The sequence below is a fragment of the Streptomyces sp. NPDC057438 genome (assembly GCF_042802995.1).
Taxonomy (GTDB): Bacteria; Actinomycetota; Actinomycetes; order Streptomycetales; family Streptomycetaceae; genus Streptomyces.
Window position 1 is genome coordinate 1 of record NZ_JBHVDD010000060.1, and the last position, 57,671, is coordinate 57,671.

The 57,671-nt window shown below is 71.4% G+C and carries 43 protein-coding genes, 1 pseudogene and 1 riboswitch; of the genes and pseudogenes, 31 read left to right on the plus strand and 13 right to left on the minus strand.

Features of this window, described 5'->3' with window-relative positions:
- Positions 1-109: 109 nt before the first annotated feature.
- The 8 genes from tsf to ACFU5F_RS27635 all read left to right on the plus strand — a co-directional run bounded on the left by tsf (position 110) and on the right by ACFU5F_RS27635 (position 9,272).
- Complete coding sequence (gene tsf, locus ACFU5F_RS27600; RefSeq protein ID WP_013000393.1) at positions 110-946, plus strand: translation elongation factor Ts; 837 nt, start codon at positions 110-112, stop codon at positions 944-946.
- Between the two features lie 195 nt (positions 947-1,141).
- The gene (pyrH, locus tag ACFU5F_RS27605) at positions 1,142-1,903 is read left to right on the plus strand and encodes a UMP kinase (RefSeq protein ID WP_013000392.1); all 762 of its coding nucleotides are present in this window, start codon (positions 1,142-1,144) and stop codon (positions 1,901-1,903) included.
- A 155-nt stretch (positions 1,904-2,058) separates the two neighbouring features.
- Positions 2,059-2,616 (plus strand): ribosome recycling factor, encoded by a 558-nt coding sequence (frr, locus tag ACFU5F_RS27610; RefSeq protein ID WP_045561444.1) that lies wholly within the window; start codon positions 2,059-2,061, stop codon positions 2,614-2,616.
- Positions 2,616-3,743: a phosphatidate cytidylyltransferase gene (locus ACFU5F_RS27615; protein WP_383892612.1), complete on the plus strand. Its 1,128-nt coding sequence runs from the start codon at positions 2,616-2,618 to the stop codon at positions 3,741-3,743. Before frr ends, ACFU5F_RS27615 begins: the two co-directional genes overlap by 1 nt.
- A gap of 304 nt (positions 3,744-4,047) precedes the next feature.
- Positions 4,048-5,154, plus strand: a complete 1,107-nt coding sequence (gene rlmN / locus ACFU5F_RS27620) for a 23S rRNA (adenine(2503)-C(2))-methyltransferase RlmN (RefSeq protein WP_383892615.1) — start codon at positions 4,048-4,050, stop codon at positions 5,152-5,154.
- A gap of 103 nt (positions 5,155-5,257) precedes the next feature.
- Positions 5,258-5,365, plus strand: a riboswitch (TPP riboswitch).
- Between the two features lie 87 nt (positions 5,366-5,452).
- Positions 5,453-6,544 carry a thiamine ABC transporter substrate binding subunit gene (locus ACFU5F_RS27625; protein ID WP_383892618.1) on the plus strand — a complete coding sequence of 364 codons (1,092 nt, stop codon included), beginning with the start codon at positions 5,453-5,455 and terminating at the stop codon, positions 6,542-6,544.
- Positions 6,520-8,238 carry an ABC transporter permease gene (locus ACFU5F_RS27630; RefSeq protein ID WP_383892730.1) on the plus strand — a complete coding sequence of 573 codons (1,719 nt, stop codon included), beginning with the start codon at positions 6,520-6,522 and terminating at the stop codon, positions 8,236-8,238. The genes ACFU5F_RS27625 and ACFU5F_RS27630 overlap by 25 nt, the downstream gene beginning before the upstream one ends.
- Positions 8,238-9,272, plus strand: a complete 1,035-nt coding sequence (locus ACFU5F_RS27635; protein ID WP_383892621.1) for an ABC transporter ATP-binding protein — start codon at positions 8,238-8,240, stop codon at positions 9,270-9,272. Before ACFU5F_RS27630 ends, ACFU5F_RS27635 begins: the two co-directional genes overlap by 1 nt.
- A gap of 168 nt (positions 9,273-9,440) precedes the next feature.
- Here ACFU5F_RS27635 and ACFU5F_RS27640 read toward each other — a convergent pair whose 3' ends face one another.
- From ACFU5F_RS27640 to ACFU5F_RS27670, 7 genes and pseudogenes are all read right to left on the minus strand, one after another.
- Positions 9,441-10,202 (minus strand): LAETG motif-containing sortase-dependent surface protein, encoded by a 762-nt coding sequence (locus ACFU5F_RS27640; protein WP_383892624.1) that lies wholly within the window; start codon positions 10,200-10,202, stop codon positions 9,441-9,443.
- A 152-nt stretch (positions 10,203-10,354) separates the two neighbouring features.
- Positions 10,355-11,479 carry an LOG family protein gene (locus ACFU5F_RS27645; protein ID WP_383892627.1) on the minus strand — a complete coding sequence of 375 codons (1,125 nt, stop codon included), beginning with the start codon at positions 11,477-11,479 and terminating at the stop codon, positions 10,355-10,357.
- A gap of 156 nt (positions 11,480-11,635) precedes the next feature.
- A complete protein-coding gene (locus ACFU5F_RS27650; RefSeq protein ID WP_383892630.1) occupies positions 11,636-12,043 on the minus strand; it encodes a VOC family protein in 408 nt (135 codons plus the stop codon).
- 98 nt (positions 12,044-12,141) lie between these two features.
- Positions 12,142-13,428, minus strand: a complete 1,287-nt coding sequence (locus ACFU5F_RS27655; RefSeq protein ID WP_383892633.1) for a hypothetical protein — start codon at positions 13,426-13,428, stop codon at positions 12,142-12,144.
- 590 nt (positions 13,429-14,018) lie between these two features.
- Positions 14,019-14,729, minus strand: a pseudogene (locus ACFU5F_RS27660) (ABC transporter ATP-binding protein); the annotation flags it as partial.
- 226 nt (positions 14,730-14,955) lie between these two features.
- Positions 14,956-16,320 (minus strand): aspartate aminotransferase family protein, encoded by a 1,365-nt coding sequence (locus ACFU5F_RS27665; RefSeq protein WP_383892636.1) that lies wholly within the window; start codon positions 16,318-16,320, stop codon positions 14,956-14,958.
- Positions 16,321-16,339: 19 nt separating this feature from the next.
- Positions 16,340-16,855 (minus strand): Lrp/AsnC family transcriptional regulator, encoded by a 516-nt coding sequence (locus ACFU5F_RS27670; protein WP_383892639.1) that lies wholly within the window; start codon positions 16,853-16,855, stop codon positions 16,340-16,342.
- Positions 16,856-17,019: 164 nt separating this feature from the next.
- Here ACFU5F_RS27670 and ACFU5F_RS27675 point away from each other — a divergent pair, with 164 nt between their 5' ends.
- The 5 genes from ACFU5F_RS27675 to ACFU5F_RS27695 all read left to right on the plus strand — a co-directional run bounded on the left by ACFU5F_RS27675 (position 17,020) and on the right by ACFU5F_RS27695 (position 23,148).
- A complete protein-coding gene (locus ACFU5F_RS27675; RefSeq protein WP_383892642.1) occupies positions 17,020-18,456 on the plus strand; it encodes a gamma-aminobutyraldehyde dehydrogenase in 1,437 nt (478 codons plus the stop codon).
- Between the two features lie 99 nt (positions 18,457-18,555).
- Positions 18,556-19,752, plus strand: a complete 1,197-nt coding sequence (locus ACFU5F_RS27680; RefSeq protein ID WP_383892645.1) for a PotD/PotF family extracellular solute-binding protein — start codon at positions 18,556-18,558, stop codon at positions 19,750-19,752.
- A gap of 239 nt (positions 19,753-19,991) precedes the next feature.
- On the plus strand, positions 19,992-20,651 hold the full coding sequence (locus tag ACFU5F_RS27685; protein WP_383892648.1) for a YceI family protein: 660 nt from the start codon (positions 19,992-19,994) through the stop codon (positions 20,649-20,651).
- Positions 20,652-20,737: 86 nt separating this feature from the next.
- On the plus strand, positions 20,738-21,313 hold the full coding sequence (locus ACFU5F_RS27690) for a hypothetical protein (RefSeq protein ID WP_383892651.1): 576 nt from the start codon (positions 20,738-20,740) through the stop codon (positions 21,311-21,313).
- Positions 21,314-21,459: 146 nt separating this feature from the next.
- Complete coding sequence (locus ACFU5F_RS27695; protein ID WP_383892654.1) at positions 21,460-23,148, plus strand: RNA polymerase sigma factor; 1,689 nt, start codon at positions 21,460-21,462, stop codon at positions 23,146-23,148.
- Between the two features lie 24 nt (positions 23,149-23,172).
- Here ACFU5F_RS27695 and ACFU5F_RS27700 read toward each other — a convergent pair whose 3' ends face one another.
- Together ACFU5F_RS27700 and ACFU5F_RS27705 are read right to left on the minus strand one after the other, a co-directional pair.
- Positions 23,173-23,862: a glycerophosphodiester phosphodiesterase gene (locus ACFU5F_RS27700; protein WP_383892657.1), complete on the minus strand. Its 690-nt coding sequence runs from the start codon at positions 23,860-23,862 to the stop codon at positions 23,173-23,175.
- A gap of 25 nt (positions 23,863-23,887) precedes the next feature.
- A complete protein-coding gene (locus tag ACFU5F_RS27705) occupies positions 23,888-24,982 on the minus strand; it encodes an adenosine deaminase (protein WP_383892660.1) in 1,095 nt (364 codons plus the stop codon).
- Positions 24,983-25,188: 206 nt separating this feature from the next.
- Between ACFU5F_RS27705 and ACFU5F_RS27710 the strand changes: the two genes are divergently transcribed.
- Positions 25,189-26,169 carry a DUF4190 domain-containing protein gene (locus tag ACFU5F_RS27710; RefSeq protein WP_383892663.1) on the plus strand — a complete coding sequence of 327 codons (981 nt, stop codon included), beginning with the start codon at positions 25,189-25,191 and terminating at the stop codon, positions 26,167-26,169.
- A gap of 83 nt (positions 26,170-26,252) precedes the next feature.
- Here the strand turns inward: ACFU5F_RS27710 and ACFU5F_RS27715 are convergent, their stop codons facing one another.
- On the minus strand, positions 26,253-26,858 hold the full coding sequence (locus tag ACFU5F_RS27715) for an NADAR family protein (RefSeq protein ID WP_383892666.1): 606 nt from the start codon (positions 26,856-26,858) through the stop codon (positions 26,253-26,255).
- Positions 26,859-27,040: 182 nt separating this feature from the next.
- Here ACFU5F_RS27715 and ACFU5F_RS27720 point away from each other — a divergent pair, with 182 nt between their 5' ends.
- From ACFU5F_RS27720 to ACFU5F_RS27750, 7 genes are all read left to right on the plus strand, one after another.
- Positions 27,041-28,576 carry a gamma-aminobutyraldehyde dehydrogenase gene (locus tag ACFU5F_RS27720; RefSeq protein ID WP_383892669.1) on the plus strand — a complete coding sequence of 512 codons (1,536 nt, stop codon included), beginning with the start codon at positions 27,041-27,043 and terminating at the stop codon, positions 28,574-28,576.
- 55 nt (positions 28,577-28,631) lie between these two features.
- Positions 28,632-29,879 (plus strand): PotD/PotF family extracellular solute-binding protein, encoded by a 1,248-nt coding sequence (locus ACFU5F_RS27725; protein ID WP_383892672.1) that lies wholly within the window; start codon positions 28,632-28,634, stop codon positions 29,877-29,879.
- Positions 29,876-31,042: an ABC transporter ATP-binding protein gene (locus ACFU5F_RS27730; RefSeq protein ID WP_383892676.1), complete on the plus strand. Its 1,167-nt coding sequence runs from the start codon at positions 29,876-29,878 to the stop codon at positions 31,040-31,042. The genes ACFU5F_RS27725 and ACFU5F_RS27730 overlap by 4 nt, the downstream gene beginning before the upstream one ends.
- A complete protein-coding gene (locus ACFU5F_RS27735; RefSeq protein ID WP_383892679.1) occupies positions 31,042-31,971 on the plus strand; it encodes an ABC transporter permease in 930 nt (309 codons plus the stop codon). Before ACFU5F_RS27730 ends, ACFU5F_RS27735 begins: the two co-directional genes overlap by 1 nt.
- Positions 31,972-32,772, plus strand: a complete 801-nt coding sequence (locus ACFU5F_RS27740) for an ABC transporter permease (RefSeq protein ID WP_383892682.1) — start codon at positions 31,972-31,974, stop codon at positions 32,770-32,772. It begins immediately after the preceding gene.
- A gap of 35 nt (positions 32,773-32,807) precedes the next feature.
- Entirely contained in the window at positions 32,808-34,226 is a 1,419-nt protein-coding gene (locus ACFU5F_RS27745) for an NAD(P)/FAD-dependent oxidoreductase (protein WP_383892685.1), read from the plus strand.
- Positions 34,227-34,428: 202 nt separating this feature from the next.
- Entirely contained in the window at positions 34,429-34,893 is a 465-nt protein-coding gene (locus tag ACFU5F_RS27750) for a hypothetical protein (protein WP_059082561.1), read from the plus strand.
- A gap of 105 nt (positions 34,894-34,998) precedes the next feature.
- Here the strand turns inward: ACFU5F_RS27750 and ACFU5F_RS27755 are convergent, their stop codons facing one another.
- Together ACFU5F_RS27755 and gabT are read right to left on the minus strand one after the other, a co-directional pair.
- Positions 34,999-35,685, minus strand: a complete 687-nt coding sequence (locus ACFU5F_RS27755) for a phosphatase PAP2 family protein (protein ID WP_383892689.1) — start codon at positions 35,683-35,685, stop codon at positions 34,999-35,001.
- 413 nt (positions 35,686-36,098) lie between these two features.
- Entirely contained in the window at positions 36,099-37,433 is a 1,335-nt protein-coding gene (gene gabT, locus ACFU5F_RS27760) for a 4-aminobutyrate--2-oxoglutarate transaminase (RefSeq protein ID WP_383892692.1), read from the minus strand.
- A 273-nt stretch (positions 37,434-37,706) separates the two neighbouring features.
- On the opposite strand from gabT, the gene ACFU5F_RS27765 reads away from it, so the two are divergent.
- From ACFU5F_RS27765 to ACFU5F_RS27775, 3 genes are all read left to right on the plus strand, one after another.
- Positions 37,707-39,836, plus strand: coding sequence for an ATP-binding protein (locus tag ACFU5F_RS27765; protein ID WP_383892695.1), 2,130 nt, complete (start codon positions 37,707-37,709; stop codon positions 39,834-39,836).
- 161 nt (positions 39,837-39,997) lie between these two features.
- On the plus strand, positions 39,998-41,668 hold the full coding sequence (locus tag ACFU5F_RS27770; RefSeq protein ID WP_383892698.1) for a PucR family transcriptional regulator: 1,671 nt from the start codon (positions 39,998-40,000) through the stop codon (positions 41,666-41,668).
- Positions 41,669-42,008: 340 nt separating this feature from the next.
- On the plus strand, positions 42,009-43,460 hold the full coding sequence (locus ACFU5F_RS27775; RefSeq protein WP_383892701.1) for an aldehyde dehydrogenase family protein: 1,452 nt from the start codon (positions 42,009-42,011) through the stop codon (positions 43,458-43,460).
- Between the two features lie 158 nt (positions 43,461-43,618).
- On the opposite strand, the gene ACFU5F_RS27780 is transcribed toward ACFU5F_RS27775, so the two are convergent.
- Positions 43,619-46,471, minus strand: coding sequence for a glycoside hydrolase family 3 C-terminal domain-containing protein (locus tag ACFU5F_RS27780; RefSeq protein ID WP_383892704.1), 2,853 nt, complete (start codon positions 46,469-46,471; stop codon positions 43,619-43,621).
- 379 nt (positions 46,472-46,850) lie between these two features.
- Here ACFU5F_RS27780 and ACFU5F_RS27785 point away from each other — a divergent pair, with 379 nt between their 5' ends.
- From ACFU5F_RS27785 to ACFU5F_RS27815, 7 genes are all read left to right on the plus strand, one after another.
- A complete protein-coding gene (locus tag ACFU5F_RS27785; RefSeq protein ID WP_383892707.1) occupies positions 46,851-48,539 on the plus strand; it encodes an extracellular solute-binding protein in 1,689 nt (562 codons plus the stop codon).
- A 27-nt stretch (positions 48,540-48,566) separates the two neighbouring features.
- Positions 48,567-49,601 (plus strand): ABC transporter permease, encoded by a 1,035-nt coding sequence (locus ACFU5F_RS27790; RefSeq protein ID WP_383892709.1) that lies wholly within the window; start codon positions 48,567-48,569, stop codon positions 49,599-49,601.
- Complete coding sequence (locus ACFU5F_RS27795; protein WP_383892712.1) at positions 49,598-50,560, plus strand: carbohydrate ABC transporter permease; 963 nt, start codon at positions 49,598-49,600, stop codon at positions 50,558-50,560. The genes ACFU5F_RS27790 and ACFU5F_RS27795 overlap by 4 nt, the downstream gene beginning before the upstream one ends.
- A 230-nt stretch (positions 50,561-50,790) precedes the next feature.
- A complete protein-coding gene (locus ACFU5F_RS27800) occupies positions 50,791-53,013 on the plus strand; it encodes a 1,4-beta-glucanase (protein WP_383892715.1) in 2,223 nt (740 codons plus the stop codon).
- Positions 53,013-55,004 carry a beta-galactosidase gene (locus ACFU5F_RS27805; protein WP_383892718.1) on the plus strand — a complete coding sequence of 664 codons (1,992 nt, stop codon included), beginning with the start codon at positions 53,013-53,015 and terminating at the stop codon, positions 55,002-55,004. The genes ACFU5F_RS27800 and ACFU5F_RS27805 overlap by 1 nt, the downstream gene beginning before the upstream one ends.
- A gap of 127 nt (positions 55,005-55,131) precedes the next feature.
- Complete coding sequence (locus ACFU5F_RS27810; RefSeq protein ID WP_383892721.1) at positions 55,132-55,884, plus strand: hypothetical protein; 753 nt, start codon at positions 55,132-55,134, stop codon at positions 55,882-55,884.
- 316 nt (positions 55,885-56,200) lie between these two features.
- The gene (locus tag ACFU5F_RS27815; RefSeq protein ID WP_383892724.1) at positions 56,201-57,241 is read left to right on the plus strand and encodes a LacI family DNA-binding transcriptional regulator; all 1,041 of its coding nucleotides are present in this window, start codon (positions 56,201-56,203) and stop codon (positions 57,239-57,241) included.
- Positions 57,242-57,671 lie beyond the last annotated feature (430 nt).

Below are 57,671 nucleotides of genomic sequence, written 5' to 3' on the forward strand. Positions count from 1 at the left end.
CCACCCGCCGTTCACCCACAGCCCGTAGATCTTCGGCGGGCGCCCGTCCTACGAGCGGCGGCGGACGCCGACTTCGAGACTTCGAACTCCGAGAAGAGATTCACAGATCATGGCGAACTACACCGCCGCCGACGTCAAGAAGCTCCGTGAGCTCACCGGCGCCGGCATGATGGACTGCAAGAAGGCCCTGGACGAGGCCGAGGGCAGCGTCGACAAGGCCGTCGAGGCCCTGCGCATCAAGGGCCAGAAGGGCGTCGCCAAGCGCGAGGGCCGCTCCGCCGAGAACGGCGCCGTGGTCTCCCTCATCGCTGACGACAACACCTCCGGTGTCCTGGTCGAGCTGAAGTGCGAGACGGACTTCGTCGCCAAGGGCGAGAAGTTCCAGGCCGCCGCCTCCGCGATCGCCGAGCACGTCGCCAAGACCTCCCCGGCCGACCTGGAGACCCTGCTCGCCTCCGAGATCGAGGCCGGCAAGACCGTCCAGGCGTACGTCGACGAGGCCAACGCCAACCTCGGCGAGAAGATCGTCCTCGACCGCTTCGCGCAGTACGCCGACGGCTTCGTCTTCGCCTACATGCACCGCACCATGCCCGACCTGCCCCCGCAGATCGGTGTCCTGGTCGAGCTGGACAAGGCCGACGCCGCCGTCGCCAAGGGCGTCGCCCAGCACATCGCCGCCTTCGCGCCGAAGTACCTCTCCAAGGAGGACGTGCCGGCCGAGGTCGTCGAGTCCGAGCGCCGCGTCGCCGAGGAGACCACCCGCGCCGAGGGCAAGCCCGAGGCCGCCCTGCCGAAGATCGTCGAGGGTCGCCTCAACGGCTTCTTCAAGGACGCCACGCTGCTCGGCCAGCCGTACGCGCTGGACAACAAGAAGTCGGTCCAGAAGGTCCTGGACGAGGCCGGTGTCACCCTGAAGCGCTTCACGCGCATCAAGGTCGGCATCTGAGTCCGTTGCGCGACGGGCGCCCGGCCCCGATAGGGTCGAGTGCAGTCGTTCGCGTACGCCGCCCCGTGCGCGCGTGACGCGATACGGACGACAGCAGATCTGACGAGGAGGCCATTGCCGAGCATGGGATGCGAACACCACCCCACCGGCAGTGGCCTTCTTCGTATGTGCGACACGTGAAGAGGCGAGATCTCCATGACCACCAAGCCCGAGAAGAGCGACGTACGCAAGGCGGACCGCGGACGGTTCATGCTGAAGCTGTCCGGAGAGGCGTTCTCCGGGGGCGGTGGCCTCGGCGTCGACCCCGACGTGGTGCACGCGATCGCCCGTGAGATCGCGGCCGTCGTCCGTGACGGCGCGGAGATCGCGGTCGTCATCGGCGGCGGAAACTTCTTCCGCGGCGCCGAACTGCAGCAGCGCGGCATGGACCGGGCCCGCTCCGACTACATGGGCATGCTCGGCACGGTCATGAACTGCCTCGCCCTCCAGGACTTCCTGGAGAAGGAGGGCATCGACAGCCGCGTCCAGACCGCCATCACCATGGGGCAGGTCGCCGAGCCGTACATCCCGCTGCGCGCCGTGCGCCACCTGGAGAAGGGCCGTGTGGTCATCTTCGGCGCCGGTATGGGCATGCCCTACTTCTCCACCGACACCACCGCCGCCCAGCGTGCCCTGGAGATCGACGCCGAGGCGCTGCTGATGGGCAAGAACGGCGTGGACGGGGTCTACGACTCCGACCCCAAGACCAACCCGGACGCGGTCAAGTTCGACTCCCTCGGCTACGGCGAGGTCATCACCCGCGAACTGAAGGTCGCCGACGCCACCGCGATCACGCTCTGCCGCGACAACAAGCTCCCGATCCTCGTGTTCGAGCTTCTCAAGGAGGGCAATATCGCGCGGGCCGTCAAGGGTGAGAAGATCGGCACTCTCGTGGGTGATCAGGGAAGCCGGGCCTGACCGGGTCCTTCCCCTGCCCGGGGGACGGAGCCTGACCGGGGGATGGACAATGTCCTGCCGGTCCGGAACCGTGCAGGAACAAGACGCGACGCAGCCGGCCGCCGACCCGACCAAGTGCGGCTGCCGGGCCTACTCAAGACACGCAGGAGCAAGTGGTGATCGAAGAGACCCTCCTCGAGGCCGAGGAGAAGATGGAGAAGGCCGTCGTCGTCGCCAAGGACGACTTCGCCGCGATCCGCACCGGTCGTGCGCACCCGGCGATGTTCAACAAGATCGTGGCCGACTACTACGGTGCGCTGACGCCGATCAACCAGCTGGCCTCGTTCTCGGTGCCGGAGCCGCGCATGGCGGTGGTGACCCCGTTCGACAAGACCGCTCTGCGCAACATCGAACAGGCGATCCGCGACTCCGACCTCGGCGTCAACCCGAGCAACGACGGCAACATCATCCGGGTGGTGTTCCCCGAGCTGACCGAGGAGCGCCGCCGCGACTACATCAAGGTCGCCAAGAGCAAGGCGGAGGACTCCAAGGTGTCCATCCGCTCGGTCCGCCGCAAGGCCAAGGACGCGATCGACAAGCTCGTCAAGGACGGCGAGGTCGGCGAGGACGAGGGCCGTCGTGCGGAGAAGGAGCTCGACGACACCACGGCGAAGTACGTCGCCCAGGTGGACGAGCTGCTCAAGCACAAGGAAGCGGAGCTCCTCGAGGTCTGATGAACGACTCTTCCTGGGGAGCGCCACAAGCCGGGTACTGGGCGCCGACCGACCGGGGACCTGTCCAGGGGCATGCCCCGGCGGGTCCCCCGTACGATGCGGCCGAGAGCCGGCATCCGATGCAGACTCAGCCCATGCCCATCGTGCCCGACGTACCCGCGCAGGGCGGGAACCAGGACGACGACCGGGGGGCCGCCGCTCGGCAGGCCGGCCCCCTGTTCCGTGACGAGACGCCGTCGGCGCACCCCTTCGGGGAGGCGCCGCAGAAGCCGGAGCCCATGCCCGACGCCCCGCAGCCCGCCGCGCCGAAGAAGAGCGCGGGCCGAGACCTGGGCGCCGCCATAGGAGTCGGTCTCGCTCTCGGCGCGGTCATCGTCGCGTCGCTGTTCATCGTCAAGGCGGCCTTCGTCGGCGTGATAGCGGTCGCCGTGGTGGTGGGCCTGTGGGAGCTCACCTCACGCCTGCAGGAACGCAAGGGCATCAAGGCGCCCCTCGTGCCGCTCGCGGTGGGCGGGGCGGCCATGGTCGTCGCCGGGTACGTACGCGGGCCCGAGGGTGCCTGGGTGGCCATGGCCCTCACGGCGCTCGCCGTCCTCGTCTGGCGGATGACGGAACCGCCGGAGAACTACCTCAAGGACGTCACGGCGGGGGTCTTCGCGGCCTTCTACGTGCCGTTCCTGGCCACGTTCGTCGCGCTCATGCTCACCGCCGACGACGGGCCGCAACGGGTGCTGCTGTTCCTGGTGCTGACCATCGTCAGCGACACGGGCGCGTACGCCGTCGGCTGGCGCTTCGGCACGCACAAGCTCGCGCCGCGCATCAGCCCCGGCAAGACCCGTGAGGGACTGCTCGGCGCGATCGCCTTCGCCATGGTGGCGGGCGCGCTGCTCATGGAGTTCGTCATCGAGGGCGGTGCCTGGTGGCAGGGCCTGCTCCTCGGCCTCGCCGTCGCGGCCAGCGCCACGCTGGGCGACCTCGGCGAGTCCATGATCAAGCGGGACCTCGGCATCAAGGACATGGGCACGCTGCTGCCGGGCCACGGCGGCATCATGGACCGCCTGGACTCCCTCCTGCCGACGGCTCCGGTGGTGTGGCTGCTCCTGGTGCTGTTCGTGGGCTCCGGCTGACCGCGATCTCGTGCGTCGCAGACGTGCGGTCTTCCGACGAGGCCCGCTGTCCGAGAGGCGGCGGGCCTCATCCGTGTCCCGGCTCGGGCGGTCGAGGCGGTCCCGCCCGCACAGCCGCGGACCGACTCGCATGCGCCAGGCACTCGCGCGCGGGTGACCAGGGCTTCCCCGCGCTTTCTGGTTGCCGGGCCGTCCCCGGGCCGTGCGTCGTCCTCCGACCGTGACGGTCGGCGCCCACGGGTGACCACCCCCACCCCCGCTCCGGCCTGGGACGGCCGAATCGATCTGCGACACTGGGAGGGTTATGCCGAAGCCCGGAGAACTCACATTCGTCGCCCCCCGCGGAGCCAAGAAGCCGCCGCGGCATCTTGCTGATCTTTCGCCTGTGGAGCGTAAGGAAGCCGTTGCCGCGATCGGGGAGAAGCCGTTTCGCGCCAAGCAGCTCTCGCAGCACTACTTCGCGCGCTACGCGCACGACCCGGAGCAGTGGACCGACATCCCCGCGGGCGCGCGCGCGAAGCTGCGGGAGGCGTTGCTCCCGGAGCTGATGACGGTCGTGCGGCACCTGTCGACCGACCAGGACACCACCCGCAAGACGCTGTGGCGGCTGTTCGACGGGACGCTCGTCGAGTCGGTCCTGATGCGGTACCCGGACCGGGTGACGATGTGCATCAGTTCGCAGGCCGGGTGCGGGATGAACTGCCCGTTCTGCGCGACCGGACAGGCCGGGCTCGACCGGAATCTGTCCACCGCCGAGATCGTCCACCAGATCGTGGACGGGATGAGGGCGCTCAGGGACGGTGAGATTCCCGGCGGGCCCGCGAGGCTGTCCAACATCGTCTTCATGGGGATGGGCGAGCCGCTCGCCAACTACAACCGGGTCGTCGGTGCCATCCGTCGGCTCACCGATCCGGAGCCGGACGGGCTGGGGCTGTCGCAGCGCGGGATCACCGTGTCGACGGTGGGGCTGGTGCCCGCCATCCATCGGTTCGCCGACGAGGGGTTCAAGTGCCGGCTCGCCATCTCCCTGCACGCGCCGGACGACGAACTGCGCGACACCCTCGTCCCCGTGAACACGCGGTGGAAGGTGCGTGAGGTCCTCGACGCCGGGTGGGAGTACACGGCCCGGTCCGGACGCCGGCTGTCGATCGAGTACGCGCTGATCCGGGACATCAACGACCAGGCGTGGCGCGGTGACCGGCTGGGCCGGCTGCTCAAGGGCAAGCCGGTGCACGTGAACCTGATTCCGCTGAACCCCACTCCGGGGTCCAAGTGGACGGCCTCCCGGCCCGAGGACGAGAAGGCGTTCGTCGAGGCCATCGCCGCCCACGGGGTGCCGGTGACCGTCCGGGACACCCGCGGCCAGGAGATCGACGGTGCGTGCGGGCAGCTGGCGGCCACCGAGCGGTAGACCGCGGACGGGTTGTTCGGGGCCGGCGGCCAGGGAGCGGCACACGGCCACCGGCAGGAGTCGTAAACCGGCCACGGGGTACGCTGACCCCGTACACATCTTCATATTCCGACAGGGGAGCGCCACAGCGCTGAGAGTGCGGCAAGCGGGCCGCAGACCCTCTGAACCTCGCCCAGGTCATTCTGGGTAGGAAGTTCGGTCATCACTCAAGCTGTTGCGCCCTGCCCGGGTGGCTCCGGATCTCCGGAGCCACCCGGGCAGGGCCGCGTCTCTTCCTGGTCACCCCAGGAGGAATCCAGTGCAGTCAGCGCACATCAGAACATTCGTCGCCGCGGCCGTCGGCCTCGGGCTCGTCACGCTGTCCGCGTGTGGGTCCTCGTCCTCCGGGGACAGCGGGTCGGGGGCCGGCTCCAAGACCGTCACGCTCGTCAGCCACGGCTCCTTCGCCTACTCCAAGGACGTGCTGAAGGCGTTCGAGAAGGAGTCCGGGTACAAGGTCAAGGTCCTCAAGAGCGGGGACGCGGGCCAGGCCGTCAACCAGGCCATCCTGACCAAGGACAACCCGCAGGGCGACGTCTTCTTCGGCGTCGACAACACCCTGCTGTCCCGCGCCCTCGACAACGGCCTCTTCCAGCCGTACGAGGCGAAGGGGCTCGACAAGGTCGGCGCCGCGTACCAGCTGGACGAGGCCGAACACCGGGTCACGCCCATCGACTCCGGTGACATCTGCGTCAACTACGACAAGGCGTACTTCGAGAAGAACAAGATCGAGCCGCCGAAGACCTTCGACGATCTGATCAAGCCCGAGTACAAGGACCTCCTCGTCACCGAGAACGCCTCCACCTCCTCGCCGGGCCTCGGTTTCGTCCTCGGCACGGCCGCGAAGTACGGCGACGGTGGCTGGGAGGGCTACTGGAAGAAGCTCAAGGCCAACGGCGTGAAGGTCGTGGACGGCTGGGAGCAGGCGTACTACCAGGAGTTCTCCGGGTCGACGGACGGCAGGAAGGCGGGGGGCGACCGGCCGCTCGTCGTGTCGTACGCCTCCTCGCCGCCCGCCGAGGTCGTCTACGCGGACCCGCGTCCGAAGACCGCGCCGACCGGGGTCGCGGACGGCACCTGCTTCCGGCAGATCGAGTTCGCCGGGCTGCTGAACAACGCGAGGAACACCGAGGGCGGCAAGGCGCTGATCGACTTCCTGATCTCGAAGAGGTTCCAGGAGGACATGCCGCTCAACATGTTCGTGTACCCGGTGGTCGACGGGGCGGCCGTGCCCGCCGAGTTCACCGAGTACGGGCCCGCGGCGAAGGATCCCGAGACCATGGCGCCGGAGAAGATCGCCGAGAAGCGTGACCAGTGGGTCAAGTCGTGGACCTCGCTCGTACTGAAGTAGCGAAGCCGCCAACGGGGCCGGGGAGGCCGAAGGCGCCTGCCGGGACCGGGGCGCGCGGTTCCCGTCGGACGGGGAGCGCGGCGAGGCTCGGGCTGATGGCCCTGCCCGTCGCGTTCTTCGGGGTGTTCTTCGCCTATCCCGTCGCCGCGATCGTCGCACGGGGGCTGAAAGCCAGCGGGAGCTGGGACCTCGGGCGGATCGGGGAGGTGCTGGGCGACTCCGGCATCCGGCACGTGCTGTGGTTCACCACCTGGCAGGCGCTCGTCTCGACCGCCCTCACCCTGCTGATCGCGCTCCCTGGCGCGTATGTGTTCGCGCGCTTCGATTTCAGGGGCAAGGACGTGCTGCGCGCTGTCGTGACCGTCCCGTTCGTGCTGCCGACCGTGGTCGTCGGCACGGCCTTCCTGGCCCTGGTCGGACGGGGCGGGCTGTTCGACGAGTTGTGGGGCGTACGGCTGGACACCACGGTCTGGGCGATCCTGCTCGCGCATGTCTTCTTCAACTACGCGGTCGTCGTCCGGACCGTGGGCGGGCTGTGGTCGCAGCTGGACCTGCGGCAGGAGGAGGCCGCGCGGATGCTCGGGGCGTCCCCTCTGGCGGCCTGGCGGAGGGTGACGCTCCCGGCGCTCGCACCCGCCGTGGCCGCCGCGGCGCTGATGGTCTTCCTGTTCACCTTCACTTCCTTCGGGGTGGTGCAGATCCTCGGCGGGCCGACCTTCTCGACCCTCGAAGTGGAGATCTACCGGCAGACCTCGGAGATCTTCGACCTGCCGGCGGCCGCCGTGCTGACGCTCGTGCAGTTCTTCGCCGTCGGACTGATCCTCGCCGTGCACGCGTGGACCGTACGGCGGCGGGAGAGCGCGCTGCGGCTGGTCGATCCCTCGCTCACGGCCCGGCGGCCCCGCGGGGCAGGGCAGTGGGCGCTGCTCGGCGGGGTGCTCGTCACCGTCGTCGTGCTGATCCTGCTGCCGCTGGGCGTGCTGGTGGAGAGGTCCCTCCACGCGCCCGGGTTCGGCTACTACAGGGCGCTGACCCAGGACGACAGCGGGATCTTCCTGGTGGCGCCGATCGAGGCGGTCGGCAACTCGCTCCGGTACGCGCTCGCCGCGACCGGCATCGCCCTGCTGGTCGGCGGCCTCGCCGCGGCCGCGCTCACCAGGCGGGCCGGCCGCCTGGTCCGGGGCTTCGACGCGCTGCTCATGCTGCCGCTCGGGGTGTCCGCGGTGACCGTCGGCTTCGGGTTCCTGATCGCGCTGGACGAGCCGCCGCTGGACCTGAGGTCGTCCTGGATCCTGGTGCCGCTGGCCCAGGCCCTGGTGGGCGTCCCGTTCGTCGTACGGATCATGCTGCCCGTGCTGCGGGCGGTGGACGAACGGCTGCGGGAGGCGGCGGCCGTGCTCGGGGCCTCGCCGTGGCGGGTGTGGCGCGAGGTCGACCTGCCGATGGTGCGGCGGGCCCTGCTGGTCGCGGCCGGGTTCGCCTTCGCCGTCTCGCTCGGGGAGTTCGGGGCGACCGTGTTCATCGCACGGGCCGACAACCCCACGCTCCCGGTCGCCGTGGCACGGCTGCTCGGCCGCCCTGGTGACCTCAACTACGGCCAGGCGATGGCCCTTTCGACCATTCTGATGGTGGTGTGCGCGGTGGCCCTGCTGGTGCTGGAACGTCTGCGCACCGATCGCACGGGGGAGTTCTGATGCTGCTCGGGCTGGAGAAGGCGACCGTACGGTTCGACGGGCGGCCCGTGCTCGACGCGGTCGATCTGGGGGTCGCCGAGCACGAGATCGTGTGTGTGCTGGGGCCCAGCGGCAGCGGCAAGTCGACACTGTTGCGGGTCGTCGCCGGTCTCCAGCCGCTCGACGGCGGGCGGGTGCTGCTCGCCGGGAACGACCAGGCGGGCGTGCCCGCGCACAGGCGCGGGGTCGGGCTGATGTTCCAGGACCATCAGCTCTTTCCGCAGCGGGACGTGGCCGGCAACGTCGCCTTCGGTCCCCGGATGCACGGCGCGGCGAAGGCCGAACGGGCGGTGCGGGTAGGGGAGTTGCTGGAGCTGGTCGGACTGCCCGGAGCGGCCCGGCGGCGGGTCGGGGAGCTGTCCGGCGGTGAGCAGCAGCGGGTCGCGCTGGCCCGGGCCCTCGCCCCGCGCCCGCGGCTGCTGATGCTCGACGAGCCCCTCGGCCAGCTGGACCGGTCGTTGCGGGAGCGGCTGGTCGTCGAACTGCGGGAACTCTTCGCGGAGTTGGGTACGACCGTGCTGGCGGTCACACACGACCAGGGTGAGGCGTTCGCGCTGGCCGACCGGGTCGTGGTGATGCGGGACGGGCGGATCGCCCAGTCCGGTACGCCCCTCGACGTCTGGCAGCGGCCGGTGGACGAGTTCGTGGCCCGCTTCCTCGGCTTCGACAACGTGGTCGAGGCCACCGTGACCGGCGCGGCGGCGGACACGGCGTGGGGCAAGGTCCCGGTGCCGGAGGGCTCGCCGCAGGGGGCGTGCGCGCTGCTCGTACGGCCCGCGGGGGTGCGCCTGGTGGATGTGGCCGACGGGTTGTGCTGCACGGTCGCCGCGCGCACCTTCCGGGGCACCCATGTCACCGTGCACCTCCAGCCCGAGGGCGCGCCGCGCCTGGAGGCGGCGTGCGCGCTGCGGGACGCGCCGGAGCCCGGGGACCGGGTGGGCGTGGGCTTCGACGCGGCCGAGATCGTCGTACTGGGAGCCGGTCGGGCCGCCTAGGGGGCGCGGGCGCCGGGCCGTCGCGTCCACGTGACCCCGGGCCCGGCGAGACCTCTACGGCGCAGGACCGACTGGCCGTACGGCCGTGAGCGCGGGGGCCACCCCGGACGAGCGTGTGGCCCGCGCCCCTCACCGAGGAGCACGGGCCACAGCCCTGACGAACGGTGATCAGCGTGTGGAGGCCCCACGCCGCCGCATGCTGTAGTACACGGCACCGGCGCCGAGGGCGACCAGGGCCGCCGCCGCACCGGCGATCGGACCGGTGTTCGCGTCGGCGCCGGTCTCGGCGAGGTTGGAGCCGCCGCCGGTCTCGGTGAGGCTGGAGTCGCCCTCGGGGGAGGGGGCGTTGTTGTCGTTCGAGCCGGCGGGGGCGACGCCCTCGGGGGTGGACGGTGTGGGGGACGTCCGGGTCTCGGAGGGCTCGTCGTTCTTGTTCTCGCCGTCGCCCTTGCCGTCGCCCTTGTTCTCGCCCTTGTCCTTTGAGGGCTTCCCCGGGGCCTTCGAGGCGGCCGGCGGGGTGTCCGCCCCCGCCCCGCAGGCCTTGGCGGGGGTGATCAGGTTCGGCTTGATGTCCGCGTCGACGTAGTTCTCCGCCGTGACGTGGATGCGGTACTCGGCCTTCGGCTCCCAGTTCTCCTCGAAGGTGATGGTGACGCCGTCGGCGGTGGAGTCCTCGATCGTCTTGCTGCCCACCTGGCGCAGGTCGGCCCCGTTGTTCTCCAGATAGACGGTGACCTCGGCATCGACGCCCAGGGGGTCCACGTCGGTCACGCGGATGACGCCCTTGTCACCGTCGCACTCGGCGACGGCGGAGAAGTCCTTGATGCTGCAGGCCATGGCGTTGCCCGCGGCGCCGAACACGAGCGCGGCGGACGCGAAAGCAACACCGACATAGCGCGAAGTTCGCGCGGTACGGAGAGATATGGACACTTTTGCCCTTCACGGGAAGCACAGGGGAGTGGGGGTGACGGAGGGCCGCCGGACGGGCGGCCTCCCCATGTGCCTCACAGGTTTATAAGCGCGCCGTAAGCACTGTCAATCCGAAGAACTGTTTGAGCGGCTCGGTTCGGCCGGTCCGTGCCTCACGCCCCCAGACGCGCCAGCGCCTCCGGGGCCTCCTCGATCCGGTCCACGAGCGCGATCCGGTTCTCCATCGAACGCCCCTGTGCCAGCGACCGGAGCAGCGGCCAGGCCGGCAGTCGCTCCGTCCAGTGGGCACGGTCGACGAGAACCATGGGGGTCGGTTCGCCGCGCGACTCGTAGTAGTTGGGGGTCGCGTTGTCGAAGACCTCCTGGACGGTTCCGGCGGCGCCGGGCAGGAAGACTGTGCCGGCGGTGGAGCGGGCGAGGAGGCCGTCCTCGCGGGTGGCGTTGGCGAAGTACTTGGCGATGTGCGAGGCGAAGGGGTTCGGCGGCTCGTGGCCGTAGAACCAGGTGGGGATGCCGACGGAGGTGCCGCCCCTCGGCCAGTGCGCGCGTACCTCGAACGCCGCGCTCGCCCAGGCGGTGACCGAGGGCGTGAACTGCGGTGCCTTCGCCAGGAGTCGCAGCGACTCGGCGAGCATCTCGTCGTCGTACGGGGCCGCGTAGGCGCCCAGGTTCGCCGCCTCCATCGCGCCCGGACCGCCGCCGGTGGCGACGGTGAGACCCGAGCGGGCCAGGGTGCGGCCGAGCCGGGCGGCGCCCTCGTAGGCCTGAGTGCCGCGGGCCATCGCGTGGCCGCCCATCACGCCCACCACCCGTGCGCCGGAGAGGAGTTCGTCGAGGGCGTCCGAGACGGAGTCGTCGTGGACGGCGCGCAGCAGGGAGGCGTAGATGTCCCGGTCGGCCTTGGTGCGCTGGAACCAGGCATACGCGAGGGCGTCGGGCGTGGCCTCGTAGCCGTCGTCCGTCAGGGACGCGAAGAGTTCGTCGGGGGAGTAGAGCCGGCCCCGGTACGGGTCGAAGGGCAGGCCGGTGACGGGCGGGAAGACCAGGGCGCCGTCCGTGCGGACCTTCGCCGCGGCCTCCTCGCGCATCGGGCAGCCGAGGAAGACGGCTCCGGCCGTGCCGGTGGTGAGCAGTTCGCGCGTACGGTCCGTCAGGTCGACCGCCTGGACCCGGAATCCGGAGAGGGTGCCACGTGCCGAGACGATCGCGTCGAACTCCTCGATCGTCTCGATCTCGTGGTCGTCGTGGTGGGCCGCGTGGGCGGGCATCGTCTGCACCCGCCCATGCTAGGGCGCTCCACCGGGTCGGGCCGGGGGCGGCCCATGGAGCTGAGGGGCGTCCGCGCGGGGGCGGCCGCGGGCGGGCGGGTGGTCGCTCGCGCGGTTCCCCGCGCCCCTTGCGAGGCGCGGCCGTCCGTCACGGTGGAAAGACCCTCAGCCCTCGATCGCGGCCGGGTCCATCCAGACGACCTCCCAGGTGTGGCCGTCGAGGTCGTCGAAGGCGCGGCCGTACATGAAGTCCATCTCCTGGACCTTCTCCGACGCGGTGCCGCCGGCGGCGACCGCCTTCTCGACCAGCTCGTCCACCTTCTCGCGGCTCTCGGCGCTCAGACAGAGCATCACCTCGCTGGTGCGGGTGGCGTCCGCGATCTCCTTCTTGGTGAAGGACGAGTAGAACGGCTTGGTGAGCAGCATCGCCACGATGGTGTCGCTGATCACGACCGAGGCCGCGTTCTCGTCGCTGAACTGGGGGTTGAGCGCGTACCCCAGCTCCGTGAAGAACTTCTTCGAGGCGTCGAGGTCGTTCACGGGCAGGTTGATGAAGATCATCTGCTGGTACATGGCGAGTTCTCTTCCGTCGGTGTCGGTCCGTTCGCAGGGGTAGACCGGGGACCCCCGCGGAACTCATCGGCGCGTGCGAACTTTTTTCGTACGAGTTTTCAGGCGGCCAGTGGGAGCGCGGCCAGCTGCGCGACCGTCCAGGTCAGGGGGCCGAACACGGCGAACAGGGCTCCCGCGCGGAGCAGGGCCGCCTGCCGGGGCAGGGCGCTCGGCGCTCCCAGCCGTACCAGCGCGGCCGTGGTGTCCGCGTGCGCCCTCCGGGCCTCCACGGCGGCCGTGGCGAGGGTGAGCACGGCGCAGCCGGCCACCACGAGGGCGCCCAGCGTGGTGAGCGGGCCGACCGCGGGGCGCACGCCGGAGGACAGCGTCACCATGGCGTAGGCCCCGGATGCCACCGCGCTGACCACTCCGAGCGGGCGCCCGATGCGCCGGGCCTCTTCCTGGAGCACGCGCCCGGACAGCAGGCGCAGTGCGCCGGGGCGGGCGGACTGGAGCAGGCGCCCGGTGAGGTGGGTGAGCCCCGGCCCGGCGAGCACCAGCCCCAGGGCGGTGAGCAGCCAGCCGCCGAGCACGCCGGCGGGACTGTCCGCGAAGCCGCCGGGGAGGCTGAGGCCGGAGCCGTCGCCGGACTGTCCCGCGTACGTCTCCACGGCGAGGCCGACGGCGAGCACGGTGATGCCCCAGGGGAGGCCGCCGGGGGCGGGGCGGGGAGCCGCCGGCTCCGAGGGTCCGTGCGGGGCCGTGGGCGCGTCCTCGGCGTCACCGGGCTCCTCCTCGTACCGCGTGGCGCCCGCCGGGGGCGCCACGCGCCGGCCGATGGCGAAGGTGTCGTACGCCATGAAGCGCGTCCGCAGGCCGGTGGGCCGGGCGCCGGTGTGCGCGGGGCGCAGGACCAGGGCGGTCGTGACGGAGGCGACGGCAGGGACGAGGGCGAGGAGGGTGAGGGCCGCCGGGAGGGGCAGGGGGCGTCCGGCGGCGAGGACGTCGGCGGCGGCGCCGTCGAAGGGCATGCCGGTGAGGTCGCCGCGCAGGTGGAGGAAGAACAGCAGGGCCAGGAGCGAGCCGAGCACGGTGGACAGGGCCGTCGTGACCGCCGAGACGGCCATCAGCCGGGCGGGGCCGAGACCGATGGCGGAGAGACCGGGGCGGGGCCGGGTGCCGGGGTCGGTGCGGGCCACCGCCACCGCGAAGTACACGGTCGCGGCGGCGGGTGGGAGGCACCAGGCCAGCCGCAGCGCCGAGCCGGCCGGGGCGTGCGGGTGGGCCATGGCGTGCCCGAGGGCGCAGAGCAGCAGAAAGCCCGTGCCGCCTGAGGCCGCGGCGACCAGGAGCCGGCGGAGCTGGACGACGGGGTGGGCCCGGCGGGCTAGGCGGAGAGCGAGCACGCGGCCCGGCCTTCCCCGTCGGCGGCGTCCCGGTCCTCCGCGTCCGGGACGCCTGGGGGATCCCCTTCGGCCGAGGGCCCGCCTGCCTGCTGCCCGACGGCCTCGCCCGCCTGTCGGGTGACGGCCTCGCTGCCCTGCCGGGCCGCCGTCTCCTCCGCTTGTCGGGCCACGGCTTCGCCGGCCTGTCGAGTCGTGGCCCCTCCCGCCTGTCGAGTCATGGCCTCGCTTCCCCGCTGGGCCGCCGTCTCGTCTGCCTGCTGGGCCACGGCGTCACCCGCCTGTCGGGTGACGGCCTCGCTTCCCTGCCGGGCCATGGCTGTACCTGCCTGCAGAGTCCCCGCCACCCCAACCTCCTGAGCCGCGGCCTCGCCTCCCTCTTCGGCGGCGGGCAGGTCCCTCCCTTCGGCGGGCCGATCCATCCCCTCGGCCGGCCGGGCCGTCTGCTCGGCGGGTGACCGGTTCTCGGCCGGGGCAGCGGACGGGCCCTGCGCCGCGACAGCGGCCCGGATATCCCGCTCGACCGCCTGGGCGTGGTCCCGCCCGGCGTCGGCATCGGGCCGGGGTGTCCGTCGGGCGGGCCGGCGGCGGCCGCCCTCGGCCGTCGGGGTCGGGGGCAGGTGGACGGTCTTCACCCGTCGGCCGTCCAGCAGACACAGCGTGCGGTCCGCGAGGGACGCCGTCTCGGGGTCGTGGGTGGCGAGGACGACCGTGATGGCGTGCGAGCGGGCGGCCGTGGTGAGGGTGCGCAGGACGTGGCCGTGTTCGGCGCGGTGCAGCGCCGCGGTCGGCTCGTCCGCGAAGAGCACCGTGGGGCCGGCGACCAGGGCCCGGGCCACGACCACCCGCTGACGCTCGGACTGGAGGAGGGCGTGCGGCCGCTTGCGGGCCGTGTCGCGGATGTCGAGGCGCTCCAGCCACTCCAGGGCGGCGGCCTTGGCGGCCCGGCGACCGGTGCCGCGCAGTATCAGCGGCAGGGCGGTGTTCTCCCAGGCGTTCAGCTCGGGGACCAGGACGGGCTCGGGGTCGATCCAGGCGAAGCGGTCCAGCCGCAGCCGTTCCCGGGCGAGCGGACTCATGGTGTGCACGGGGACGCTGTTGAACCACACCTCCCCGCGCTGCGCCCGCAGCTGGCCGGACAGGCACCGCAGGAGCGTGGTCTTCCCGCTGCCGCGCGGGCCGGTGACGGCGAGGATCTCGCCCTCCCGGACGCCCAGCGACACGCCTTGCAGGGCGGGCGAGCCGTCGTGCGCGTAGGTCAGACCACGTGCCCAGAGCACGTCGTTGTCCGGCGGGGCCACCATGGGCGTACACCTCGGTTCGGATCAGGATTGCCGGGGGAGCCCCCCGTCCGGGGAACGAAGGCAGGGCCGATCGGTTACAGGGGCACGCTAGGGAGTCGGGGCGGCGGGGGCCGGACAGCACACGGCCCGGGACACCCCCATCTCACTCGTACGGGGGTGTCCCGGGCCGTTCGGCGGGCGCGTGGCGCAGCGGGCCCGCGCCCGTCGGCGCCGGCCCGCCGGGGGCCTACAGCAGCGTCCACGCCTCCGTCAGCGTCGCGCGCAGGATCTGCTCGATCTCGTCGAAGGTCGACTGGTCGGAGATCAGCGGCGGCGCGAGCTGAATGACCGGGTCGCCGCGGTCGTCGGCACGGCAGTAGAGGCCGTTCTCGAACAGCTTCTTCGACAGGAAGCCGTAGAGGATCCGCTCGGTCTCGTCCTCGTCGAAGCTCTCCTTCGTCGCCTTGTCCTTGACCAGCTCGATCCCGTAGAAGAAGCCGTTGCCGCGGACGTCGCCGACGATCGGCAGGTCGTACAGCTTCTCCAGCGTGGACCGGAACGCGCCCTCGTTGTCGAGGACGTGCTGGTTGAGCCCCTCGCGCTCGAACAGGTCGAGGTTGGCGACGCCGACGGCCGCGGAGACCGGGTGGCCGCCGAAGGTGTAGCCGTGCAGGAAGGTGTTGTCCCCCTTGTAGAAGGGTTCGGCTATGCGGTCGGAGACGACACAGGCGCCGATGGGCGAGTAGCCCGAGGTCATGCCCTTGGCGCAGGTGATCATGTCCGGGACGTAGCCGAACTTGTCGCAGGCGAACATCGTGCCGAGCCGGCCGAAGGCGCAGATGACCTCGTCCGACACCAGCAGCACGTCGTACTGGTCGCAGATCTCGCGGACCCGCTGGAAGTAGCCGGGCGGCGGCGGGAAGCAGCCGCCCGCGTTCTGCACCGGCTCCAGGAAGACCGCCGCGACCGTCTCCGGGCCCTCGAAGAGGATCTGCTGCTCGATCTGGTCGGCGGCCCAGCGGCCGAAGGCCTCGGGGTCGTCGCCGAAGATCGGGGCGCGGTAGATGTTGGTGTTGGGGACCTTGTGCGCGCCCGGCACCAGCGGCTCGAAGGGGGCCTTCAGGGCCGGCAGGCCGGTGATGGACAGGGCGCCCTGCGGGGTGCCGTGGTAGGCGACCGCACGGGAGATGACCTTGTACTTGGTCGGCTTGCCCTTGAGCTTGAAGTACTGCTTGGCGAGCTTCCAGGCGGTCTCGACCGCCTCGCCGCCGCCGGTGGTGAAGAAGACCTTGTTCAGGTCGCCGGGAGCGTAGGAGGCGATACGTTCCGCCAGCTCGACGGCCTTCGGGTGGGCGTAGGACCACACCGGGAAGAACGCCAGCTCCTGCGCCTGCTTGAACGCGGTCTCCGCCAGTTCGGTGCGGCCGTGGCCCGCCTGCACGACGAAGAGACCCGCGAGACCGTCGAGGTACCGCCTGCCCTTGTCGTCGTAGATGTACGTGCCCTCGCCCCGGACGATGGTGGGTACCGGGGCGTTCTCGTACGAGGACATGCGGGTGAAGTGCATCCACAGGTGGTCGTACGCGGTCTGGCTGAGATCCTTGGGGCTCACGGGTATCGCGTCCTCACGGTCATCGGGTTCCCCACATGTAGGTCTGCTTCTTGAGCTTGAGGTAGACGAAGCTCTCCGTCGAACGCACGCCGGGCAGCGTCCGGATGCGCTTGTTGATGACCTCCAGGAGGTGGTCGTCGTCCTCGCAGACGACCTCCGCCATCAGGTCGAAGGAGCCGGCGGTGATCACGATGTACTCGACCTCCGGCATGGCCGTCAGGGCGTCCGCCACGGGATCCAGGTCGCCGTCGACGTTGATGCCGAGCATCGCCTGCCGCCGGAAGCCCACGGTGAGCGGGTCGGTGACGGCGACGATCTGCATCACGCCCTGGTCGAGCAGCTTCTGGACGCGCTGGCGCACGGCCGCTTCCGACAGGCCGACGGCCTTGCCGATCGCGGCGTACGGCCGTCTGCCGTCCTCCTGGAGCTGTTCGACGATGGCGAGGGAGACGGCGTCCAGCTGCGGAGTGCCGTTCCTGGGCTCCCTGGGGTCCTTCTGGTCTGAGCTTCGACTGGCCACGGGCACACTGTGCACGACGTCTCGACAGTTCCGCAAGGTTGGATAGATGAAATTCGTTGTTTACGGGCCCGTAGCTTGCGGATTTCGCAGCAAGCGGCGGGTTGGGGGTGTTGAAAACGTGGGGTGGCCGTTTAGGGTGGTGTCTCAAGGAATGGACACCCACATCTGGAGGGCCGGCAGTGAGCACCGAGCTGCGTCGTCTGCGTAACCACATCGACGGGGAATTCCGTGACGCCGTCGACGGACGGACCACCGAGGTGGTCAACCCCGCGACGGGCGAGGCCTACGCGACCGCGCCCCTGTCCGGTCAGGCCGATGTCGACGCGGCGATGGCCGCCGCCGAGGCCGCCTTCCCGGCCTGGCGCGACACCACCCCGGCCGAGCGCCAGAAGGCCCTGCTGAAGATCGCCGACGCGTTCGAGGAGCGGGCCGAGGAACTCATCGCGGCGGAGGTCGAGAACACGGGCAAGCCGATCGGGCTGACCCGTTCCGAGGAGATCCCGCCGATGGTGGACCAGATCCGGTTCTTCGCGGGCGCCGCGCGGATGCTGGAGGGCCGGTCGGCCGGTGAGTACATGGAGGGGATGACCTCGATCGTCCGCCGTGAGCCGGTCGGGGTCTGCGCCCAGGTCGCGCCGTGGAACTACCCGATGATGATGGCGGTGTGGAAGTTCGCGCCGGCGATCGCCGCCGGCAACACGGTCGTGCTGAAGCCGTCCGACACCACCCCGGCCTCGACCGTCCTCATGGCGGAGATCATCGGGGCGATCCTGCCGAAGGGCGTCTTCAACGTGATCACGGGTGACCGTGACACCGGGCGGCTGATGGTCGAGCACCCCGTCCCGGCGATGGCGTCCATCACCGGGTCCGTGCGGGCCGGTATGTCCGTCGCCGAGTCCGCGGCCAAGGACGTCAAGCGCGTCCACCTGGAGCTGGGCGGCAAGGCGCCGGTCGTCGTCTTCTCCGACACCGACATCACCAAGGCCGTCGAGGACATCTCCGTGGCCGGGTTCTTCAACGCCGGGCAGGACTGTACGGCCGCCACGCGCGTGCTGGTGCAGGAGTCGATCCACGACGAGTTCGTGGCCGCGCTGGCGAAGGCCGCCGCCGAGACCAAGACGGGACAGCCGGACGACGAGGACGTGCTGTTCGGCCCGCTCAACAACCCCAACCAGCTCAAGCAGGTCTCCGGGTTCATCGAGCGGCTGCCGGCCCACGCCAAGGTCGAGGCCGGCGGTCAGCGGGTCGGCGACAAGGGGTACTTCTACGCGCCGACCGTCGTCTCCGGGCTGCGGCAGGACGACGAGATCATCCAGAACGAGGTCTTCGGGCCGGTCATCACGGTGCAGTCGTTCACGGACGAGGAGCAGGCCGTCGGCTGGGCGAACGGGGTCGAGTACGCGCTCGCCTCGTCGGTGTGGACGAAGGACCACGCGCGCGCGATGCGGATGTCCAAGGCGCTGGACTTCGGCTGCGTATGGATCAACACGCACATCCCGCTGGTCGCGGAGATGCCGCACGGCGGGTTCAAGAAGTCCGGATACGGCAAGGACCTCTCGGGCTACGGGTTCGACGACTACACGCGGATCAAGCACGTGATGACGTCGCTGGGCTGAGGTGGCGCCGACGGGCCGCGCGTTCGTCGCGGCCCGTCGTGTGTTCCCCGCCCTCGGGGGTCCGCGACCGGGGGCGGTCCGCGGTGGCATGCTGCCCGCATGCCTCACCCGCGCGTCACCGGCCGCCGGCCGCCCACCCGCCGTTCCCTCCTGCGCGCCCTCGGCACGGGGGCGGTGCTCGGCGCGCTCGCCGGATGCGGGGTGCCCGCCGCGTACGTGCCGCCCGAACGCCGCGCCGGAGATGATGCCTCGGCCCGTGACAAGCGGCTGAGCTGGGCGAACTGGCCGCTCTACATCGACACCGACGACGAGGACGCCTCGCGGCGGCCGACGCTGGAGGCGTTCGAACAGCGCACCGGGATCGTCGTCGACTACGCCGAGGAGATCAACGACAACGACGAGTTCTTCGGCAAGATCGGTCCGGCACTGATGAACCGTCAGCGGACCGGCCGGGACCTCGTCGTCGTCAGCGACTGGATGTGCGCCCGGTTCGTACGGCTGGGGTGGGTCCAGGAGATGGACCGGGCTGGGCAGCCGAACGTCACCGCGTACCTGGATCCGCAGTTGCGCTCGCCTGCCTTCGACCCCGGCCGCCGGTTCACCGTGCCCTGGCAGTCGGGGATCACCGGCATCGCGTACAACCGTCGGAGGGTGGGGCGCGAGATACGCCGTGTCGCCGACCTGTGGGCGGACGACCTCAAGGGGCGGGTGACCCTGCTCTCCGGTCTGGACGAGGCGTTCGCGCTGCTGATGCAGGGCAACGGGGTCGATGTCACCCGGTGGACGGCGGACGACTTCCACACCGTCTGCGACCAGGTCGAGGACCGGGTCCGGGCCGGCCGCATCCGCCGGTTCACCGGCAACGACTACATCAAGGACCTCTCCAGCGGCGACGTCCTCGCCTGCCAGGCGTACTCCGGGGACGTCGTCCAGCTCCAGGCCGACGACCCGGACATCCGCTTCGTCGTACCCGAGGAGGGCGCCGAACTCTGGTCCGAGTCGCTGATGATCCCCAACCTCGCCCGCCACAAGACCAACGCCGAACGCCTCGTCGACTTCTACTACGACCCCGAGGTCGCCGCCGAACTCGCCGCCTGGGTCAACTACGTCTGTCCCGTCCCCGAGGCCCGCGACGTCCTCGCCTCGGCGAAGGACGAGGAGACCGCCGCCCTCGCCGAGGACCCCCTGATCTTCCCCGACGACGCCCTGCGCACCCGGCTCGCCGTCGCGCGGGACATCACCTCCGCGGAACGCCGGGAGTTCGCGCGACGGTGGAACGGAATCGTCGGCTTTTAGTGTCGTTCCGACGGATACGCGGCGATTCCGGGGAGCGCTCGGCCGACTCACCGATTTCTGGGTGCATTCCGGTCACCGTGAGGCGAACTGCCGCGGGTAATTCATGGCGATGCTGTGGAGATAGTGCGACCGTCCGCCGTGCGGTGGCGTTTTATCAGCCTTTCGGCGCCGATGCGGACTCGACGGATCGACCGCCGAAGGGTTGCGGCGTATTCCGTCGTGCCGTAATTACGTGAACCATGAACCTGTTCACCCGTGCTGCGTCCCTGCGCCGCCCGGCATCCCCCACGGCCTCGCAACTCCCCCACGAGTCGCGGGCATTCCCTTCCACCGGCCCGTCCGACCCCGGCATGGCCATGCTGACCGGCGAATGGATGATCGACGCGGCGCACAGCCGTATCGGCTTCTCCGTCCGGCACGCCCTGGTGACGACCGTGCGCGGGGCGTTCACCGAATACCAGAGCCGTCTCTATTTCGACGGTCGAGATCCGGCGCGTTCCCGGGCCGAGATCGTTCTGTCCACCTCGTCCGTCGACACCGGCGTGCAACAACGCGACGCCCATCTCATGGGCCGCGACTTCCTGGACGCAGCGGCCTATCCGCGCATGCGTTTCGTGAGTACCGCGGTCCGCCCGGTGGGCAACGACGTCTACCGCATGGCCGGAGAACTCACGATCAAGAACGTCACCCGTCCCGTGGATCTCGAACTCACCTACATAGGGCACGTGCTGGACCCGTTCGGATACGAGCGGGTCGGTTTCGACGGGACGACCACCATCAACCGTTCCGCATGGGGTCTGACGTACGACCAGCGGCTCGCGGAGGGCGGAGCCATGGTGAGCGAGAAGGTGCGCCTGCAGTTCGACCTCGCCGTGATCCGCTCGATCCCCGGCGGCTGACGCCCGGTCGCGTTCCCGCGGGGCCCGGCAGTGACTGCCGGGCCCCCACTTTTGAACGCGTTCAAGGAGGGGCGTACGCTCCCCGTATGAGCGACAGAGCCGCCCTGTTGAGGGGCATCCGTGCGTGGCTGGTCTTCTTCGTCGTCTGTCTGGTGCTGAGCGGTGCCACCGCCTTCCCGCTGGTCCATGAGCTGCGGTGGACCGAGGAGTTGCTGCGGTCGCTGTCCGCCGGGGACCGTCTGCCCGCGCTCATGGAATGGATCGAGCGCGTACGGGCGGGGCTCGACGAGGCCGACGCCGAGTATCCGTTCCTCCTGTACGGCACCGACTGGCTGGCCTTCGCGCACCTGGTGATCGCGGTGGCCTTCTACGGCCCCTACCGCGACCCGGTCCGCAACGTCTGGGTCGTCGAGCTGGGCATGATCGCCTGCGCGGGGATCGTCCCGCTGGCCCTGATCTGCGGGCCCATCCGCGGCATCCCCTTCTGGTGGACCGTGATCGACATGTCGTTCGGCGTCTTCGGGGTGATCCCGCTGTACGTCGTCCGGCGGCGGATCAAGCGGCTGGAGGCGCTCACCGGCGGGTGGGCCGGCGGGGCCGCAGGCACGGGAGACGGCGGAGGGAAAACTGTTATCCCGGCCGCCTCCGCCCCGTCCCCGTAGGGACCCCTGTCTCCCCCGCACAGGAGCGAGCCCGTGAGCAGTGTGATCTCCGTCTCGGAGGTTCCCCGTGTCGTCGTGACGGCTGAGAAGGTACGGACCGCGGCCGCGTGAACGGGGCGAGGCCGACGGGACCGGAAGGAACGTACGTGGACGGGCGGCAGTGGCGTTCCACCATCGCAGCGGCGCAGGCGGGGGACCGGCGTGCCCTCGACGAGCTGGTCGCGGGCTGGCTGCCGCTCGTCTACAACATCGTCGGCCGGGCCCTGAACGGTCACACGGACGTCGACGACGTCGTGCAGGAGACCATGCTGCGCGCGGTCGACAACCTCGGCAGCCTGCGCGATCCGGACAGCTTCCGCTCCTGGCTGGTCGCGATCGCGATGCGGCAGATACGGGACCACGCACGCCGGCGCACCACCGACCGGCTCGACGACCCCGACGCCCACGCCGCCGCCGACTTCGCCGGACTGACCGTGCTGCGGCTGCAGTTGGAGGGCCAGCGCAAGGAGGTCGCGGAGGCGGTCCGCTGGCTGGACGACGAGGACCGCCAACTGCTGTCGCTGTGGTGGCTGGAGGTCGCCGGCGACCTCACCCGGCGCGAACTCGCCGCCGCCGTCGGCATCAGCAGACAGCACGCCGCCGTACGTGTGCAGCGGATGAAGGCCCGCCTGGAGACCGCGCGCGGCATCGTCCGCGCCCTCGACTCCTCCTGCTCCGACCTGCGCCGGGTCACCGCCCGCTGGAGCGGGCGGCCCGACTCGGTGTGGCGCAAGCGCATCGCCCGGCACATCCGCGGCTGCGCCCGGTGCGACGGCGGCCCCGGCGAGAGCGTCGTCCCCGCCGAACGCCTCCTCGTCGGCCTCGCCCTGGTGCCCGTCCCCGTGGGCTTCACCCTGTCGCTGGCGTTCGGCGGCAAGACCGCCGCGGCCGCCACCGCCGCCACCGCCTCGGTGGGCTGGTCCGCCAAGGTGCTCGGCGTCCTCACCAAGCCCGCCCTCGCGGTGACGGCGGGCGCGACGATCGTCGCCGGGGGCGCGTACGTCGTCACACAGCCACCGGGCGACCGGATCCCGCCGGCCGCGCCGACCGCCCTGAGCACGGCCCGCGCGCCGGTGGTCGCCGCACCGAAGACCCCCGCGCCCACCGCGTCACGGTCGCCCTCCCCGACCCCGTCCCCCTCCGTCTCCCCGTCCACGTCCCCAAAACCCGGCCTGTACGGCACCGTCGTCGACGCGGTGGACCGGGCGCCGGACCCGGACACCCCGCCCGCCGCCCTGCCCCGCAGACCCGAATCCGGCCTCACCGGCAGCGGCGGCCCGCGGACCGTGATGAACCACCGCGGCGACCGCGTCACCTTCACGGGCGAGGGCTACCTCCTGGTCCGCTGGCAGATCTCGCCCCAGTACCGGCCGGGCGGCCTCGTCATGCCGTCCTGGACCGGCCTGAAGGGCAAGCTTTTCCACGTCGCCTCGGGCGGCGGCCGACGGATGGACGACCCGACCTCCGCCGACGGCGAGACCTCCGGCATGGGCGGACCCGCCACCGGCTACACCGTCCTCCCCGACGGCACCCAGCAGATGTGGCAGAACGAGTACTTCCACCTCGACGGCACCGTCACCCTCACCCAGAACGAACGCGGCGCCGACTACGGCATCACCGTCGCCCCCTCCACCTGGGCCGCCGTCACCGAGGACATCACCCACGGCCCCGACAGCGGAGCCCTCCGCTACGGCCTCGTCCGCGACACCGGCGAGGACTCGGCCCCCGTACCGCAGTACGTGACCAGGGAGGAGCCGCAGGACGCGGCGAAGGTGCCGCAGCGGTCGCGGGTGTAGGGGACCGAGGCCACCGACGCCGGCTCAGTGCCGGGGCGGCCTCAGCGCGCACAGCGCGTCGACCCTGTTGGTGGTGATCGAGTCGACGCCCAGGTCCATCAGGCGGCGCATGGAACGCCGAGTGTCCGGGGTCCAGACCGACAGCAGATAGCCGTCCCGGTGGACGCGGTCCACCAGGGGACCCGTGACGAGGCCGAAGCGGTAGTTGAGCCAGCGGGGGCGGATCGCGGCGAGCAGCGCGGGGCGGGGTGGGGCGAGGGTCTTCCAGGTGAGGGCCAGCTCGGCGGCGGGGGCGGCGGCGCGGAGGGCCAGCAGGGTGGGCGGGTCGGCGCTGTAGTAGACCCGGTCCTCGGCGTCGTACTCCCGTACGACGTCGAGGACCCGCCGCACCGACCGCCGGTTCACCGCGCCCGGCAGGTCCACCAGCACCCGGCTGTCCCCGGTGGCGAGCAGCGCGTCGGCCAGCGTCGGTACCCCGCCGGCCGTCAGCCCGCTCAGCTCCGCGGCGGAGAGCGCGGACAGCGGCCGGTCCACCTCCCACAGCCGGTTCAGTGTGGCGTCGTGGAGCAGGACGGGCACACCGTCGCGGGTCGTGCGGACGTCGAACTCGACGGCGTCCGCGCCCAGTTCGAGCCCGGCTCGCAGGGAGTCGAGCGTGTTCTCGCGGTGGCGGTAGGGGGCGCCGCGATGGGCGACGGCGGTGACGGTGCGCATGGGGGTGATGGTGGTCCCGATCGGGTCAGGGGGTCAGCCAGGCCGAGGTGTAGGTGTCGATCTCGGCGGACAGCCGGGCCTTGCCGGGCGCGTCCAGGAAGGACGCCTCCACGGCGTCCCTCGCGAGCGCGGCCAGCCCCCGCTCGTCGAGGTCCAGCAGGCGCGCGGCGACCGCGTACTCGGTGTTGAGGTCGGTGCCGAACATCGGCGGGTCGTCGGAGTTGATGGTGACGCGCACCCCGGCCCGGACGAATTCCCTGACGGGGTGTTCGTCGAGGGTGCGGACCGCGCGCGTGGCGATGTTCGAGGTCGGGCAGACCTCCAGGGCGATGCCGCGCTCGGCGAGGTGGGCGAGCAGCTTCGGATCGCCCGCCGCGCTGGTGCCGTGCCCGATGCGCTCCGCGCGGAGCTCGGTCAGCGCGTCCCAGATGGTCTCGGGGCCGGTCGTCTCACCGGCGTGCGGCACGGAGTGCAGCCCGGCCGCGATCGCCCGGTCGAAGTACGGCTTGAACTGAGGTCGCGGTACGCCGATCTCGGGCCCGCCGAGTCCGAACGACACCAGCCCCTCGGGGCGCACCCGGTCCTCGGTCGCGAGCCGTGCCGTCTCCTCGGCGGCTTCGAGCCCGGCCTCGCCGGGGATGTCGAAGCACCACCGCAGTACGGTCCCGAACTCCGCCTCCGCCGCCTTGCGCGCGTCCTCGATCGCCGCCATGAAGGCCAGCTCGTCGATCCCGCGCCGGGTGGAGGAGAACGGTGTGATGGTCAGCTCGGCGTACCGGACCTGCTGCCGGGCGAGGTCCCGCGCCACCTCGAACGTCAGCAGCCGGACGTCCTCCGGGGTGCGGATGAGGTCGACGACGGACAGGTACACCTGGACGAAGTGCGCGAAGTCCGTGAACGTGAAGTAGTCCGCGAGCGCCTCGAGGTCCGTCGGCACCTTGGAGTCGGGGTGGCGGGCGGCCAGTTCCGAGACGATACGGGGGGAGGCGGAGCCGACGTGGTGCACGTGCAGTTCGGCCTTGGGCAGACCGGCGATGAACGCGGGCAGGTCGCGGCCGCCGGAAGCAGCGGGAACGGCGGGGGTCACGGGCACGCCCTGGGCGGTGCGGTGGTCGGTCAAGGTTCCTCCCCGGAACGGCGTCCGCCCCGGACCGTGGTCTGCGCCGGGGGACGCGGGTGATCGGCTGATCGATGACTCGGGATCATCGTAGGCGGCGATTCCCCGCGCTGACCCCGGGCTTTAGCATGACCGAACGTACAGCCGATCGCGTACCAGGGAGAAGGCGGCGCGGATCGGCACGAACGTGACACCAGGGGGAACCGCTCATGCCGTCCGACGAGGCACCGATCCCGACGACACCGGCCGACGCCCGGCCGGACCCGTGGGCACCTCCACCGGACCCTGCTCCGGCCCCGCCGCAGGACCGGATCCCGAACCCGACACAGGACCGGACACCGGCACCGCCGCCGGCCGAGGACGCGCGGCCGGCGGCCAAGGTCGCCCTGGACAAGCCGGCCGCGCCGGCGCCGGGGCCCCTGCCCTCTCCCGCCCCGGTGCACGACGGGACGACGGTCGCGTCCGTGCCCGGTGCGGAACCGTGCGGCCCGGCGCCGGCCGGTGCCGGCGGGCCGACGCCCTGGGCCGGTCCCGGCCCGTTCGCGCCACCGGGCGGCCCGTGGCCCGGCGTGCCCGCCGCCCCGTCCCCCGACCCGTTCGCCCCGCCCGCACCCCAGGTGTCCTACCCGACGCCCGCGGCGGGCGTGCCCCACGCCCCCGTGCCGCCCCCGCCGCTCAGCCCGGACGGGCCCGGGCAGGTCCCGTACGGCTTTGCGCAGTACCCGGCGGCCTACCCGGGCGGTCACACCCACCCCGGATTCGGCCACCCCGCTCCCGGCGCCGGATATCCCTGGTTCGCGACGGCGCCGCCGCCGAGCAACGGGATGGGGATCGCGGCGATGGTGCTCGGTATCTGTGCCGCCGCGCTGTTCTGTCTGTGGCCGCTGGCGATCCTGCTCGGGGTCATGGCCGTGATCTTCGGATCCATCGGCCGGGTCAAGGCCCGCCGGGGCGAGGCGACGAACCCCGGGCACGCCCTGGCCGGGATCATCTGCGGAGCGGTCGGCATCGTGCTCGGCATCGGCTTCATCGTCCTTCTCGTCGTGGTCCCGGGCAGCGGCGACTCCGACTCCGACTCCGACCCCGCCCCGATCGACGACGGTTACTCCACCTCGCTCTCGCTGTCGCGGCCGGCCGGATCCCACGGCATCCCCTCCGCGGCCGGCCGGGCTTCGCACCGCGCCCCCTAGGCACGACCGTCACGCGCCCCCACCCCTCGCCCACCGGGCGCGGGGTGGGAGGGCCGCTCGGGGCGTCTGGGCGTCGACCCCGCTCAGGCGTCTGGGGCGTCGACCCCGCTCAGCAACCGCTCGCGGGCCGCCATCAGTGCGAAGCCCAGCAGATTGGGGCCCCGCCACCGCGCGGGGTCCATGGCGCGCTCGTCGTCCGCCGCGAGGCCGATGCCCCAGACGCGGTCGAGGGGACTCGCCTCGACGAGGACGCGCCGGCCCGTGCCGATCAGGAACGCGCGCAGGTCGGAGTGGGCGGCGAACTTGTGGAAGCTGCCCTCGGCGACGATCGCGAAGCGCTCCCGCTCCCACAGCGCCTCGTCGAAGCCGCGGACGAGCCGGCCGATCTTCTTGGCCTGAGCGGGGCCCGCCGCGGCCACGGCCCTGCGCTCCGCCTCGGCGTCCCCGAACAGCCGGGCCTTCGACGCCATCATCCAGTGCTCGGCCGTCGCGTACTCCACGCCGTCCACCGTGAAAGGCGACGGCCACCACTGACTCAGACAGCTCGCGCCGATCCGCCCGTCGGCCTGTGGCCGGTGCCCCCAGAAGTGCAGGTACCTGACCTTCGCCCCCGCGCGGACCGCCTCCGTCAGCGTGCCCCAGGAATCGATCTTCTCCATGTCGGCGAGTCTGTCAGCCACCACGGACATTCCGTCCTTGATTTTCCGTGCCGACTCGACACCTGGTCGACAGATTCCGTCGCGTAACCAAAAGGCAACAACGGAATCACTTGTTGGTGCCGCATGGCTCTGTCAGGATCGGCACTCAAATCGAGCTGGAGCTACGCCACCCACCCCCGAGGACAGAGGGGGCACAGGCGGAGGAGAGCGACATGCAGAAACCGGGCACCGTGACCCCGGACCGGTTCCCCGCACAGGACCGCTTCGCGGTCGGCGCGCAGTACGTCGCCGGCCGCCCGACGAAGGGCACATCGGGCCGCACCCAGGCGGTCGTCGACCCCGCGACCGGCGACGAGGTCCTCACCTACGAGCCGGCAGGCACCCAGGACGTGGACGCGGCCGTGGCCGCCGCCCGTGCCGCCTTTCCGGGCTGGGCCGCCATGACACCCGGCGAGCGGTCGGACGCGCTGCACCGCTTCGCCGCGGTGGTGGCCGACCGGGCGGAGGAGTTCGCGCGGGCCGAGTCGCTGCAGTGCGGGAAGCCGCTCAAGCTGACGCGCGAGTTCGACGTGCCCGGCACCATCGACAACATCGCGTTCTTCGCGGGCGCCGCCCGGCACCTCCAGGGCCAGTCGGCCGGCGAGTACTCGGGCGACCACACCTCCTACGTACGCCGTGAGCCGATCGGGGTGGTGGGTTCCGTCGCGCCGTGGAACTACCCCCTCCAGATGGCGGCCTGGAAGATCCTCCCGGCGATCGCGGCGGGCAACACGATCGTCCTCAAGCCCGCCGAGACGACCCCGCTCACCTCACTGCTGTTCGCGCAGGCGGCCACGGACGCCGGCATCCCCGACGGCGTGATCAACATCGTCAGCGGGACCGGCCAGGAGGCCGGTGAGCACCTCGTCGGCCATCCCGACGTGGTCATGACCTCCTTCACCGGGTCCACGGCCGTCGGCAAGCGCGTGGCCGAGATCGCCACGGCCACCGTCAAGCGCCTCCATCTGGAGCTGGGTGGCAAGGCCCCGTTCGTGGTCTTCGACGACGCCGACCTGGAGGCCGCCGCCAACGGCGCGGTCGCCGGCGCCCTCATCAACACCGGCCAGGACTGCACGGCCGCCACGCGCGCGTACGTGCAGCGACCCCTGTACGAGGAGTTCGTCGCGCGGACGGCCGCCCTGATGGAGAGCGTCCGGCTCGGTGACCCCTTCGCCCCGGGCACCGATCTCGGGCCGCTGATCTCGCACGTCCAGCGTGACCGGGTCGCCGCCTTCGTCGAGCGGGCACGCGCGTACGCGCGCGTGGTCACCGGTGGTGAGGCGCCCGGGGGAGAGCTGGAGAGCGGCGCCTACTACCGGCCCACGCTCGTGGTGGACGCGGCCCAGGACAGCGAGATCGTCCAGTCGGAGATCTTCGGGCCGGTGCTCGTGGTCCTGCCCTTCGACAGCGACGACGAGGGCATCCGGCTCGCGAACGACACCCCGTACGGGCTCGCCGCCTCCGCCTGGAGCCGGGACGTGTACCGGGCGGGCCGTGCGACACGGGAGATCCGGGCCGGGTGCGTGTGGGTCAACGACCACATCCCGATCATCAGCGAGATGCCGCACGGCGGCTACAAGGCATCCGGCTTCGGCAAGGACATGTCCGCGTACTCGTTCGAGGAGTACACCCAGATCAAGCACGTCATGTTCGACAATACGGCGATCGCCAGGAAGGACTGGCACCGCACGATCTTCGGGGACCGCTAGCCGATCTCAGGCCGCCCGACCCGCGGCCGTCCACTTCCCGAAAGGGCATCAGCGCATGGAGCAGTACGAGCCCGACCGCCTGTCGCCGGCCCAAGTGGCCGCCATGCGGCGCAGCTTCCGCAGCGGCCGGGCCGCCATGACCCGGCGGTCCCTGCTGCGCGCCTCCGCGGGCGGCGCGCTCGCGGTCGGCGGCCTCGGGGCGCTGAGCGCCTGCGGTATCCCCGCGGCCGGCAGCACCCGGGGCGGCGTCTCCGCGGAGGACCACTCGGCGAAGGAGAAGACCGTCAACTTCTCCAACTGGACCGAGTACATCGATGTGGACGACAGCGAGAAGCACCACCCCACGCTCGACCAGTTCAAGAAGCAGACCGGCATCTCGGTCAAGTACACCGAGGACATCAACGACAACGTCGAGTTCTTCGGGAAGATCAAGCCGCAGCTCGCGGCGGGCCAGGACGCCGGGCGCGACATCATCGTGCTCACCGACTGGCTCGCCGCGCGGCTCATCCGCCTCGGATGGGTCCAGAAACTGGACGCCGCCAACCTGCCGCACGCCTACGCCAACCTGTCCGCGCAGTTCCGTGACCCCGACTGGGACCCGGGGCGGGCCTACTCCTACGTGTGGCAGGGCATCTCGACCGTCATCGCCTACAACAAGAAGGCCCTGGACGGTCAGGAGGTGAGGTCGATCTCCGACCTGCTCGACAACGACAGGCTCAAGGGCCGGGTCGGCTTCCTGTCGGAGATGCGCGACAGCGTCGGCATGACCCTGCTCGACATGGGCAAGGACCCGGCGAACTTCACGGCCGACGACTACGACGCGGCGATCGCGCGGCTCCAGAAGGCCGTCGACAGGGGGCAGATCCGCCGCTTCACCGGCAACGACTACACCTCCGACCTGACCAGCGGCGACTTCGCGGCCTGTGTCGCCTGGGCCGGTGACGTCGTCCAGCTGAAGGCGGACAGCCCGGACATCGACTTCATCATCCCCGAGAGCGGATACATGACGTCGACCGACAACATGCTGATCCCCAACAAGGCCCGTCACAAGACGAACGCCGAGCGCTTGATCGACTTCTATTACCAGCCCAAACCCGCTGCCGAGCTCGCCGCGTACATCAACTACGTGACTCCGGTCGACGGAGTGAAGGCCGAGCTGGAGAAGCTCGACCCGGATGCGGCGAACAACCCGTTGATCATCCCCGACAAGGCCATGGCCGCGAAGTCGCACGCCTTCCGCTCGCTGAGCTCGAAGGAAGAGACGGAATTTGAACAGAAGTTCGCGAAGCTGACTGGGGCGTGACCACCGTGACGAACAAGACCACCGACCACAGCGGAGACGTCCGCCTCTCCGGCATCAGCAAGACGTACGACAACGGCTTCACCGCCGTGCACCCGCTGGACCTCACCGTGCCCCAGGGCTCCTTCTTCGCCCTGCTCGGAGCCTCCGGCTGCGGCAAGACGACCACCCTGCGCATGATCGCCGGACTGGAGGAGCCCACCACGGGCACCGTGCACCTCGGCGACCAGGAGGTCACCCGGCTGCCGCCCTACAAGCGGCCGGTGAACACCGTCTTCCAGTCGTACGCCCTCTTCCCGCACCTCGACATCTTCGAGAACGTCGCCTTCGGCCTGCGCCGGCGTGGCATCAAGTCGGTGAAGAAGCAGGTCGAGGACATGCTGGAGCTCGTGCAGCTGGGGGAGCAGGCGCGCAAGAAGCCGCACCAGCTCTCCGGCGGCCAGCAGCAGCGCGTCGCCGTCGCCCGCGCGCTGATCAACACGCCCAAGGTGCTGCTCCTGGACGAGCCGCTCGGCGCCCTCGACCTCAAACTGCGCCGTCAGATGCAGCTGGAGCTCAAGCGCATCCAGACCGAGGTGGGCATCACCTTCGTGCACGTCACGCACGACCAGGAGGAGGCCATGACCATGGCCGACACGGTCGCCGTGATGAACGGCGGCAGGGTCGAGCAGCTCGGCTCGCCGGCGGACCTGTACGAGAACCCGCAGACCACCTTCGTCGCCAACTTCCTCGGCACCTCCAACCTCATCGAGGCCGAGGTCGACTCCCGCAGCGGCGGCGAGATCGTGCTCAAGGCGGGCGGCGGCAAGCTGGTGCTGCCCGAGGCGCGCTACTCCGGGCCGACCGCGACCGGCGGCAGGGTGCTGGTCGGCGTCCGCCCCGAGAAGATCACCCTCGCCCACGCCGACGAGGCCGGGGAGATCCCCGAGGGCCGCAACCGCATCACGGGGAGGATCGCGGACTCGAGCTTCATCGGCGTCTCCACGCAGTACGTCATCGACAGCCCCGTCTGCCCCGAGTTCGAGGTCTACGCTCAGAACATCGACCGGGACGCCCGGCTGGTGCCCGGTGCCGAGGTCGTCCTGCACTGGAACCCGGCGCACACCTTCGGTCTGGACGCCGCCCAGGACATCGACGCGGGCATCCAGGAAGAGGCGGCTCTCTGATGGCGACGCTCACCGAGGCGCCGCCGCCTCTGACCCCGACCGCGCCGGAGAAGAAGCCGCCCCGCAGGAGAGGCCGCTTCACGCCGTACTGGCTGCTGCTCCCCGGCATCCTCTGGCTGGTCGTCTTCTTCGCGCTGCCGATGATCTACCAGGCCTCCACGTCCGTGCAGACGGGCTCCCTGGAGGAGGGCTACAAGGTCACCTGGCACTTCGCCACCTACTGGGACGCGCTGTCCGAGTACTGGCCGCAGTTCCTGCGCTCGATCCTGTACGCCGGTGCCGCCACGATCCTGTGCCTGATCCTCGGCTACCCGCTCGCGTACCTCATCGCGTTCCGCGCGGGACGCTGGCGGAACCTGATCATGATCCTGGTGATCGCGCCCTTCTTCACCAGCTTCCTGATCCGCACCCTCGCCTGGAAGACGATCCTCGCGGACAGCGGCCCGGTCGTCGGTGCCCTCAACACCCTGCACGTCCTGGACGTCACCAACTGGCTCGGCTGGACGGCCGGCGACCGGGTGCTGGCCACGCCGCTCGCGGTGGTCTGCGGTCTGACCTACAACTTCCTGCCGTTCATGATCCTGCCGCTCTACACCTCCCTGGAGCGCATCGACGGACGGCTGCACGAGGCCGCGGGCGACCTGTACGCCAGGCCGGTCACCACCTTCCGCAAGGTGACCTTCCCGCTGTCGATGCCGGGCGTGGTCTCCGGCACGCTGCTGACGTTCATCCCGGCGGCCGGTGACTACGTCAACGCGGACCTGCTCGGATCCACGGACACGCGCATGGTCGGAAACGTGATCCAGTCGCAGTTCCTGCGCATCCTGGACTATCCGACGGCCGCGGCCCTCTCCTTCATCCTGATGGCCGCGATCCTCTTCATGGTCACGCTCTACATCCGCCGGTCCGGGACGGAGGATCTGGTTTAAATGGCCTTCGTCAACTGGCTCAAGCGCCATCTCGTGGTCATCGCGGGACTGCTCACGCTCGGATATCTGCTGCTGCCGAACGTCGTCGTCACGGTGTTCTCCTTCAACAAGCCGAAGGGCCGCTTCAACTACCAGTGGCAGCAGTTCTCCACGGACGCCTGGCAGGACCCCTGCGGGGTCGCCGACATGTGCGGCTCGCTCTCCCTCAGCCTGCAGATCGCGTTCTGGGCGACGATCGGCGCGACCGTCCTCGGCACGATGATCGCCTTCGCGCTGGTCCGCTACCGCTTCCGGGCCCGCGGTGCCGTCAACTCGCTGATCTTCCTGCCGATGGCGATGCCCGAGGTCGTCATGGCGGCCTCGCTGCTCACCCTGTTCCTCAACATGGGCGCCCAGCTGGGCTTCTGGACCGTCCTCATCGCACACATCATGTTCTGCCTGAGCTTCGTCGTCACGGCGGTCAAGGCGCGCGTGATGTCGATGGACCCGCGCCTGGAGCAGGCCGCCCAGGACCTCTACGCCGGGCCCTTCCAGACCTTCATCAGGGTCACCCTGCCGATCGCGGCCCCCGGAATCGCCGCGGGCGCGATGCTCGCCTTCGCGCTCTCCTTCGACGACTTCATCATCACCAATTTCAACGCGGGCTCGACCGTCACCTTCCCCATGTTCGTCTGGGGTTCGGCACAGCGCGGAACGCCCGTCCAGATCAATGTCATCGGTACGGCCATGTTCCTGGTCGCCGTCCTGCTGGTGCTGGTCTCCATGATCATCGGCAATCGCCGCAACAAGCAGAAGGCATGAGCCTTTCCGCGCACCTTCCGTAGGGAGTTGAAATCATGGCCCCAAGCGCCATGAGCCGTTGGACGAAGTCGCTCTCCGAAGCCCGGCCGGTCCCGTACTGGCTCGAAGACCCGGGCAAACCCCACCCCGAGCCCGCGCTCACCGGCGCCGAGACCTGCGACCTGCTGGTCGTCGGCGGTGGCTACAGCGGGCTGTGGACCGCGCTGAACGCCAAGGAGCGCGACCCCGGGCGGGACGTGGTCCTGCTGGAAGGCCGCGAGGTGGGCTGGGCCGCCTCCGGCCGCAACGGCGGCTTCTGCGCCGCCTCGCTCACCCACGGCCTGGCCAACGGCCTCGCCCGCTGGCCGGACGAGATCCACACGCTGGAGGAGCTGGGCGCCCGCAACCTCGACGAGATCGAGGCGGCGGTCGCCCGCCACGGCCTGGACTGCGACTTCGAACGCACCGGCGAGATCGACGTCGCCACCGAGACCTACCAGGCCCGGGAACTGCGCGACTGGTACGACGAGATCGCCGGTAAGGGCCTCGCCGACGGCGTCGAGTTCCTGGACACCGACGCCGTCCGCGACCAGGTCGCCTCACCGACCTTCCGGGCGGGCCTGTACGACCGCCGGGGCGTCGCCATGCTGCATCCGGCCAAGCTCGCCTGGAACCTCAAGCGGGCGTGCCTGAACCTGGGCGTCCGCGTCTACGAGCACACCCCCGCGCTGAACCTCAAGGCGTACGGCGCCGGCATGGCCGTCCGCACCCCCTACGGCCAGGTCCGTACCCGGCAGGTGGCACTCGGCACGAACATCTTTCCCAGCCTGGTCCGGCGCGTCCGCGCGTACACCGTCCCGGTCTACGACTACGCCCTGATGACGGAGCCGCTGACCGCCGAGCAGCTGGCGTCGATCGGCTGGAAGAACCGGCAGGGGCTCGGGGACTCGGCCAACCAGTTCCACTACTTCCGGCTCAGCGCCGACAACCGCATCCTCTGGGGCGGCTACGACGCGGTGTACCCCTACGGCGGCCGGGTGCGCGCCGAGTACGACGACCGGCCGGAGACGTACGCCAAACTCGCCGGACACTTCTTCACCTGCTTCCCGCAGCTGGAGGGCCTGCGCTTCACCCACGCCTGGGGCGGCGCGATCGACACCTGCTCCCGCTTCTCGGCGTTCTTCGGCACCGCCCACCAGGGCAGAGTCGCCTACGCCGCCGGGTACACGGGGCTGGGGGTGGGCGCCACCCGGTTCGGCGCCGACGTCATGCTCGACCTGCTCGCGGGCGAGCGCACGGAGCGCACCGAACTGGAGATGGTCCGCAGGAAGCCGCTGCCGTTCCCGCCGGAGCCGTTCGCCTGGACCGGCATCGCCCTCACCAAGTGGTCCCTGGCCCGCGCCGACTCCCACGCCGGGCGCCGCAACCTGTGGCTGAAGGCCATGGACCGGCTGGGACTGGGCTTCGACAGCTGAGGCACGGAGACCGGAATCCGGTGCTCGGCGGGGCGTGAAGGCGCGCGGGTGATCAACAGGCGTGCGCCCTGCTGGGCCTTGCTACTCCCTTCACCACCAAGAAGTGGCCGGAACCTGCGTAATGCCCGGCCGGAACCTCTGTCTGTGCTCCTGACGCGAAAACCGCGTCCGACGGAGCTCTAGAGAGAGGAAGGTCCCTGTCATGACTGGGGCCAAGACGGCGGCCGAGTGGCTGGCATCCGTATCACCGGATCCCGAGGCCTGCCGCTGGGAGTGGGAGCGCAACCCCCTGGGGGTCGCCCTGCTTCCGGCGGGCAGGGCCTGGGACGTACTGATCCTGCCGGGCCTGCTCGGCTATCCCACCCTCGATGTCCTGACCCGCATCATCGACCGGCCCGGACCCGTGCTCGCCGACTTCGGCGACGACCGCATGGGTTTCTTCGTCCCGCCGGGCACGGCGTCGCGGTGGCTCGGCACCGGGGTGCGCAGTGCGGGCGGCGGCACCTGGATCGTGGTGCCGTACCCGGGACGGCAGACCGGCGGGGTCCGCTGGCTGATCCCGCCGGACGGCAGCGGCACCCTCACCGATCCGGCACTGCTCGAACTGGCGATGCACGAGGCGGCGGCGAGCCTGGCCAGGGACGAGGACCGGCAGCCGGGGAGCTGAGTGCCACAGCCGACGGCGGCCGTCCCCCGGCCGACCGGACGTGGTGACGGCGGCCCTTCCCGGCGGCGTCGCTCTCGTCGGCCGCCCGTGCGGCCGACGCGGACGTCACCCGTGAGCCCCCCGGCCCACCCGGAACCACAGGGAGAACAGCAGCGGCACGCACACGCACCAGCTCGCCACCACGTCGAGCGGCCAGTGGTATCCCTGGCGCACCAGACCGAAGCCCACCCCGATGTTCAGCACGACCGCGAGCACCACGACCGCGCGGCGCGCGGGGGCGCCGCGCAGCAGGGGCAGCAGGAGCACGACGGCGGCGCCGTACGCGACGGAGGCGGTCGCGGTGTGGCCGGAGGGGTAGAAACCCGTGCCCGGACCCATGACCGGCGGACCCGGCCGGGAGATGAGCTCCTTCAGGGGGATCACCCAGAGCGGCACGGCGGCCAGGAGGAGCGCCGCCGCGGCGGACGGCCGCCACGCGTACCGCCGGCCGTCGGCCCGCGCGCGCCACGCGACGTACAGCAGCATGAGGGCGAGGACCGGGACGGCGACCGAGACGTTGCCGAGGTCGGCGAGGAACTGGGTGGGCGCGCCCCGGTGGACGAGCAGGCCGCTGAGGCGTTCGTCCGCGCGGGCCAGCGGGCCGTGCGCGAGGACCTGCCAGGTGATCACCGCGAAGAGGAGGGCCGGGACGCCGAGAAGGAGGAGGGCGGCGCGCCGGCCGAAGAGGTTGGTCGGCCGTCCTCGAACAGGGGGGGTGGTTCGAGGACGGCCGTCCGGATCGGCGTGCCGCACGCCCCGGGGGGTTTGGGGCGGGCGGCCGTCCGATCGGTGAGGAGATCCGGAGCCGGAAGCTCCGTGTGTGTGCGCGAGGGCACGACCAAGGCGAAGCTGGGGAGGCCCCGACCCGGTGTCACCCACAGTCCCCTGTGGGCGGGGTGTATCTCTCATCTGCATCAGAACCTACGGCAGGGAACGCGGCCGGGACAGCAGGAACCGCGACCCCTCATGCACCTTGCACACCTTCTTCACGCGCTCCGACGCCTGTCCACAGGGACCGGAATCGGCATCCGGCCCCGGGACCGGATTCCGGTTCCGGGGAGCGTGGGACGTCGGAGGCGGGTGGGACATTCCGTATGCGGGTGTCCCGCAAGAAGAAGCGGTGCCGGGCCCCCGGGAACGGGGCGCCCGGCACCGTACGGCGTGCGTCAGACGCCGGTGAACGCCTGCTCGATGATGTCGAGGCCCTCGTTCAGCAGGTCCTCGCCGATGACGAGCGGCGGCAGGAAGCGCAGGACGTTGCCGTAGGTGCCACAGGTCAGGACGAGCAGACCTTCCTGGTGGCAGGCCTTCGCCAGCGCGGCGGTCGCCTCCGGGTTCGGCTCCTTCGTCGTACGGTCCTTGACCAGCTCGATGGCGATCATCGCGCCGCGGCCGCGGATGTCACCGATGATGTCGAACTTCTCGGCCATGGCGGTGAGGCGGGCCTTCATCGTCGCCTCGATGCTCTTCGCCCGGGCGTTGAGGTCCAGCTCCCTCATCGTCTCGATCGAGCCGAGGGCGCCCGCGCAGGCGACGGGGTTGCCGCCGTAGGTGCCGCCCAGGCCACCCGCGTGCGCCGCGTCCATGATCTCCGCGCGGCCGGTGACGGCGGCCAGCGGCAGGCCGCCGGCGATGCCCTTGGCCGTGGTGATCAGGTCCGGGACGATGCCCTCGTCCTCGCAGGCGAACCACTGGCCGGTGCGGCAGAAGCCCGACTGGATCTCGTCGGCGACGAAGACGATGCCGTTGTCGGCGGCGAACTTCCGGATCGCGGGCAGGAAGCCCTTGGCCGGCTCGATGAAGCCGCCCTCGCCGAGCACCGGCTCGATGATGATCGCGGCCACGTTCTCCGCGCCGACCTGCTTGGCGATCTGGTCGATCGCCTGCGCGGCGGCCTCCGGGCCGGCGTTCTCCGGGCCGGTCGGCCAGCGGTAGCCGTACGCGACGGGCACGCGGTACACCTCGGGCGCGAACGGGCCGAAGCCGTGCTTGTACGGCATGTTCTTCGCGGTCAGCGCCATCGTGAGGTTGGTGCGGCCGTGGTAGCCGTGGTCGAACACGACCACGGCCTGCCGCCTGGTGTACGACCGGGCGATCTTCACCGCGTTCTCGACGGCCTCGGCGCCACTGTTGAACAGCGCGGACTTCTTGGCGTGGTCGCCCGGGGTCAGCTCGGCGAGGGCCTCGGCGACGGCGACGTAGCCCTCGTACGGGGTGACCATGAAACAGGTGTGCGTGAAGTCCTGGAGCTGGGCGGTGGCCCGGCGGACGACGGCCTCGGCGCTGGCGCCGACGCTGGTGACGGCGATGCCCGAACCGAAGTCGATCAGCCGGTTGCCGTCGACGTCCTCGATGATGCCGCCGCCCGCGCGCGCGGTGAACACGGGCAGCACGGACCCCACGCCCGCCGCGACGGCGGCGACACGACGAGCCTGCAGTTCCTGGGACTTCGGTCCGGGGATGGCGGTGACTACGCGGCGCTCCTGGGGAAGTGCGCTCATGTGGGGCTCCTGGGGCTCTTGCGGACGCTTGTCTTCTTTTACTCGCAGGCTAGGACCGGGAAGGAACACTGGGCATGCTCCATGTGGGCGTTGTTGACGGCCCCGCTTGTCCTTGATGGACATGGCGCGCCGCCGGGGGCCAATCGGCGGCCGAGGGGCACGGACGGACCGCTTCCCGGCCCGTCCGGCCGCGTAAGCGGTGAACTCCCCTTGCGAGGGCGTTAGATTGGCTCGCTGATGGTGGACGGAACGGCTGGTCAGGGGGCAAGCGCGATGGACAGCGACGGACGGCGGGACGCGCGAGGGACGCACGCGAACCCCGTGCCCCGACCGGCGGGGTCGCCGGAGATGCCCGCCGCACCTCCCCCGCCTCCCCGGCCCGCGGGGTCTCCCGGGGCACCGCCGAGGCCGGACGGGAACGCCTTCCTGTCCTGGCTGCGCACGCCGCGGCCCGACGCGGCCCCCGGCGTGTGGCGGTTCGGGCACGAGTCGCGGCCGGAGGAGGAACCGGAGACCGTCCCCGCCCGGCAGCTGCTCGGCGGCGCCCTCATCGCCTTCCTGGTCGGCTGGCTGATCTGGTCCCTGCTCTGGAACGGCTACCTCGGCGGCTGGTGGCTGGTGCCGCTCTTCGCGATGATCCCGGACTCCTGGGCGCCGGCCCACTCCTACTCCGCCGTGGTCATCAGCTACGTCTGGTACACGGTCGTCGCCCTGGCGATCCTGGTCGGTGTCGGGCGGCTCGGCCGTTGGGGCGAGGTCTGGCGCCGGTACGGCGCCCCGCGCCTGCGCCGACCCCAGACACGGCAGGTGGTACCGCCGCCCCAGGACGACCCCGCCCAGTGGAACCAGCTCCGCGAGGCCGGGGCCGGGGATGCCGCCGAGCGGCTGGTGCGAGAGGCCGCGGCCGGGCTCATGCGGGACGTGGACCACGCGCGGATCATGCGGGCGTGGCAGGGCGTGCGCAGCGGGCGGCACAGCATGGCGACGTTCACCGGCGCGGTGCTGAAGGACGGCGCGGCGGCGTGTCTGCACCCCTCGGGGGAGCGGGACCTGCCCGGCCGGCTCGCCCGGCACGACCTGGTCACCGGCCAGGTCCGCCTGGGCGGCACCGTCGACGACCCGCGCAACCCCTACGCCTACCGGGGCACGGGCCTCGCCCTCGGCCCCGATCTGCTGGGCACGTCCCTGCTGGCCGTCGGACCCGCCGGATCGGGCAAGACCGGCAGCGTGGTCTGGCCCGTCGCCGAGTCGCTGTGCCTGCACGCGCTCGCGGGGCGGGCCGCGGTGGTGGTCGTGGGGGCGGCCGGGGCGGGCCTCGGCCCGGCCGACGCGTATGACGTCGTCGTACGCATCGGGAACCCGGAGTCCGTCTACGACCTCGACCTCTACGGCGGGACCACGGACCCCGACGAGGCCGCCGCCGTCCTCGCGGAGGCGCTCGTCGGCGACCTGGCCGACCCGCACCCCGGCGGGGACAGCCGCCGCTCCACCACCGTCCTCGCCCAGCTGCTCGGCCCGTACCGGGCGGTGCACGGGCGCTTCCCGTCGGTGCCGCAGCTGCGCCAGCTCCTGGACGGCTCTCCCGGCCCGCTGGGCGAGCTGCGCCGGGCCCTCCAGGACGCCGGGCAGGAGTCCCTGCTGCGGGAACTGGACGCGCGGGAGCGCCAGCTCGGGCACCCCGGCGACGTCGGCGGGGTCCTGGCCGACCGGGTCGCCCTCCTCGACCGGCCCGCCTTCGCCACGTTCTTCGACACCTCCGGCCAGTCCCGGCCCTTCTCCCTGCGCGCCCTCGACCACCCGGTACGGGTCCGTATCGACCTCCCCGAACGCGGCCACGCCGACGCCTCGCGCATCCTGGCGCGGCTGGTGCTCGCACAGTTCACGGCAAGCGTCGCCGTACGGGACGACCGGTCGCTGTTCGCCTGCCTCGTGCTGGACGACGCGAGCGGGGTCGTCACGCCGGAGGCCGTCCGCGGGATCCAGCGGCTGCGCTCGACCAACGCGGGCGCCGTCCTCACCCTGCGCACCCTCGACGACGTGCCCCGGCCGCTGCGCGGGCCGCTGCTCGGCGCCACCGGCTGCCGGATGGCGCTGTCCGGGCTCACCCCGTGGGACGGGCAGGACTTCGCCGAGGTCTGGGGCAAGGAGTGGACCGAGGCGCGGGACGTCACCGACCGGCAGATCATCGCCGACTCCCCGGCCGGAAAGGCCTGGCACGCCCTGCGTCGGATGATCACCGGCCACGCGCCCACGGCGCGGGCCGTGACCGTGCGCCAGGTCGAACGGGAGCGCTGGTCCGCCTCCGAACTCGCGCACGGCGTGCCCCCGGGCCACGCGGTGCTGTCGCTGACGACCGTGCGGGGCGAGCACGCGCCCCCGCTGCTGGTGGATCTGCGCGGCTGAGCGGCGGGCCGGGGCCGCTCGGTTCGAGCCATTCGGTGTGCGGTGTGGGGGACCTGTGATCGTACGGTGAGGCAGAATCGGGACAGGTCGTTCATACGCGGCGGCCAAAAGGTCACCCGAAGGCCCCGGTGGCCGCAAGCCCACGTCGACCCGAAGGTCTCATGCCCCCGACGCTCGCCTCGCTCGTCCACCACTCCACGCTCAAGCTGACCGTGCGGGCGGGCGAGGACCGCCTGGACGTGCCGGTGCGCTGGGCGCACGCCAGCGAGCTGGCCGATCCCGTGCCGTACATGGAGGGCGGGGAGCTGCTGCTGATCACCGCGCTGACACTGGACGCGGAGGATCCGGAGGCGATGCGGCGCTATGTGCGGCGGCTGGTGGGCGCCGGGGTCGTCGGGCTCGGTTTCGCCGTCGGGGTGCACTACGAGGACATCCCCGAGGCCCTCGTCGCCGCGGCCCGGGGGGAGGGGCTGCCCCTGCTGGAGGTGCCCCGGCGTACGCCCTTCCTCGCCATCAGCAAGGCGGTGTCGGCCGCCATCGCCGCCGAGCAGTACCGGGCGGTGACGGCGGGCTTCGCCGCCCAGCGGGAACTGACCCGGCAGGCGCTGACCGACGGTCCCGAGGGGCTGCTCGGCGCGCTCGCCGGGCAGGTCGACGGGTGGGCCGCCCTGTACGACGCCTCCGGCGCGGTCGTCGCGGTGGCGCCCGACTGGGCGGAGCGGCGGGCCGGCCGGCTCACCGCCGACGTCGAACGGCTGCGCGACCGCCCTGCGCCGGCCAGCGCGGTCGTCGGCGGCGAGGACCGCGTGGAACTGCACTCCCTCGGCACCGGGCGCCGGGCCCGCGCCGCCCTCGCCGTCGGCACGGCGGCGGCCCTCGGCACGGCCGAGCGGTACGCCGTGCACTCCGCGATCGCCCTGCTGACCCTCACCACGGAACGCTCGCGCTCGCTGCACGCCGCCGAGCAGCGGATCGGCGCGGCGGTGCTGCGGATGCTGCTGGCCGGGGAGTGCGACCACGCGCGCGCGGTCGCCGGGGATCTGTACGGGGAGCTGCTGGACGCCCCGTTCCGGCTGATCCTCGCGGAGTCCTCCTCGGGGCCGACGGTCGTCGTCCGCTCGGGCGGTGATCTGCTCGGACAGCTCGTCGAGGTGGTGGAAGCCGCCGCCGCGCGGGCCGGGGAGGCCGTACTCGTCGTGCCGGACGGGGAGCGGCTGGTGGTGCTCGCCGTGGACGGGGGAGCGGCGGTCGCGGCGTGCGGGGCGTTCGCGGTGGCGTTGGAGACGGCTCGGGCGGACGGGCGGGATCCGGGGGCCGGGGCGGGTGGCTCCGCCTCTGCCTCTGCCTCTGCTTCTGCCTCTGCCGAGGTCCCGGTCTCCGTCTCCGTCTCCGTCGAGGAGGAGGAGCTGGTCGTCGGGCTGTCCGCGCCCGCCGGGCCGATCGCGGCCGCCTCCGCGTACAAGCAGGCCGAGCAGGCGCTGTCCGTGGCACGGCGACGGGGGCGGTGTCTCGTCGAGCACGAGGAGCTGGCCGCTGGGTCCGTGCTGCCGCTGCTCGGTGACGACGCGGTGCGGGCGTTCGCGGACAGTCTGCTCCGGCCGCTGCGTGAGCACGACGCGACCGGGCGGGGGGATCTCGTCGCCTCGTTGCGGGCGTGGTTGTCCCGGCACGGGCAGTGGGATGCCGCTGCCGCCGATCTGGGGGTGCATCGGCATACGTTGCGGTACCGGATGCGGAGGGTGGAGGAGATCGTGGGGCGCTCGCTGGACGATCCCGATGTGCGGATGGAGTTGTGGCTGGCGTTGAAGGCGACGGCTGCCGCGGGGGAGTAGGGGGTCTTTTTCGCCCCCGCCGCCCCTACCCTTCCCATCCTTGAGGGGCTGCGCCCCTTCGGCCCCCAGACGTCCGTCCGGTGGGGGCTGGTCGCGCAGTTCCCCGCGCCCCTGAAAAGCAGGGCTGCGCCCTCTGCTTTTCAGGCCCGCAGGGCCTGAGCTTTTAGGGGCGCGGGGAACTGCGCGAGAAGCCCCACCGGACCGGCACCCGACCACCCCGCCAATCCGGCACATCCTCAAGCCGTACTCATACGTCCCGGACAAGCCGTCCTCCGCCGTCGCGGGCCTACCGTGGAGCCGGAAGACGACATGTGTACCCACCGAAGGGCCGGGATCGACTATGACCGCCACTCACGCCTTCTGGCTCGCCGGCCGTCGGGCCACCGGTGCGACCACGTTCGATGTGACGTCGCCCTGGGACGGCCGCCTGGTCGGCACGGTGAGCGTGCCGACGGACGAGCAGGTCGAAGAGGCCGTGGCCGCCGCGTACGCCGTACGGGACGAGTTCGCGGCGACGCCCGCGCATGTCCGGGCCGCCGTGCTCGACCACGTCAGCAGGAGTCTCGTCGAGCGGACCGAGGAGATCGCGCAGCTGATCTCCGCCGAGAACGGCAAGCCCATCAAGTGGGCGCGCGGCGAGGTCGGCCGGGCGGTCTCGGTGTTCCGGTTCGCCGCCGAGGAGGCCCGGCGGTTCAACGGCGGTGAGGCGCAGCGGCTCGACACCGATCTGGGCGGACAGGGGCGGCTCGCCCTCACGCGCCGCTTCCCCAAGGGCGTCGTCCTCGGGATCGCGCCCTTCAACTTCCCGCTCAACCTCTGCGCCCACAAGATCGCCCCGGCGATCGCGGCCGGTGTGCCGATCATCCTGAAGCCGGCCCCCGCCACCCCCCTGTCCGGGCTGATCATCGGTGACCTGCTCGCGGACGCGGCGACCGCGCTCCCCGCCGGGTCCTGGAGCATCCTGCCGGTCGCGAACGACCGTATGCCCGCCCTGGTCCAGGACGAGCGGCTGCCCGTGATCTCCTTCACCGGGTCCGAGAAGGTCGGTTACGCGATCATGGACTCGGCGCCGCGCAAGCACTGCACCCTGGAGCTGGGCGGCAACGGTGCGGCGGTCGTGCTCGCCGACTACGCGAGCGACGAGGACCTCGACTGGGCCGCCGGCCGCATCGCGACCTTCTCGAACTACCAGGGCGGCCAGTCCTGCATCTCCGTGCAGCGGGTGATCGCGGACGCGTCCGTGTACGACCGGCTGCTGCCGCGCATCGTCGCCGCCGTCGAGGCGCAGGTGACGGGTGACCCGTCCGACGCGGCGACCGACGTGGGCCCGCTGGTCAGCGAGGACGCCGCCCAGCGGGTCGAGGCATGGGTCCAGGAGGCGGTCGACGCCGGCGCCACCCTGCTCACCGGCGGCAAGCGTGACGGCGCCTCGTACGCGCCGACCGTCCTCGCCGACGTGCCCGCCGACGTGAACGTCTCCTGCGAGGAGGTCTTCGGGCCCGTCCTCACCGTACGGAAGGTGGAGGGGGAGGCCGCGGCCTTCGCCGCCGTCAACGACTCCAAGTACGGCCTGCAGGCGGGTGTCTTCACCCACGACCTGCAGACCGCCTTCCGGGCCCACCGCACGCTGGAGGTGGGCGGCGTGGTCATCGGGGACGTGCCGTCCTACCGCGCCGACCAGATGCCGTACGGCGGGGTGAAGCAGTCCGGCGTCGGGCGGGAGGGTGTGCGCTTCGCCATGGACGACTACACCTATGAGCGGGTGATGGTGCTGACGGGGCTCCAGCTCTGAGCGCCGTCGGAACGGCCGGGCGGCCCGCAGTTCCCGGCCACCTCTAGCTTGTGACAATCATTTTCATGTAGTCTGGGGTCAGATCCCGGGACGAAGGGGCCCGGCACCGATGCCTTCCGGTGCCGGGCCCCTTCTGTGTGCCGGCTCGCTCCGGACCCTCAGCCGGAGAAGCCGACGTGCGCCAGCCGCAGCGGGCCGCGCAGCACCACCCGCACGTCGTGCGTCCCCGCCGCCGAGAACGCGGCGCGCAGGGTCGTGTACGCGTACGGGCTGCCGGTGGGGCGGTCGAGTGTCAGCGTCGTCGGTGCCGAACCGTCGACGAGCGCGAGCTCGACGCTCCCCGCGCCCGCCGCCTCGACCGTCACCTCGGTGACCCCCGCCCCGAAGTCGCAGCCGCGATACAGCAGTTCGCCGGGCCCGTCGCCCACCGGTGTCACCGCGTCGCCGGACACCTTCGTACGGTCGACGATCTCCGTGTCACGTTGTTCGTCGAAGTCCGCCGCGTCCATGCCGCGGGTCAGCACCGGGCGCGGGGCGAGGGGTTCACCGTCGACGGTGACGGTCGTACGGAGGCGGACGTCCTCGCTGGACGCGCCGGCCAGCAGCTCGTAGGCGCCCGGCTCCAGACGCCAGGTGCCGTGGGCCACGTCCCAGAACTCCAGTACGGACAGCGGGAGCCGGAAGGTCAGCTCCGTCGAGGCACCCGGAGCGAGGGTCACACGACGGTGGCCGGCCAGCTCGCGGCGCGGGCGCGGGACCGAGGGGTCCTCGGCGCGGACGTAGAGCTGGGCGACCTCGTCGGCGGTCACGGCGCCCGTGTTGGTGACGGTGAAGGAGACCGTCAGGCCGTCGTCGTCCACCCGGGCGGCCAGGTTTCCGTAGGCGAACTCCGCGTAGGACAGGCCGTGGCCGAACGGGAACAGCGGGGTGCCCTCGAAGTAGAGGTACGTCTGGCGGGAGCCGATCACGTCGTAGTCGAGGAGGCCGGGGAGGTCGGCGTCGGCCGCGTACCAGGTCTGCGGGAGGCGGCCCGCGGGGGAGACGTCGCCGGCGAGGACCCGGGCCAGGGCGGTGCCCGCGGCCTGGCCGCCGTGCGCGGTCCACAGGGCGGCGGGCAGACCGGTGACGTCGACGGCATAGGGATAGGCCGAGACCAGGACCAGGGCCGTGTTCGGGTTGGCCGTGCGGGCCGCGCGCAGCAGCCGTTCCTGGTGGGCGGGGAGGGCGAGGGTCGTACGGTCCTCGGTCTCGCGGCCGTTGATGTGCGGGTCGTTGCCCGCGACCACGAGGACGACGTCGGCCTCGGCGGCCACCCGTGCGACGGCGGCCTCGCCGCGTTCGGTCACGACCACGTCGAAGGTTTCCGGATCACCGTCGGCAACCTTCACCCCGTCGGTGCCGACAGTGACGTACCGGCCTGTTCCCAGGTGCTTGAGGAGGTGGCCCGTTCCGTGGGGTGCGCAGGGCTCCAGGCGGAACGTCTCCTGGACGAACCAGCCCCCCGGCTGGTCGGCGGAGGCGCGCAGGAATCCGTCGTCGGCGACCGAGAGATAGCGGCCGTCCGGCGCGCGGAGGGTGAGCACGCCCTCGCCCCAGTCGACGAGGGCCAGTTCGCTGCCGTCCGGGTCCGTGGTGAGCGGCGACAGATCGGTGCGGCCGGCCAGGAGCGCCGGGTCGAGCGCCCCCTGTGCGCCGCGCACCTCGTCGGCGGCCTCCGGGGCCTCGGGGACGGACACGAACGCGCCGGTGGAGTGCGCCCGCAGGCGTACGCGGTCCACGCCCTCGGCGAACGTCACGCGCTCGGCGCCGAAGCGGTCGTACAGACCTTCGAGCGGGGTCGAGCGGTGCAGCAGGGTGCCGCTGTACCAGTCGAGCTTGCACTCGTCGGCGAGCGGACCGACGACGGCGACGCGGGTGTCGGCGGCGAGCGGCAGCAGGCCGCCCTCGTTCCTGAGCAGGACGACCGCCTGCTCCGCGGCCTCGCGGGCGAGGGCGCGGTGGGCCGGGGTGTCGAAGTCCTTGACGTCGGCGTACGGGTCGCTGCCGGGGTCGAACTCGCCGAGGCGGAAGCGGACGGAGAGCTGGCGGCGGACCGCCTCGTCGATGTCGTCCATGGTCAGCAGGGACCGGGTCAGGGCGCCCCGGACGCGTCCGGTGATCGTGGAACCGTCGGTGCCGTGGTCGGTGAAGCTGTCGACGCCGGCCCGCAACGAGGCGGCGGTTGCCTCCTCATGGGTGTCGTAGTAGTGCTCGGAGTCGACCAGGTTCGACGGCGCGCCCGCGTCCGAACAGACCAGCAGGGGCTCGGCGGTCCAGGTCCGCAGCTGCTCGGCCAGGAGGGGCGAGACGTGGTTGGGGCGGCCGTTGACCAGGTTGTAGGCGGGCATGACGCCGGCCACCGCGCCCGCCTCGACGGTCTCCCGGAAGGCGCGCAGGTCGTACTCGCGCAGGACCCGGGGGCGGACCGAGGAGGAGGAGGTGGAGCGGTCGGTCTCGTTGTTGTGCGCCAGCCAGTGCTTGAGGACCGGGGCCGTGCGCCAGTACGTGGGGTGGTCGCCGCGCAGGCCGCGCGTGTACGCGGTCGCGATCGCCGAGGTCAGCCGCGGGTCCTCCGAGTAGCCCTCCTCGTTGCGGCCCCACAGGGGGTGGCGCAGCAGGTTGACCGTGGGGGACCAGACGTTGAGGCCGACCCGGTCGTCGTGGGCCCGCATCGCGCGGACCTCCCTGGACACGGCCTCGCCGACGCGGCGCACGAGGTCCTCGTTCCAGGTGGCGCCGAGCCCGACGGCCTGCGGGAACACCGTCGCCGGCCCCATCCACGCCACCCCGTGCAGCGCCTCCTGGCCGGTACGGAACGCGGCCACCCCGAGACGGTCGACGGCGGGCGCGAACTGGTGCAGGAACGCGATCCGCTCGTCCGGGGTGAGCCGCTGGAGCAGATCGTCGATGCGCTTCGCGACCGGCAACTGCGGATCACGGAAGGGTGGCGTGGGAGTCGTCTCTGCGGTCACGTGGGGATCCCTTTGCGATGGAGCGACTAGGTGCTTTCGAAGCGCTTCGATGCTGGTTCGACGGTGGGGTGGGTGTCAAGAGACCAAGGCGCAACAGATCCGTATCCGCACCGTCATTCAGGCCGTGGAGAGCGAAGATCGGAAGAGGTTGCTCCAGTCCCCGACACCTCCGAGGAATCTGCGAATCGACCCTTGTGCACCCCCGGTCGTTCACTTAACCTCGCAGCAACATCGAAGCGCTTCGACTGCGGAGGGAACCGCTTCGCGTGCTCCCTCTCCCTCCGACGAGCATCGCTTCTGCACAGCCAGTTCTGTCGAAGACACCGCAGCCGACGGCCACCGCCGGGTGTCCTGGTGTGCGCCATGAAGGGTTGACGCAATGACGCCGAACTCCGCCCCCTCCTCCCCCAGCCGGAGAAGCTTCCTCGCTTCCACGGCGGTCGCCACCGCAGCGGTGGCCGGGGGGCTGCCCCTGCTGTCCGCCTGCGGCGGCTCGGACAGCGGCTCGCGCGAGGGCACCACCTCGGGCAAGGACGCCAAGAAGATCCTTCCGGCGTACGCGGCCAGCAACGTGGTGAAGCCGGACATCCCGTCGAAGAACGGTTCGTCGATGGGCTTCACCGCCCGGCTCGACGGCTCCGCGCTCAAGACCTCGGTCACCGAGAAGCTCGGCAAGGGCGGCAAGGTCACCATCATGTCGCCGTTCTGGGGCTCGCCGCCCAAGAGCGACAACTCCTACTACACGTCGATGAACGACCTGATCGGCGTCGACGTCCGGTGGCGGAACCAGGACGGCAACACCTACGACCAGAAACTCGGCGCGGTCCTCGCCTCCAGCGACGTCCCGGACATGGTCGTCATCCCCGGCTGGAACATGATGGGCAAGATACCCAGCGCCATCATCGGGAAGTTCGCCGACCTCGGCCCGTACCTCTCCGGGGACAAGGTCGAGGAGTACCCCAACCTCGCCGCGATCCCCAGCGACGCCTGGCAGCGCTCCATCTTCGGCGGCAAGCTGATGGGCCTGCCGATGCCCGCCCCGTCCGTGGCGACCATCGTGCCCCTCTACCGCCAGGACATCTTCGACGAGGAGGGCTACGAAGTCCCCCGGTCCTCCGAGGAGTTCATGGCGTTGTGCAAGGACATCACCAACGCCCGGGCCAAGCGGTGGGCCTGCGGCGACATGAAGTGGACCGCGATGAACAACTTCGGGGTGATCGGGGGCGGGGAGAAGCCGCTCTGGTGGAACCTGGTCGACGGCAAGCTGATCAACCGCATCGAGACCCCGGAGTACCTCGAAGCCATCGAGTGGACGCGCAAGCTGTTCGCCGCCGGAGTCGTCCACCCCAACTTCAAGCTGGGCAAGAGCCAGATCGCCGACCCGGCGCCCAAGTTCGCCTCCGGCGAGTTCCTGATCTGGAACAACAACATCGTCAACTGGTACGGCCAGCAGGCCTCACAGATCACGCAGAACCCCGACTTCAAGATCTGGGGCATGGACATCTGGGGGCACGACGGCGGTGATCCGGTGCTGTACGCCGGGAACCCGGCCGGCATCTTCTCCTTCGTCAGCAAGAAGGCCTCCGAGTCCGTCATCCGGGACGCGCTGGCGATCGCCAACGTCACCGCGGCGCCGTACGGCACCAAGGAGTGGATGATGACCAACTACGGCGTCGAGGGCACGCACTACACGATCAAGAACGGCGTCCCCGTCAAGAACGACAAGGGCAACAACGAGGTGCTCAACGCCTACGTCATGGTGGCGAGCCCGGCCGCGACGACCGCCCACCCGGACATGCCGGACTACACCAAGGCCATGGTCGAGTGGGAGCAGCGGATGGGCGCCTTCACCACGAAGACGCCCTTCTGGGGCCTGCAGATCACCGAGCCCTCCCGCTACACCAACCTCGCCAACGACTTCGAGCAGCTCGAGGACGACATCATCCGCGGGCACAAGAAGATCAGCGACATGCAGCAGGCCGTGTCCGACTGGAAGAGCAAGGGCGGCGACAAGCTGCGCGACTGGTACAAGAAGCTCCTCGACGAGAACGGCTCGGCGGCGAGCTGACCAGGCCCTGAGGCAAGGAGAGCGGCTGTGTCCCACAGCACGGTGCCTCGCAGCAGAGCCGAGGCCAGCCCGCCGGAGAAGACCCGGGTGACGTCCGGCGGCCCCACCGGCTCACCCGGAAGACGTCCCCCGGAGCAGCTGAGCCGGCGGCTCAGGTTCCGACGCGACCGCGTCCTGCTCCTGATGACGCTGCCGGCCGTCGTGCTGGTCCTGGTCTTCAACTACCTGCCGGTCCTCGGCAACATCGTCGCCTTCCAGGACTACGACCCCTACATCAGCGACAACGGCATCGTCTCCATGCTGCACAGCCCCTTCGTGGGCCTGGAGAACTTCCAGCGGATCTTCGAGGACTCGGCCTTCTGGAACGCCGTCCAGAACACCCTGGTGCTGTTCATCGTCCAGCTCGTGCTGTTCTTCCCGATCCCGATCCTGCTCGCGCTGCTCATCAACAGCGTGGTCCGGCCCCGGGTGCGGGCCGTCGCGCAGGCCGTGCTCTACCTGCCGCACTTCTTCTCCTGGGTGCTCGTCATCGCCGTCTTCCAGCAGATGTTCGGCGGCGCGGGGATGCTCTCCCAGTTGCTGCGTCAGAACGGCTACGACGGCCTCGACATCATGACCAACCCGGACACCTTCGCGTTCCTGATCACCGCGCAGAGCGTGTGGAAGGACGCCGGGTGGGGGATCATCGTCTTCCTCGCCGCACTGGCGTCGGTGCCCACGGACCACTACGAGGCCGCCGCGATGGACGGCGCCGGACGATGGCGCCGCATGTGGCACGTCACGCTGCCCGCCCTGCGTCCCGTGATCGCCCTGCTGCTCGTGCTGCGTGTCGGCGACGCCCTGACCGTCGGGTTCGAACAGATCCTGCTGCAACGCGACGGCGTCGGACCGGGGGCGGGAGAGGTCCTCGACACCTTCGTCTGGTGGAACGGCGTGCGCAACCAGGACTTCGGCTACGCGGCCGCCGCCGGACTCGTCAAGGGCGTGGTCAGCATCGGCCTGGTCCTCGCCGCGAACAAGGTGGCCCACCTCATGGGCGAAGCGGGGGTGTACAAGAAATGACATCCGTGATGGCGCGGCCGCGTCAGGACACCGGGCCGGACCGGCGGGAGCCCGCACCCCGCTGGTGGCAGGCCCCGCCCCGGCCGTCCTGGGAGGAGGCGCCCTCGAAGGCCGGCCTGGCGGGCAAGGGGATCGCCCTGTCGTTCGCCTGCCTGGCGGTCCTCTTCCCCCTGTGGATCGTGGTCGTCACCAGTCTGTCGTCGCGGAAGACCATCGACGAGGCGGGCGGCCTGGTGATGGTGCCCAAGGGCATCACCTTCATCGCCTACGAGGAACTGCTCAGCGGCGGCCAGGTCACCCGCGCCGCGGTCATCAGCGTCCTCATCACCCTGGTCGGCACGCTGTTCTCCATGGCGGTGTCCGTCCTGTGCGCCTACGGCCTCTCGCGCACCGGGTCCTTCGGCCACCGCTGGATCCTGATGACGCTGCTGGCGACCATGTTCTTCAGCGCGGGGCTCATCCCGACCTATCTGCTGGTGCAGTCGCTCGGCCTGATGGACTCCTACCTCGCGCTGATCCTGCCGAGCGCGGTGAGCATCTTCAACATCCTGGTGCTGCGCGGCTTCTTCATGGGGATCTCCCAGGAACTCATCGACAGCGCGCGCATCGACGGAGCCGGTGACGTCCGGATCCTCTGGCAGATCGTCATGCCGCTGTCCCGGGCGGTCCTCGCCGTGATCACGCTGTTCTACGCCGTCGGGTACTGGAGCGCCTGGTTCAACGCGTCGATCTACCTGAACGACCAGGACATGATGCCGCTGCAGAACGTCATGATCCAGCTCGTGCAGAAGCAGGAGGCCCCGGTGGGGCTGAGCCAGGCCATCAGGACCGGTCAGCTGTCGGGGCTGGCCATCCAGATGGCGGTCATGGTGATGGCCCTGCTCCCCGTCGCCGTCCTGTCCCCCTTCGTCCAGAAGCACTTCAAGAAGGGCATGCTCACCGGCGCGGTCAAGGGCTGACCGGGGCGCCTGACAGCTCGGGGGGCGCGCGTTCGGGGGCGGGTGCGAGCAGTGGGGGCTGTTCGCGCAGTTCCCCGCGCCCCTTGGCGGCATGGGTCGCGCCCCGGGCTTCAAGGGGCGCGGGAACTGCGCGAGCAACCACGCACCACCCGCACCCGCCGATGAACCCGTACCCCCGAGCTCCTTAGGCGCCCACCCCCATCCCCCTCCCCGTAAAAACGAGGTATGTCATGCGCACCCCACAGCCGAGCCGCCGCACCGTACTCGCCGGCACCGCAGCCGCCGCGGCCCTCACCACCCTCCCCGTACCGACAGCCCAGGCACACGCCACCGGGGTCCACGACCGCCCCACCACCGGGCGTTACCGATGGCGCACCGCCGTGATCGGCGGCACCGGCTTCGTCACCGGCGTCCTCTTCCACCCCGCGAGGCGCGGCCTCGCCTACGCCCGCACCGACATCGGCGGCGCCTACCGCTGGGACGACCACAAGGCCCGCTGGACCCCGCTGACCGACCACCTCGGCTGGGACGACTGGAACCTCCTCGGCGTGGAGGCCATCGCCGTCGACCCCGCCCATCCGGACCGCCTCTACCTCGCCCTCGGCACCTACACCCAGTCCTGGGCCGGCGACGGCGCGATCCTCCGCTCCGAGGACCGCGGCGCCACCTGGACCCGTACCGACCTCACCGTCAAGCTCGGCGCCAACGAGGACGGCCGGGGCACGGGCGAGCGCCTGCTCGTCGACCCGCGCGACAGCGACACCCTGTGGCTGGGCACCCGGCACGACGGCCTGCTCAGATCGACCGACCGGGGAGCCACCTGGGCGACGGCGACCGGCTTCCCGGCGACCCCCAGCGCCTCCGGACAGGGCGTCACCCTGCTCGTCGCCGCCGGACGCACCGTCTACGCCGGCTGGGGCGACGGCGACGGCACCACCGCCAACCTCTTCCGGACCGGCGACGGCACCACCTGGGAAGCCGTCCCCGGCCGTCCCACCGGCACCTCCGCCAGGGTGCCGATCCGCGCCGCGTACGACAGGCACTCCCGCGAGCTGTACGTGACGTACGCCGACGCGCCCGGCCCCAACGGCCAGTCCGACGGCAGTGTGCACAAGCTCCGCACCACCACCGGCAAGTGGACCGAGGTGACCCCGGTGAAGCCCGGCGGCACCACCAGCGACGGTGGCACCGACTCCTTCGCCTACGGCGGGGTGGCCGTCGACGCCCGGCGCCCCGGCACGGTGGTCGTCTCGACCAACAACCGCTGGGCCGAGATCGACACCGTGTTCCGGACCTCCGACGGCGGCCGCACCTGGACGTCCCTCAAGGACTCCGCCGTCCTTGACGTGTCCGAGACGCCGTATCTCAAGTGGGGCGCCGAAAAACCGAAGTTCGGCTGGTGGATCCAGGCCCTCGCCCTCGACCCGTACGACTCGAAGCACCTCGTGTACGGCACCGGCGCGACGCTCTACGGCACCCGCGACCTGAAGCGCTGGGCGCCGCAGATCCGGGGCCTGGAGGAGACGTCCGTACGCCAGCTGATCTCGCCGCCGACCGGCGAGGCGCACCTGATCAGCGGCAGCGGGGACATCGGCACGATGTACCACGAGCGGCTCACGGCGTCCCCCTCGCGCGGCATGGCCTCCAACCCCGTGTTCGCGACGGCGACGGGACTCGCGCAGGCCGCGGCGAAGCCGTCGTACGTGGTCCGCACCGGCTGGGGCGACCACGGCAACGGCTCCTGCTCCCGCGACGGCGGGCGGACCTGGGTGCCCTTCGCATCCCAGCCCGGCATCGCCAAGGACGCCCCCGGACCGATCGCCACCAACGCCGACGGCACCGCGCTGCTGTGGTCGTTCGTGCACTGGGACGGCACGAAGTACGCCGCCCACCGCTCCGCCGACAACGGCGCCACCTGGACCGAGGTCCCCTCCTTCCCCAAGGGCGCCACACCGGTCGCCGACCCGGCCGACCCGGGCCTCTTCTACGCGTACGACACCGACACGGGAACGCTGTACGCCGCCACCGACGGCGGCCGTACCTTCGTGGCCCGCGCGACCGGACTGCCGCGAGGGGACAGCCAGTTCAAGCTGGCCGCGGCGCCCGGACGCACCGGTGACCTCTGGCTGAGCGCGAAGGAGAACGGGCTGTACCGCTCCACCGACGGCGGGGCGACCTTCGCGAAGGTCGACGGCTGCCGGGCCTCGTACACCCTCGGCTTCGGCAAGGCCGCCAAGGGCGCCTCCTACCCGGCGGTCTACCAGGTCGGCTCGACGGGTGCCGGCACCGCCGTCCTGCGCTCCGACGACGGCGCGAGGACCTGGACCCGCGTCAACGACGACGCCCACCAGTGGGGCTGGACCGGCGAGGCCATCACCGGCGACCCGCGCCTGTACGGCCGTGTGTACCTGGCCACGAACGGGCGCGGCATCCAGTACGGGGACCCGGTCTGATGTCCGGGCCGGCACGACCGACCCTGGCCGACGCCACCCGCGGACGGGTCCTCTTCGGCGGTGACTACAACCCCGAGCAGTGGCCCGAGGAGGTGTGGCACGAGGACATCCGCCTGATGCGGGAGGCCGGCGTCACCACCGTCACCCTCGGCGTCTTCTCCTGGGCGAAGCTCGAACCGCGGCCAGGGGCACGGGAGTTCGGCTGGCTGGACACGCTGATGGACCTGATGCACGCGAACGGCGTCGGCGTCGTCCTGGCCACCCCCACCTCCTCCCCGCCGCCGTGGATGGGCCGCCTCCACCCCGAGACCCTCCCGCGCGACGAGAACGGGCAGGTCGAGTGGTGGGGCTCCCGCCAGCACTTCTCCCACTCCTCCGCCACCTACCGCCGCTATGCCGCCGCCATCACCGAGGACCTGGCCGCCCGCTACGCCGGCCACCCGGCCCTCATCCTGTGGCACATCAACAACGAGTACTGCACCTACGACTGGGGCGACGAGGCGGCGGGCTCCTTCCGCGACTGGCTCCGCCGCAGGTACGGCACCCTCGACGCGCTCAACCGGGCCTGGGGCACGGCCTTCTGGGGCCAGGGCTACGACGGCTGGCACGAGATCATCCCCCCGCGCCGCGCCCACTACCTGCGCAACCCCACGCACATGCTCGACTTCAAGCGCTTCACGAGCGACATGCTCCTGGAGTGCTACCTCGCCGAACGTGACATCGTCCGCCGGCACACCCCGCACATCCCGGTCACCACCAACTTCATGCCGATGTGGGCGGGCCAGGACGCGTGGCGCTGGGCCGAGGAGGAGGACGTCGTCTCGGTCGACATCTACCCGGACCCGCGGGACCCGCTCGGCGCGCAGCACGGGGCGCTCGTCCAGGACATGACCCGCTCCCAGGCGGGCGGCGGACCGTGGATGCTCATGGAGCAGGCGGCCGGTCCGGTCAACTGGCGCGGCGTCAACCATCCCAAGCCGCGCGGCCTCAACCGCCTCTGGTCCCTCCAGGCGGTCGCCCGGGGCGCGGACGCCGTCTGCTACTTCCAGTGGCGGCAGTCCCGGCAGGGCGCGGAGAAGTTCCACTCCGGCATGGTTCCTCACGCGGGAGAGCAGGGGCGCACGTACCAGGAGGTCAGACGGATCGGCGCCGATCTGGCCGCCGTGGGACCGGCGGTGGCGGGCCGGCCCCTCCACGCCGAGGTGGCGGTGCTGTTCGACTGGAACTCCTGGTGGGCCGGAGACCACGAGGGCCGGCTCTCGTCCGAGGTCGACCTCGCCCAGGTCGTCCGGTCCTGGCACCGCGCCCTGTGGGAGTCGAACCTCACGACCGCCTTCGCCCACCCCGAGCACGACCTCTCCGGGTACCGGCTGGTCGTCGTGCCGCAGCTCTACCTGCTCACCGACGCGGCCGTCGAGAACCTCCTCGCGTACGCACGGGGCGGCGGCACCCTCGTCAGCGGCTTCCTGACCGGCATCGCCGACGAGGACGACCGCGTACGACCCGGCGGCATGGACGCGCGGCTCCGCGACCTCTTCGGCATCCGCAACCTGCACGAGTGGTGGCCGCTGGACCCCGGGGAGGAGGTCGGTTGCGAGGGTCCCCGGGGCGTGTTCCGGGGATCGCTGTGGTCCGAGGAGATCGAGGCGGCGGACGCGGACGAGATCTTCCCCTACAAGGGCGGTGAACTCGACGGGCTGCCGGCGGTGTTGCGCAGCGGCCGTGCCTGGTACGTCTCCACGCTGCCGGAACCGGCCGCGCTGCGGGACCTGTTGGCTCGCGTCGCGGCCGACGCCGGGGTGCGGCCCGTGCTGGACCGGTTGCCCGACGGGGTCGAGGCGGTCCGGCGCGGCGATGTGCTCTTCGTGCTCAACCACGGCCGCGACGCGGTCACCGTCGAGGTGCCGGGCACCTTCCGCGACCTGCTCACGGGGGCGGTCGTCACCGGCACGCTGTCCCTCGGCCGGTACGGCGTGGCGGTGCTGAGGTAACCCGGACTTCCTCCGGCGCCGGAACGTGCGTGGCGATCGACCCGGTCGCCGGAGAAGGCCGCGTCCTCACCCCGGGGGCGCGGTGGCTCCCCACCCCATCCCCCCACCCATGGAAGGAACGACACCCATGGCAACACGCACCCGCACTCGTACCCGCTCCCGCACCCCGGGCCGGATCGGCAAGGTCCTGTTGGCCCCCGCCCTCGCCTTCGGTGCCACCGTCGGCCTCGCCTCCGCCCCCGCCTCGGCCGCCGTCTGGAACACCTGCGACCAGTGGGGCAACACGAGCCTCAACGGCTACACCCTCTACAACAACATCTGGGGCTCCGGCGCCGGCAGCCAGTGCGTCTGGGCCAACTCCGGTACCAACTGGGGGGTCTGGGCCAACCACCCCAACACCGGCGGCATCAAGTCGTACCCCAACTCCAAGAAGGTGATCAACAAGTCGATCACCTCGCTCGGTTCGCTCAACAGCAGCTACAACGTCACGGTCCCGTCCTCGGGCGCGTACAACACCTCGTACGACGTCTGGGACACGGACCACGACTACGAGATCATGCTCTGGGTCAATCACAACGGTGCCGTCGGCGCCCTCGGCAGCTTCCAGCAGAGCGTGTCGGTCGGCGGTCACAGCTGGAACGTCTACAAGGGCCGGGCCTACCGGTCCGACGGCACGTACTGGGACGTGATCTCGTTCCTGCGCACCTCGGACTCGACCTCCGGCACGGTCCAGATCCTCCCCGTCCTGAAGTGGATCAAGGACACCAAGGGCTGGATGGGCAACGAGACCATCGGCGACGTGCAGTTCGGTTTCGAGGTCACCTCGTCCTCCGGCGGTCTGAACTTCACCGCCAACAACCTGACGGTCAGCAGCAGTTGACGCACCGGCGTCGCTGATCCGTGGACGAGACCGGGCCGGTGCCGCACCCTCGCGCGGCACCGGCCCGGGCCGCCCCGGTCCCGGTCCCGCCCTCCGGCGTCAGCCTGATCAGCACCCCCCGGGGGCAGCAGACCGCTCGGCCGCGCCCCTGAGCGAAGGCGGTCAACCCGCCCGCGGGATCGTAGAGTTCGCTCGTGAGCCGCTCCCACCCGTCACCGCAGTGCCCTGTCGCGCGCCGTCCGTCGCCGGAGGCACCCGTGCGCATCCTTCGGCGCTCTCTCTTGACGTCCCACGTGTGACCGGTCACAATCCTGTTATGAATGTGAGCGGTCACACGAAACGCCCGGCGAGCATCAGGGACGTCGCGACCGCCGCCGGGGTCTCGTACCAGACCGTCTCCCGGGTGATCAACAATCACCCCAGCGTCAAGCACACGACGCGGGAGCGGGTGCAGGCGGCCATCGACGAGCTGGGCTTCCGGCGGAACGCCACCGCACACGCGCTGGCCAGCGGGCGCACCCGGGCCGTGACCGTGCTGACCGCCAACACCACGCACTACGGCTACGCCTCCATCCTCCAGGGCATCGAGGAGGCGGCGCGGGCGGCGTCCTACGCGGTCGGCATCGGTGTCCTGGAGTCGGCGGACGAGGCCGCGGTCGCCGCCGAGGTGCGGCGGGCGGCGGACGCCGGCGGCGGCCTCATCGTGATCGCCTACGACCCCGCCGGTGTGGCGGCCCTCGGCGCGGTCCCCGCCGCACTGCCGGTCGTCGGCGTCGTCGAGACCCCCGCGAGCCCGCCCGGAGGCGACCGCCCCTGGGTGTGGACCGACGACCGCGAGGCCGCCTACGAGGCCACCCGTCATCTGCTCGACCTCGGCCACGAGACCGTGCACTACGTCGCGATCCCGTCCAGCACCCGGCGCACCAGCGCGGCCCGGACCACCGGCTGGCGGCAGGCGCTCAGGGCGGCCGGGGCGCCGGAACCCCGTCCGCTGCAAGGGAACTGGGGTCCGGCGGGCGGTCACGCCGCCGGGCTCAGGCTGGCGAGGGACCCGTCGGTCACCGCGGTCCTCTGCGGCAACGACGACCTCGCGCTCGGTGTGCTGCGCGCGCTGCACGAGGCGGGGCGGTCCGTTCCCGGGGAGGTGAGCGTCGCCGGCTTCGACGACGCACCGCACTCCGCCTATCTGACCCCGTCCCTGACGACCGTACGCCTCGACTTCACCGGTCTCGGGCGGGCCGCGTTCGCCCTGCTGCACGGGGTCGTGGAGGAGTCCGCGCAGATCGCCCCGCACCCCGTCTCCGTGCCCGAACTGGTGGTGCGGGAGAGTGCGGGCCCGCCGCCGGACAGGCGCTGACCACCGCGACGACCCGGACGCGCACCGCTGTTCCGCATCCTGCCCCGCCCTGAACCACCCGTTCTCGAAAGGCGTGCGAGCGATGAAGTCAGGAGCCCTCCCGACGCCGGCCCTCAGCCACGCGCCCGGCTGCGTCGGCCGGGGCCGGCGGGGACCGGGCCCGGAATGACCGCCGTCCACACCGGGATGTTCCCCTCCCCGCGAGCTGCTCCATGACGGGCCTCGTCCGCGCCGTCCCCGAGGCGCCGCAGGAGGACGGACCGAGGGGGCGAAACGAGCGACGGCTTCTCCTCCTTCGTCCTCGGCTGCGGCGAACGGGCCGTCCTCCGCTCGGCCTCCACGAGGTCGCGAGCGCGCGGCTCCACCCCGACATCCGGCATCTCGCCCCCGCGTACGTCGCGGCGGCGAGCCTGCCGATGGCCGCCGTCCT

What these genes read in the sequence shown, in the direction of transcription:
- rlmN (WP_383892615.1), top strand. Translation starts at nt 4,048, where the DNA reads ATGCCGAAGCCCGGAGAACTCACATTCGTCGCCCCCCGCGGAGCCAAG.
- ACFU5F_RS27795 (WP_383892712.1), top strand. Translation starts at nt 49,598, where the DNA reads ATGACATCCGTGATGGCGCGGCCGCGTCAGGACACCGGGCCGGACCGG.
- ACFU5F_RS27680 (WP_383892645.1), top strand. Translation starts at nt 18,556, where the DNA reads ATGCCTCACCCGCGCGTCACCGGCCGCCGGCCGCCCACCCGCCGTTCC.
- ACFU5F_RS27740 (WP_383892682.1), top strand. Translation starts at nt 31,972, where the DNA reads ATGGCCTTCGTCAACTGGCTCAAGCGCCATCTCGTGGTCATCGCGGGA.
- ACFU5F_RS27750 (WP_059082561.1), top strand. Translation starts at nt 34,429, where the DNA reads ATGACTGGGGCCAAGACGGCGGCCGAGTGGCTGGCATCCGTATCACCG.
- ACFU5F_RS27650 (WP_383892630.1), bottom strand. Translation starts at nt 12,043, where the DNA reads ATGTACCAGCAGATGATCTTCATCAACCTGCCCGTGAACGACCTCGAC.
- ACFU5F_RS27815 (WP_383892724.1), top strand. Translation starts at nt 56,201, where the DNA reads ATGAATGTGAGCGGTCACACGAAACGCCCGGCGAGCATCAGGGACGTC.
- ACFU5F_RS27810 (WP_383892721.1), top strand. Translation starts at nt 55,132, where the DNA reads ATGGCAACACGCACCCGCACTCGTACCCGCTCCCGCACCCCGGGCCGG.
- ACFU5F_RS27710 (WP_383892663.1), top strand. Translation starts at nt 25,189, where the DNA reads ATGCCGTCCGACGAGGCACCGATCCCGACGACACCGGCCGACGCCCGG.
- ACFU5F_RS27785 (WP_383892707.1), top strand. Translation starts at nt 46,851, where the DNA reads ATGACGCCGAACTCCGCCCCCTCCTCCCCCAGCCGGAGAAGCTTCCTC.
- ACFU5F_RS27775 (WP_383892701.1), top strand. Translation starts at nt 42,009, where the DNA reads ATGACCGCCACTCACGCCTTCTGGCTCGCCGGCCGTCGGGCCACCGGT.
- ACFU5F_RS27770 (WP_383892698.1), top strand. Translation starts at nt 39,998, where the DNA reads ATGCCCCCGACGCTCGCCTCGCTCGTCCACCACTCCACGCTCAAGCTG.
- ACFU5F_RS27635 (WP_383892621.1), top strand. Translation starts at nt 8,238, where the DNA reads ATGCTGCTCGGGCTGGAGAAGGCGACCGTACGGTTCGACGGGCGGCCC.
- ACFU5F_RS27615 (WP_383892612.1), top strand. Translation starts at nt 2,616, where the DNA reads ATGAACGACTCTTCCTGGGGAGCGCCACAAGCCGGGTACTGGGCGCCG.
- ACFU5F_RS27745 (WP_383892685.1), top strand. Translation starts at nt 32,808, where the DNA reads ATGGCCCCAAGCGCCATGAGCCGTTGGACGAAGTCGCTCTCCGAAGCC.
- pyrH (WP_013000392.1), top strand. Translation starts at nt 1,142, where the DNA reads ATGACCACCAAGCCCGAGAAGAGCGACGTACGCAAGGCGGACCGCGGA.
- ACFU5F_RS27685 (WP_383892648.1), top strand. Translation starts at nt 19,992, where the DNA reads ATGAACCTGTTCACCCGTGCTGCGTCCCTGCGCCGCCCGGCATCCCCC.
- ACFU5F_RS27690 (WP_383892651.1), top strand. Translation starts at nt 20,738, where the DNA reads ATGAGCGACAGAGCCGCCCTGTTGAGGGGCATCCGTGCGTGGCTGGTC.
- ACFU5F_RS27720 (WP_383892669.1), top strand. Translation starts at nt 27,041, where the DNA reads ATGCAGAAACCGGGCACCGTGACCCCGGACCGGTTCCCCGCACAGGAC.
- gabT (WP_383892692.1), bottom strand. Translation starts at nt 37,433, where the DNA reads ATGAGCGCACTTCCCCAGGAGCGCCGCGTAGTCACCGCCATCCCCGGA.
- ACFU5F_RS27765 (WP_383892695.1), top strand. Translation starts at nt 37,707, where the DNA reads ATGGACAGCGACGGACGGCGGGACGCGCGAGGGACGCACGCGAACCCC.
- ACFU5F_RS27805 (WP_383892718.1), top strand. Translation starts at nt 53,013, where the DNA reads ATGTCCGGGCCGGCACGACCGACCCTGGCCGACGCCACCCGCGGACGG.
- ACFU5F_RS27735 (WP_383892679.1), top strand. Translation starts at nt 31,042, where the DNA reads ATGGCGACGCTCACCGAGGCGCCGCCGCCTCTGACCCCGACCGCGCCG.
- ACFU5F_RS27725 (WP_383892672.1), top strand. Translation starts at nt 28,632, where the DNA reads ATGGAGCAGTACGAGCCCGACCGCCTGTCGCCGGCCCAAGTGGCCGCC.
- ACFU5F_RS27800 (WP_383892715.1), top strand. Translation starts at nt 50,791, where the DNA reads ATGCGCACCCCACAGCCGAGCCGCCGCACCGTACTCGCCGGCACCGCA.
- tsf (WP_013000393.1), top strand. Translation starts at nt 110, where the DNA reads ATGGCGAACTACACCGCCGCCGACGTCAAGAAGCTCCGTGAGCTCACC.
- ACFU5F_RS27700 (WP_383892657.1), bottom strand. Translation starts at nt 23,862, where the DNA reads ATGCGCACCGTCACCGCCGTCGCCCATCGCGGCGCCCCCTACCGCCAC.
- ACFU5F_RS27715 (WP_383892666.1), bottom strand. Translation starts at nt 26,858, where the DNA reads ATGTCCGTGGTGGCTGACAGACTCGCCGACATGGAGAAGATCGATTCC.